The sequence below is a fragment of the Limnohabitans sp. Rim8 genome, from assembly GCF_945901735.1.
Lineage (GTDB): Bacteria > Pseudomonadota > Gammaproteobacteria > Burkholderiales > Burkholderiaceae_C > Limnohabitans_A.
Map to the genome: position 1 here is coordinate 1 of NZ_CAMDLM010000026.1, position 56,048 is coordinate 56,048.

Here is a 56,048-nt window from a genome sequence, read left to right on the forward strand (position 1 = left end):
TTGGTTCAACCACCACCGACTGCTCAGCTCGATTGGGTATATTCCACCGGCTGAAGCTGAGGCGAACTACTACCGGCAGCTAGCCGGGAAGAACGAGACCGAGGTCTCAACTTAAGCCAACTGGCCTCCACGAAACCCGGGGCGATTCACAGCAGCTAAAAAATCCATTGGCAACAACCCTCAAGTGCATCGCCGTATAAAACTGGCACGCAAGTTGTGGGAGCAGATTCAACTGGCCAAATCACAGGTCGAGGGAACCAACTTCACCATGACCCGTTTTCGCTCTGTCACTGATCCTGATGGTGGCCGCCGCAGTGTTGAAGTCCCACGCCGTGTTCGCGCGTGGTGGTGGACCACAGACACCAACAAGCTGGCCTTGAACATCAGATACGGTGCACGCAAGCTGGAGATCAGCAAGGGCAAAAGTGCAGTGGAAATTGCCACTGCAGCTGACTTGGTGCCCACTCTGGAACTGATCAAGCAGGCCGTGGAAGCAGGGGAGCTGGATGTACAGATTGAAGCTGCCGCACTCAAACTGCGAGAAGGCTTTGTGAAATAAATTGGTCGTGGGGGTGTGACGATAAATATGGGTATGAACAAATATCTCGTTACCCTCCGCATCCGAGGCCACCTGGTTAAGACTGCTGTGCATGCCAACTCTGCCACTCACGCAAGGTTGCTTTGCCAATATCAATTTGGCATGGACTGCGTGCAGGTGGCCCCTACCCAGATTTACAGCGAAGGGCAGGGCTACCCATTGCTGGATGACCTCATTGCTGAGTCACCCACCAGCATCAAGCCTCAGGCTCCCAGGCTTCCCAAACCCAAGACCGTTAAACCCATCAAGCCACCCACACCAGAGCAGATGCGGATCACGCAATTGAAGGCCAACGTGGACCGTCAAAAAGATGCGCTGCAAAGGGAGCGCGAAAATCAGAAACGCCAACGAGAAGCCGAGCAGGCGCGCAGGGGGCAGGGTGGCTATTGAACAAGATCACTTTGCTGGCCTCAAAACACTTGCCGAAATGCGTGAAAACCGCCTGAAATCAGGGTGTTTGCCCCGAAATATTGGCCGTTTTAGAAACCACGGCCACATGCCTGACAGGCTATGCAGAAATACTTTTCTGGTTCAAACCCAACCCTGCTGCCAAACGCTGTCGTCTTGCAAGTCACGCCAAGCAATCACCTGAACAGCTTTAGAAAACACCGCTTCGATTTCCACCCGCTCAATGGGATCGGTTGGCAACTCAGGCTGGATCACCCGGCAGCCAACGTAATTAAAGTAATTAAATCCAGTAACTCAAATTAATTCGAATTCGCTTTGATCCAGCTTGCAATTTGAGATGTTACGGCTTCTTCTATACCGATGAATCCGTGCCAATGCTGATTTTGACAAGGATCTCCTGACACGGGCCCACCACCTTTGACCATGTAAAACTCTTTTCTTGGCGCATTGGTAAATTTATCAAAAAGTCTCATTGCTTCCATGGGGACGCAAGCAAAACAAGCATCTGATTCGTGATGAATCATCAAAACTGGAAGTTTGATCCCATCAAGGGCTTGATCTGCCAAATTTCCTGGGGCCTTGTTGGTGACTGATGCTGTCAGGACAATGCCTTTAATTTGTGGATTGGAGATTTTGAGGGCAGCGGTAGTTGTTGAAATTGTGCCCATTGATGTTCCAATGATCCATATTGGATTTTTATTTAAAGTTCCTATGTGATTAATGAGTGATTTTAATTCGTTTGCGTGTTCGTCAGTATTTCGATAAGTGGTTGCCATGACATTCGCATCTGTAGATTTTGATCTGAAAATCACAAAAGTATTGAAGCCTTGCGAAGTGAAATCATTTCGAGATCGAACTAAAAAATTTCGTGAACTGGGGACTCCATTAGAAACTGCACCAGTACCAGCGTTTCCGCCAGGAATCAGTATCAGATTGACTGCTCCATTTGAGTGAGCATTTTGGAGGATGGGAGCATAATTATCGGCTCGACCTTCAATGGGTAAGTTAAATAATTTTTCATTGGCAAATACATTTAAGTTGCAGAAAAGCATAAAGGCCAAAATTAAATATTTCATTTTTCTTCCAGAAAATTTAGTGGATTCAAGGTGACCAAATTTATAAGTACTTGAAGTCAGCTGTGTGAATGGTGTCTACACGGAATTTGCCACATGTGGTTTTTATCACCTTTTAAGCTCAACCTGGCATCAAACCCAACCCCGCCGCCAAACACTGTCGTTTTGCAGCTCACGCCAAGCGATGACCTGCACCGCCTTGGAGAACACGGCTTCTATTTCCACATCTTGAATCGGATCGGTCGGCTGTTCAGGTTGAATTACCCGACTCACCAAAAAGTGCTTTTGTTTGGCAATTGGTTTAACGGCAGTCCACTTGGTCAGCAGCAGTTTTTTGGGGTTGAGGGGGTTCATGAGTGAGCGACCTCAGCGCTTGATTTGCATTTCACGCGTCACCGCCTCGGCCAGCTCAATCACTGCCATGGCGTAGTAGCTGCTCCAGTTGTAGCGGGTGATGGCGTAGAAGTTTTCTGTGCCGGCCACGTAGCTTGGGGCATCGGGTCCGTTGAGCAGTTCGATCAAGGCCAGTGGGCCGGTGTGCTGCAGCGCGGCACCTGCCAGGGCGGCGCCTTGGCTGACAAAGTTGGCCACGCTGAAGGTGGGCAAGATGTCGGGGGCCAGCAGGCTGTCCATGCGGGTTTGGCCCGGTGTCAGGCTGACCGGGTAGTGCGTGGGCATGCCGGGCCGCCAATCAAAGGCTTTGAAGTAGTTGGCCACCGAGCCAATGGCGTCGGTCGGGCTGTCAAACAGGTCGATGCGCCCGTCGCCATCAAAGTCCACGGCAAATTTGGCCCAACTCGACGGCATGAATTGCGGCAGGCCCATGGCCCCGGCATAGCTGCCCCGGATGGTCAAAGGGTCTGCACCGCTGCGCGAGGTGAGCAGCAAAAATTGCTCCAGCTCGCCTTGAAAAAAAGCTTGGCGTGAGACCGACCGTGGGTGGGCGCTGGGGAAATGGAAGGTCAGCGTGGCCAGCGCGTCGAGGATGCGAAAGTTGCCGGTGTTTTGCCCGTAGAGGGTTTCCACGCCGATGATGCCGACGATCAGCGAGGCGGGGACGCCGTATTCACGCTCGGCACGCTCCAAAGCGCTGCGGTGGGTTTGCCAAAAGCGTGCGCCCGCCTGGATGCGGATGGGCTCGATGAAGCGGGCGCGGTAGGCGGCCCAGTTCTTGGCAGTGGGGCTGCTGAGGGGCAAGATGAAACGTTCGACCGAAGGCAGGCGTTTGGCTTGGCTCAGGGTGTTTTGCAGCCAGATGGGGTCCAACTGCAGGCGCTGGGCTACATCCTGGGCCCATGCCCGGGTTTGGGCGGAGCTTTCGAGGGGCGCGCCCGTGACGGCGGTTTTTTTGGCAGAAGGTGCGGCTTTGGCTTTAGACGGCTTGTTTTGATGGCGCTGCTGCGGCTTGACTTTGGCGGGCTGGGGGCTGCTGGCTGCTTGCCGTTTGGGGCTGTCTTGGGCGGGCAGTGCGGTGATGGGTGCGAAGGCCGTCAATGCGCCCACCAGCAGGGCCAGGCCTATGGGCATCCCTCTCGGCCCAAGCTTGTGCAGGATCGATTGGGGACTGGTTTTGAACGCTTTCATTGCCATGAGTTTAAACGCCACCTGCGCGCGCCCGTGCTAAGCTGGAACCCGTAAAAACAGATCAATTTTTCAATAACAGCAGCCTTGTTGGCTGTGATGATTCGGGAAGACACATTCATGGGCGCGACAGGTTATTTCACCCATCCAGCCTGTTGGCAGCATGAGATGGGCGCGGGTCACCCTGAGTGCCCGGAGCGCTTGGGGGCCATCGAAGACCGCTTGTTGATCAGTGGCGTGGACATGGCGCTGCAAAGGCGCGAGGCGACGCCAGCCTCTTTGGCCGACATCGAGCTGGCCCACGGCCGCATGCATGTGGCGGCTTTGCGCGGTTTGGGCGATGCCCTGCGCGAAGACATGGCGGCCGGTGGCCCCACCCACACCAGCCTGGACCCGGACACGATGATCAATGCGCACACTTGGGATGCGGCTTTGGTGGCGGCGGGTGCCGCCCTGGATGCCACCGATGCCGTGCTGGCGGGCGAGCTGGAAAACGCTTTTTGCGCCGTGCGCCCACCGGGCCACCACGCTTGCCGCGACAAGGCCATGGGTTTTTGCTTCTTCAACAACGTGGCCATCGCGGCCAAGTACGCTCTCGAGCGCCATGGCCTCAAGCGCGTGGCCATTGTCGACTTTGACGTGCACCACGGCAATGGCACAGAGGACATCGTGGCGGGCGACGAGCGCATCTTGATGGTGAGTTTTTTTCAGCACCCTTTTTACCCGGAAGGTGGCTCGACATCTCAAGCCGCCAATCTGGTCAATCTGCCGGTGCCCGCCTACACCCGGGGCATGGAGATTCGGGAGTTGGTGGACATGCTGTGGATGCCGCGCCTAGAGGCACACCGGCCCGAGCTGATTTTCATCAGCGCAGGTTTTGACGCGCACCGCGAAGACGACTTGGGCCAGATGGGGCTGGTGGAGCAGGATTACGCCTGGCTCACCCAGCGCATCAAGGACGTGGCGCTGCGCCATGCCCAAGGCCGCATCGTCAGTTGCCTGGAAGGCGGCTACAACCTGAGTGCGCTGGGGCGCAGCGTGGAAGCCCATTTGCGCGTGCTGGCCGACGTTTGAGCCCAGGCTTTGTGCACAATCGGGGCATGACCGATACCACTGCCCCCCAAACGACCGAACTGCTGCTGCACGAGCGCGATGCGCGTGGTGTGCACCGGCTGACCCTCAACAGCCCTGCCAGCTTCAACACTTTGAGTGAGGCCATGCTGGGTGCCCTGCAGCAAGCCCTGAATGCAATCGCGCAAGACGAGCAGGCCCGGGTGGTGGTGGTGGGAGCGGCAGGCAAGGCTTTTTGCGCTGGCCACAATCTGAAAGAAATGCGGGCGCAGCCCGAGCTGGCTTATTACCAAAAACTCTTCGCCCAATGCAGTCGCATGATGCTGGCGATACAAAAGTTGCCTGTGCCCGTGATCGCCCGCGTGCAAGGCTTGGCCACAGCGGCGGGTTGCCAGCTGGTGGCGCAATGCGATTTGGCGGTGTCGTCAGACAGCGCCACGTTTGGGGTGAACGGCATCGATGTGGGTCTGTTTTGCGCCACGCCCAGCGTGCCGCTGGTGCGCAACATGCACGCCAAACAAGCGATGGAAATGCTGCTCACGGGCGGCTTCATTTCGGCCGCTGAGGCCCAAAGCCGGGGGCTGGTGAACCGTGTGTGTGCGGTCGCCGACCTTGATGCGCAGGTCGATGATTTGGTCAGCGCCATTTTGACCAAACCGCGCGAAGCGGTGCGGGTCGGCAAGGCCTTGTTTTACCAACAACGCGAGATGGGCATCGAGGCGGCTTACCAGTTGGCGGGCCAGACCATGGCCTGCAACATGGTGCACGAGGTGGCGCAAGAGGGCGTGCAGGCCTTCATCAAGAAAAGGGCACCCTCATGGCGGGCATGAAATCGGTGAACATTGCCGATCCCTTGGCTTGGCTGGGTGCCTTGGCCCGTGCCGAGTCGCTTCAAGTGCTGATGGCGTTTGCGGTTTGCGTGCTGTGTTCTTGGGTCATTGTTTGGGGCATTCGCAAATTATTTGCAGAACAGGACTTGTCGGTTTTGCTGGGCAAGCGCTTGATTGACGGGGTGTTGTTTCCAACGTTCCTACTGGGCTTGACCTTTGTGGCGCGAACGTTGATGACCGACGCCCAGCCGGCCCCGATGTTCGGCATTGTGTTGCCGGTGTGCATCTCGCTTGCGTTGATCCGCTTGGGGGTCAAAGTTTTGCAGGTGGCATTTGACGAAGCGCCATTTGTGCGGGTGTTGGAACGCACGATCTCCTGGATCGCTTGGTTGGCTGTGGTGTTGTGGGTCACGGGCGTGTTGCCTTTGATCCTGGATGAGTTGGATCAGATCCGCTGGAAGGTGGGCGGCTCCATGTTGTCTGTGCGCACTTTGCTGGAAGGGGCATTGACCGCAGGCTTGGTCTTGATCGTGACCCTGTGGATTTCTGCGGCCTTGGAGGCCCGGTTGCTCAAATCGGCCACGGGCAGCGATTTGTCTTTGCGCAAAGTGATCAGCAACACGGTGCGGGCCTTGCTCATGTTTGTGGGCCTGCTGCTGGCGCTGTCGTCGGTGGGCATTGACCTGACGGCTTTGTCGGTGCTGGGCGGTGCGGTGGGCGTGGGCATTGGCTTTGGCTTGCAAAAGCTGGCCTCCAACTACGTCAGTGGTTTTGTCATCCTGGCCGAGCGCAGCATGCGCATTGGGGACAATGTCAAAGTCGACCAGTTTGAGGGGCGCATCACGGACATCAAGGCGCGATACACCGTTATCCGTTCTCCGAACGGACGCGAGTCGATCGTGCCCAACGAAATGCTGATCACCCAGCGGGTAGAAAATCTGTCTTTGACCGATTCCAAGATCACACAGTCGACCACCGTGACAGTGGCTTACTCCGCCCCCGTGGACGATGTCATGGCTTGGCTGCTGCAAGCCTGTCAGGCGCACCCCAAAGTGTTGGCCGAACCTGCACCTTCGGTGGCTTTGTCGGCATTTGGCGTCCATGGGCTGGAATTCACCGTGAACTATTGGTTTGATGACTCGGACACCGGGCCTGGGAACCTCAAGTCAGACCTGCATCTGGCGATTCTCAAAACGCTGCAGGCGCATGGCATCGAAATCCCGTATCCGCAGCGGGTGGTGCACATGGTGGGGGCCGCCAAGCCGGGCGAGGCTTGACAAGGCGCACGCGGGTCAGAACGCCGAGCGTTGTTCTGGCCAGACCAGACAGATCAAGGCCGACAGTTCTGCTTCGCCCAAGCCGGCAGCCTGGGCTGCGCGCAGTTGCTGCTGCACGGTGGCCATGACCGGCATGGGGGCGCCGCTGCTTTGCGCCACCTGCATCACGCTGTCCACATCTTTGAGCATGGTCGATAAAGCCCCAATCGATGCTTGGCTTGGCGAGACCATGCGGGGCACAAAAACTTGCAAGGGCTTGGAGTCGGCCCAGCCGCCTTGCAGCGCTTTGGCCAGTTGATTCAAGTCGATGCCATTGCGGTGCGCCAGACCCACAGCTTCTGCAATGGCGGCCACCGTGCTCGCCACAATGGTCTGGTTGCAAAGCTTGGTGGCTTGGCCCGCACCGCTGTCGCCCATGTGGGTGATGTTGCTGGCATAAGCGCGCATGGCTTGGCTGGCGCTGCCCAAGGGGCTGGCAGGGCCGCCCACCATCACGGCCAGTGTGCCTGTTTGCACACCCACCACGCCGCCGGAGACGGGCGCATCGAGCCAGTCGGCTTGGCAAGCCAGGCGCAGGCGTTGGCTCCAGGCGCGGGTCTGCTCAGGGGGAACGCTGGAGTGGTCCACCAGCCACCGCAAATGCCGGGCATGGACGATGCCTTCGGGCCCGAACACCACTTGTTCGACGGCGGCGGTGTTCAACAGGCACATGAAAACGCCATCCACATCGCTGGCCGCTTGGGATGGGGTGTCGCACCACTGCGCGCCTGACGCGATCAAGGCGTGGGCTTTGGCAGGGGTGCGGTTCCAGACATTGACCGTGTGCCCAGACGCCAAGAGGCGCAGGGCCATGGGCTCGCCCATCAAGCCCAGTCCGCAAAAAGCCAATTTCATGGAAGAGCTTTCGTGGCAGCAGCCTGGGCGTCAGAGTTTGAGCGCTTGCGGCAGGAACAGGGCAATTTGCGGGAAAGCCACCAACAGGGCGAGCACCACGACCAAGGTGCAGACAAAGGGCATGACGCCTTTGAAGATGGTGGCTGTGCTCAACTCGGGCAGCATGTTTCGCACCACGAACATGTTCATGCCCACGGGTGGGCTGATCAGGCCAATCATCACCACCAAAACGATGACGATGCCAAACCAGACAGGGTCAAAACCCAGGCTGACCACCAAGGGGAAAAACACCGGCAGCGTCAGCAGCACCATGGACAACTCTTCCATGGCGGCCCCTAAAATGATGTAGATCGCACAAATGGCGATCATCACGGCGATGGGGCTGATGTTGTGTGTGGAGACTAAGCTCTTCAGATCGGAAGGCAAGGTGGTGAAGTTCACGAAATTGGCAAACACCAGTGCGCCCACCAGGATCATGAACAGCATGCCCGTTGTGCGTGCACTTTCGACCAAGATGTCCAGGGTGACGGAGAAGTTCAGCGATCTGCGCAACAGGGCAATGATGAAGGCCCCGAAAGCACCGATGCCCGCGCCTTCTGTGGTGGTGAAGACGCCGCCGTAAATGCCGCCCATCACGATCACAAACAAAACAGCCACAGCCCACACATCTTTCATGGCATCGAAGCGTTCGGCCCAGCTCGAGCGTTCGGCTGCAGGGCCTGAGGCGGGGTCACGCCAAGTGATGAAGGCGATCGTCATGCACATCATGAAGACCGCCAACAAGCCGGGGACCATACCCGCCGCAAACAGTTTGCCAATGCTGGTTTCTGTGACCAGGCCATAGATGACCAAGATGGTGGAAGGGGGAATCAAAATACCCAAGGTGCCCCCGGCCGCAATGGCGCCAGCCGCCAGCTGACCCGAATAGCCATGGTCTTTCATGGACGGGTAGGCCACCTTGGTCATGGTGGCGGCTGTCGCAATGGATGAACCACAAACGCTGCCAAACCCAGCGCAGGCCATCACCGTGGCCATGCCAAGGCCTCCCCGAAAATGTCCGACAAGTGTGTAGGCAGCCCGGTAAAGCTCACGGGACATGCCTGCGCGTGTCACGAAGTTGCCCATCAAGATGAACAAGGGAACGACCGAAAGCGTGTACTCAAAACCTGCTTCATAGACCGTGGAGGTGACGGAAGCCAAGGCGGGGTTGAGCCCCCTCATCCACCACAGGCCCGCAAAGCCGACCAGGCCCATGGCAATCGCCAATGGAACCCGGGCAAAGGCCAGGATCAACATGGCCAACAGGCCAATACTTGCTTCTGTCATGGTGTTATTTCTTCGGAGTCGAAGGCGGTCTGTTCGGCGTGCGGTATGAAAATCAGCACCAGGTGCATCAGGCCAGCCACCACGATCATGCCGCTCATGGTGTAAACCACGGGGGCCAGTGGCAGCAGGAGAACGTTGGTCGTGTCGCCGTATTCTGCAACGCGCACAGCCCGCCTGAAGAGAATGTAGCCCACACCCGATAAGGCGACAAAACAGACGACGTCGGACAGTCGATTGAGAAAGGTTTTGACCCCTGGGCTCATGAAGACATCAAAGGTGTCGATGACGATGTGCTCGCGCCGGGCACTGACCAAGGGCAAAGCGCAGTAAATGAGCAAAGCCAGTCCTATTTCGGTTATTTCAAACCCGCCTGCTAGGGGCTTGTTGAAGAAATATCGACCGACCACGTCGACCGCTGTGACGATCATCATCAAAAAAAGCACGGCTGCGGCCAAGTAACCCAAGGTCCTCTGTAAAAGTTGAGCGAATCTCATCCCTTGTGTCCTCGTCTCAGGCGGTTGGCGCGACGTGTCCAGGCGTCGAACGTGATGTTCATGATGCGGTCGGTGCGCAAGAAATCTCTGGCACGACGGGCTTCTTTTGGATCGATGGGACGAACACCCCCGAGCGTGGACGCATTGATTTGCAGCTGTGCCATGCGCTCCATGAAGACGGCCAGAAAAGCGGCTTCTTGCACGCTGCGCCCGGCCGTCAGCAGGCCATGGTGGGCCAGCAGCATCGCATGGTGCGGGCCCAGTGCGGTGGCGATGATCTCGCCCTCTTTGTCGGCCGTAGGCAAGCCAGGCCACTCGGGCAAGTAGACCATGTCCTCAAACAAAGGAGTAGCGTCCATGTGGGCCACAACCAGGGGGCATTCGGCCGCAGCCAGTGCCGAGGCCGCGGGGGGATGGGTGTGAACAATCGCGTTCACGTCTGGGCGGCTTTTGTAGACCCACAAATGAAAGCGCATGGCCGGGTTGGGCTCGCGGATGCCGTGCGCACCTTCCCCCTCGATCAAGCGCATTTGATCGTCAATCAAAAGCCACGATGCCGGGGTGGCTTCGTCAAAAGACACACCCAGAGGCAGCGTCCAATAGGTGTTGGGGATGGGCCCCCGGGCGGTGATTTGCCCGGCCAACCCTGATTCATGCTTTTCGTCCGCAAGAATCAGGGCGCATTGGGTCAGAACTTGGCAGGGGTCAGTCATCCGATGCCGAAATTATTTGCCGTCGGCCACGCGCTTGAGCTCTTCACGGAACTCGGCCAAGACCTTGGCACCTTCCAGCCCTTTGGCATTGGCAGCCTGGATCCAGGTGTTGGCCAGGGGCTCTGTGCGGGTGCGCACTTCGGCAATGAAGGCCGGGCTGGCTTGCTGGATGTTCACACCCGCAGCGCGCAAGGCTTCCATGCCGCCTTTGTCCGCAGCATCCCAGGCTTGACCTGCCAGACGGGCCAGGGCTTCACCCGATACGGAATTGATGGCGTCCTGGTCTTGCTTGGACAGCTTGTTCCACTTCTCTTCGTTCATGAAGAAGCCAAAGGCCGAAGAGTAAAAACCGCCAGGGAAAATGGTGGCGTGTTTGACCACTTTGTCCAGATTGAAGGAGCGGATGGATTCGGCCGGGAAAAACGTGCCGTCGGCCACGCCCGAGGCCAAAATTTCATAGGATTCAGGGGCGGGTTTGACCAGCGGGGAGGCGCCCAGGGCTTTGGCGGAAGCTTCCGAGATGCCGCCACCGCTGCGGATTTTCATGCCCGCGATGTCAGCGACCGAGTTGACTGGCTTTTTGACCAAAAACATTTGGCCAGGACCGTGGGTGAACACGCCCAGCAATTTGACGCCTTTGTATTCACCTGCTTTGTGCAGGTGTTTCCAATGGATGCGGCTGAAGGCCACCGAGTTGATTTCAGCGGTGCCACCCGAGCCAGGCAGCTCGGCCAGCAGGGGCAGGGGGTGGCGAGCGGGTGTGTAGCTGGCGGTCACATAGGACACGTCCATCACGCCATCGCGCACGCCATCAAAAGTGCCTTGAGGTGCCACGGGGTGCTTGGCCAACATTTGCATTTTGACGCGGCCATTGGTGGCTTTTTCCACGGCTGCGGCCCAACCACCCAACACATCACGCGTCAGGGGGTGGGTGGGGCCCACCCAACTGGACATGGTCAGCACGGTTTGGGCACTGGCCGTGTTGAAACCCATGGCCAGGGCCATGGCGCCTGTCAAGGCAAGGTGTTTGAAAACTTTTCTCATGGGGTGTCTCCGTCAAAATGGTCAGGACCTGAAATCAGGCGGTTGAAAAAAGCAAAGTATATTGATTGAATGTTGTCAAAGCTGCCAAATCAGTCATGGTTTACCCGGGTCTGGCCATGAACAGTGACCTCAATACCCTTGAAAGCATGAGCCATCCATTCGATCTGCCGTCAAACGCCCGTGTTTTGGTCACGGGCGCTGCCGGTTATGTGGGTCAAGCCTTGGTCAAGGCCTTGGCATTGAGCGCCCCAAGGTCTTGGCAGTGGGTGTTGACCGATACCCAAGCTGCTGAGGGCGTGCGACCCGAAGCCAACACGCGCTGGGTCGTCGGTGATTTGTCAGATCCTCGGGTGTGTGATGCCCTGCTTGAGCAACCGGTCCATGCGGTGGTGCATTTGGCCGGTTGGATGAGTGGCCGCACAGAGCAAGACGTGGCGCTGGGGGAGCGCATCAACTTGCATGCTTGCCTCGATTTGCTGGCGCGCTGCCGTGCCCAGTACAGGCAAGGTGGCCCATGGGTGCGCTGGCTCATGACCAGCTCGATTGCGGTCTACGGCACGCCCCTGCCGCCTCGGATCGACGACCACACCCTCCAGCGGCCCAGCCTCAGTTATGGCACCCACAAGCGCATGCTGGAGTTGATGCTGGACGACATGAACCGCCGTGGCGACCTGGACGGCCGCGCCGTGCGCTTGTCCGGCGTGGTGCTGCGCCCCGTCTTGCCCAATGGGGCCTTGTCGGGTTTCAACAGCGACCTGATTCGCGAGCCCTTGTCGGGGCGAGACTATGTCTGCCCTGTGTCACCCGACGCCCGACTTTGGCTTTTGAGTTTGCCTGCTGCGCTGGCGCACCTCATGCGCTTGCTGGGCTTGGACCATGCCCGTTGGTCCCGGGTCATGGGCCCAGCCGGAACCTGCGCCCTGAATGCGCCGGCCTGGCCTGTGACCGTGCACGAGGTGTTCCAGGCGATGGCCCAAATTGATCCGCAAGCACCGCAACGTGTTCAGTTTTCCCCCCAGCCCGACCTGCAGGCCCAGTTTGGCGCATGGCCGCTGGACGTGTCTTTTGCGCTGGCCCAACAGCTGGAGCTGACGGACGAACGCCAGACTTTCAAGCACGATTTGACTGCATTTGTGCGCCAGTTGGCGCAGCCCATCTTGAGCCCTTGAGCACCCACAACCCTCACCGAAACAACAGCCATGACCACACCCACACCCACACCCAAACGCGCTTTCACCCCCCCTGAAAAACTCACCTCCGCGCGCATCGTTGAGGGCATGGACCGCACGCCCCATCGGGCCTTTTTGCGCGCTGTAGGCATGTCGGATGAAGACTTTGGCAAGCCCATGGTGGGCATTGTCAGCCAGCATGGCGAGAACACACCCTGCTCGATGTCCTTGGGGCCGCAGGCCGATGCGGCACGCCTGGGCGTGGCGGCAGGGCAGGGTATTTCAGTGCCGTTCACCACTATTTCCGTTTCGGACGGTGTGTCCATGAACCACGCAGGCATGCGCATGAGCCTGGTGTCGCGGGAGATCATTGCTGACTCCATCGAAGCGGTGATCACGGCCCATGCTTACGACGGCTTGCTGGGTTTTACCGGTTGTGACAAAACCCTGCCTGGCGTGATGATGGCCATGGCCAGGCTCAATTGCCCCAGTGTGTTTGTGTATGGCGGGGCCATGTTGCCTGGGCAATGGCGCGGTAAAGACGTGACCATCCTCACCGCCTATGAAGGGGTGGGCTCGGTGCTGGCGGGTCAGATGAGCGAGCAAGACCTGCACGAACTCGAGCGGGCTTGCTCGCCCACGGTGGGTTCATGCCCTGGCCAGTTCACGGCCAACACCATGGCCATGGTGGCCGAAACCCTGGGACTGGCGTTGCCGGGTTCGGCCATGATGCCCGCGGTGTACAGCGAGCGACTGGCGTTGGCGCGTGCTGCGGGGCGGCGCATCACCGAGATCATTCGGGCAGGCGGCCCCTTGCCGCGCGACCTGATCACCCGCCAATCCCTTGAGAACGCTTGCGCGGCGGTGGCCGCCACGGGGGGGTCTACCAATGCGGGCCTTCATTTGCCGGCCATCGCACACGAAGTCGGCATCTCTTTCACTTTGGACGATGTGGCGGCCGTGTTTGCCCGAACCCCCTTGATTGCCGATCTGCAACCCGGGGGGCGGTTTTTGGCGGTGGATTTGCATCGGGTTGGCGGAGTCCGCTCGGTATTGAAATCGTTGCTTGAAGGCGGACACTTGCATGGCGATGCCCTGACCTTGTCAGGACGCACATTGACCGAGGATTTGGCCGATGTCCCTCTGCCGGACGGGCAAGTGGTTCGGCAGGTGGCGCAGGCCATCAGCCCCACGGGGGGTGTGGTGGTGCTCAAAGGCAATCTGGCACCCGAAGGCGCGTTGATCAAAGTGGCGGGCTTGAAGTCTTTGGTGTTTGAAGGCCCGGCGCGCGTCTTTGAGAACGAAGAGGCGTGCTTCGAGGCGGTCACGCAACAAGCTTATGCGGCCGGGGATGTGCTGGTGATTCGCAACGAAGGCCCCAAAGGGGGCCCGGGCATGCGGGAGATGTTGGGCGTGACGGCGCTGGTCTACGGGCAGGGCATGGGCGAAAAAGTGGCCCTGTTGACCGATGGCCGTTTTTCCGGCGCGACCCGAGGCATGATGGTGGGCTACATCGGGCCAGAAGCGGCGGACAACGGTCCTATTGCCTGGCTTGCAGACGGGGATCGCATCCGACTCGATGCCCAAGCGGGCACGCTCGATGTGCTGTTGAGTCCGGAGGTTTTGGCTGTGCGTGCACAGGCTGCTGCGGTCCGGCCAAGACCACGGCTGTCGGGTGTTCTTGAAAAATATGCCAAGCTGGTCTCTGCAGCCCGTCTGGGGGCGGTGACCCACAGCGGTCCGGACCCGGTGAATTGATTTTTCAATGGTGATTTAAGATTTGCAATTTCGCTCTAAAATGCGAACGGTCGTGCTTTTTTCTGCAATATGAGGTGCCTCTTTGGCGCTTTTGATGCACAATTGACGTTGACGTAACGTCAACGACATCACGGCATTTCAAGGTACTTGGGTTTTGATATCAATGGAGAAGCTTTCATGAAAATTCTGGTTCCCGTCAAGCGGGTGGTGGACTACAACGTCAAGGTCCGCGTCAAGTCCGATGGTTCGGGTGTGGACATTGCCAACGTCAAGATGAGCATGAACCCCTTTGACGAAATCGCCGTCGAAGAAGCTGTGCGCCTGAAAGAAAAAGGGTTCGCGACCGAAGTCATCGCTGTGTCTTGCGGTGTGGCCCAGTGCCAAGAAACCCTGCGCACCGCGATGGCCATCGGCGCCGATCGCGGCATTCTGGTGGAGACCCCTGCTGACATGGACCTGCAGCCACTGGCCGTGGCCAAGCTGCTCAAGGCCTTGGTCGACAAAGAGCAACCCGGCCTGATCATCTTGGGCAAGCAAGCCATTGACGACGACTGCAACCAGACCGGCCAGATGCTTGCCGCGTTGGCCGATTTGCCCCAAGCCACATTCGCTTCCAAAGTGGAAATCGTCGATGGCCAAGCCCAAGTCACGCGTGAGATCGACGGAGGCCTGGAAGTGCTGAGCATCAGCCTGCCCGCCGTGATCACCACCGACCTGCGCCTGAACGAGCCGCGGTATGTGACGCTGCCCAACATCATGAAGGCTAAGAAAAAACAACTCGACCACTTCAAGCCGGAAGATCTGGGCGTCGATGTGGCCCCCCGCATCAAGACCCTGAAAGTGACCGAGCCCGCCAAGCGCAGCGCTGGCATCAAGGTGCCCGATGTGGCGACCCTGGTGGACAAGCTCAAAAACGTGGCCAAAGTCATCTGAAGTTCAGCCTGGAGTGTGGGGTGTTCAGAGTGAACAGCACCCACCAACGCCCAACCTTCACCCTTTGCGCTCAACCCTCAACCATTCACGCTCAACCATCATGACTTCTCTCGTTATTGCCGAACACGACAACGCCTCGATCAAGGGCGCAACGCTCAACACCGTCACGGCCGCTGCCGCGTGCGGTGGTGACGTGCATGTGCTGGTGGCTGGCCACAACGCCGCTGCCGCTGCCGCCGCCGCGGCCCAAATCGCGGGTGTTGCCAAAGTCATTCACGCGGACAGCGAGGCCCTGGCCCACAGCTTGGCCGAAAACGTCGCAGCCCAGGTGCTGGCCATTGCGGGGAACTACAGCCACATCTTGTTCCCTGCCACAGCCGCGGGTAAAAACGTGGCCCCCCGCGTGGCCGCCAAGCTCGATGTCGCGCAGATCAGCGATGTGACGCAAGTCATCTCGGCCGACACCTTTGAGCGCCCGATCTACGCTGGCAACGCCATCGCCACCGTGCAAAGCACCGATGGCACCAAAGTCATCACCGTGCGCACCACCGGCTTTGATGCTGCTGCCGCCTCGGGTGGCAGCGCCGCGGTGGAAAGCGCAGCAGCCCAAGCCGACAGCGGCAAGAGCAGCTTCACGCGCAGCGAGATCGCCAAGAACGACCGCCCCGAACTGACCGCCGCCAAGATCATTGTCTCCGGTGGCCGCGCATTGGGCAGCGCCGAGAAGTTCAACGAAGTGATGACGCCCCTGGCCGACAAACTGGGCGCCGCCATTGGTGCCAGCCGCGCCGCGGTGGACGCAGGGTACGCCGCCAACGACCTGCAAGTGGGCCAGACCGGCAAGATCGTGGCGCCCCAGTTGTATGTCGCTTGCGGCATCTCGGGCGCGATCCAGCACCTGGCCGGCATGAAGGATTCCAAGGTGATCGTGGCGATCAACAAGGACCCCGAAGCGCCGATCTTCAGCGTGGCCGACTTTGGCCTGGAAGCCGATTTGTTTGCGGCTGTGCCTGAGTTGACACAGGCCCTTTGATTCATCCGCACCTCTCAAAAGGCATCGCTCGCGGTGCCTTTTTTGTACCCCTTCACAGACATTCCGGAGACTTCCATGAGCTACATCGCCCCCTTGAAGGACATGCTTTTCAACATCGAGCATCTGGCCTGCATCGACCAGATCGCACAGATTCCCGGCTTTGAAGACGCGGGTTTGGAAACCGCGCAAGCGGTGCTCGAGGAATGCGCCAAGCTCAACCAGGACGTGATCTCGCCCCTGAACTGGGAAGGCGACAAGAACCCGTCGTTCCACAACGGCAGCGGCGTGACCACCACGCCCGGCTTCAAAGAGGCTTACCAGCAGTACGCGGAAGGCGGTTGGCAAGGCCTGCAGCACCCGGCCGACTTTGGTGGCCAGGGCCTGCCCAAAACCATCGGCGCGGCCTGCGGTGAAATGCTCAACTCGGCCAACATGGCCTTTGCGCTGTGCCCCTTGCTCACCGACGGCGCGATCGAAGCTTTGCTGACCGCAGGTTCCGACGAGCTCAAAGCCACTTACCTGGAAAAGCTGGTCTCTGGCCAGTGGACCGGCACCATGAACCTGACCGAGCCTCAAGCCGGATCTGACCTGGCCGCCGTGCGCACCCGCGCCGAACCGCAGCCCGATGGCACGTTCAAAATTTTCGGCACCAAGATCTACATCACCTATGGTGAGCACGACATGGCCGAGAACATCGTGCACTTGGTGTTGGCCCGCGTGGTGGGCGCGCCCGAAGGCGTCAAAGGCATCAGCCTGTTTGTGGTGCCCAAGTTTCTTGTCAAGAGCGATGGCTCTTTGGGCGCGCGCAACGATGTGCATTGCGTGAGCATTGAGCACAAGTTGGGCATCAAGGCCAGCCCCACAGCGGTGCTGCAGTTTGGCGACGGAACGGCGGCGAGTATTGCAGACAGCACCGGACCCGGTGCTGTGGGCTTCCTGGTCGGCCAAGAAAACCGTGGCCTTGAATACATGTTCATCATGATGAATGCCGCCCGCTACGCCGTGGGTGTGCAGGGCATCGCGATTGCCGAGCGCTCATATCAGCGTGCCGTGCAGTACGCCCGCGACCGCGTGCAAAGCCGCCCGGTGGACGGTAGCTTGCCTGCGGCTGGCCCGATCATTCACCACCCCGATGTGCGCCGCATGCTCATGACCATGCGCGCCTACACCGAAGGCTGCCGCGCCATGGCATCCACCGCGGCCGCCGCTTACGATGCATCGCACCACCATCCCGATGCAGAAGTCAGAAAGCAAAATCTGGCGTTTTACGAATTCATGGTGCCGCTGGTCAAGGGCTACAGCACCGAGATGAGCCTGGAAGTCACCAGCTTGGGCGTGCAGGTGCACGGTGGCATGGGCTTCATTGAAGAAACGGGCGCTGCGCAGTACTACCGCGACGCCAAGATTTTGACGATTTACGAAGGCACGACCGCCATCCAGGCCAACGACCTGGTGGGTCGCAAGACCGCGCGTGACGGCGGCCAAACCGCCAAAGCATTGGCCGCGCAAGTGGCCCAGACCGAAAGCGAATTGGTCGCATCGGGCAACGCCGATGCACTGGCTGTGGCCCGTCGCCTCAAAGCCGCCCGCGAAGCCTTTGTGGACGTGGTCGAGTTTGTGGCGGGCAACACCAAGGCCCACCCCAACGACGTGTTTGCAGGCAGCGTGCCCTACCTCATGCTGGCGGGCAACCTGATGGCGGGCTGGCAAATGGGCCGCGCGCTGTTGGTGGCTTTGACGCCTCAAGCCCAGGCACAAGACGCCGCATTCATGGCCGCCAAAGTCACCACCGCGCGTTTTTACGCCGACCACATCCTGTCCAAAGCCCCCGGCATCCGCGACAGCATTGTGGAAGGCGCAGGCAGCGTGACGGCGATGGCGCTGGACGCGTTTTGATCAGCCGCTGCACAGGGGGCATGGGGCGTGTGCCACGCCCATCGCGGTCTGAGACCGCTCCTACAGGGTCATTTCACTTTTGTGGGAGCGGTCTCTGACCGCGAAAGCCCTATTCGGCGCTGACGCCGCATGACGCTCAGACATCTTGTCCCCGTGCCGACACCGTTGAATGCGTTTGTTCTTTCACAATAGACCGATATTTTTTCAGGAGACCTCATGTCCAAGCTGCCCCCCGTACTGGCCAACCTGCCGTTCCCCGCCATCGCATCGCCCTTGTTCATCATCAGCAACCCCAAGTTGGTGATCGAGCAGTGCAAGGCCGGCATCGTTGGCTCCATGCCCGCTTTGAATGCCCGTCCTGCCGCGCAGCTCGAAGAGTGGCTGATCGAGATCACCGAAACCTTGGCCGCCTACAACGCCGCCAACCCCGACAAGCCCGCTGCCCCATTCGCCATCAACCAGATCGTGCACAAGAGCAACGACCGTCTGGAGCACGACATGGCCATGTGCGTCAAATACAAGGTGCCGATCATCATCACCTCGCTCGGCGCGCGCGAAGAAATCAACGAGGCCGCCCACAGCTACGGCGGTGTGGTGCTGCACGACATCATCAACAACAAGCACGCGCACAAAGCGATTGAAAAGGGCGCTGACGGCCTGATCGCCGTGGCCGCCGGTGCAGGAGGCCATGCGGGTGTGAAAAGCCCGTTTGCCTTGATCCAGGAAATTCGCCAGTGGTTCGACGGTCCGGTGGCCTTGTCTGGATCTATTGCCACGGGCGACGCGATTTTGGCGGCGCAAGCCATGGGCGCGGATTTCGCCTACATCGGCTCGGCCTTCATCGCCACCACGGAAGCGCGTGCTACCGATGACTACAAACAAGCCATTGTGGACTGCAACTCGGATGACATCGTCTTGAGCAATTTGTTCACGGGCGTGCATGGCAACTACCTGGCGCCGTCGATCCGCGCAGCGGGCCTGGACCCCGAAAACCTGCCCGAGTCCGACCCCAGCAAGATGAACTTCGGTGGTGACGCCAAAAAAGCCTGGAAAGACATCTGGGGCTGCGGCCAAGGCATTGGTGCGATCCAGGCGGTGCAAAGCACAGCCGATTTGGTGGCCCAGCTCAAGGCGCAATACCAAGCGGCCCGCGACCGTTTGGCCCTGTGATGGCGTCGGCCTGAGCCGCCTTGTCCAACACTTCACAGCGCCCTTCGGGGCGTTCTTTTTTGATCGATGCGTTCAAGGCCGCAGGTTGTTTGTTGATCGTGTTGCACCACTTGGCGTTTTACGGGCCCATGTCGGATGTGGTGGCCACGGCCTGGCCCGGTGTGGTGGATTGGCTTTATGACCATGGCCGACTGGCGGTGCAGTTCTTCTTGGTGTGTGCGGGTTTTCTCACGGCAGGCAGTTTGGCGCGGTACGCGTCACTGACGCTGTCCGCGGCCCTGAAGCTGGCCTGGCAACGCTATTTGCGCCTGGCCATTCCCTTGTTGGCTGCACTGAGCTTCACCGTGCTGGTCAGTGAATGGGTGAGGCCAGACTTTGCGCATGCCAGCTTGTCGGCAACGCCCGATTGGGGGCAGGCGTTGGCCCACATGGCGCTGCTGCAGCATGTGCTGAACTTGGAGGCCTTGTCGGCAGGCATTTGGTATGTGGCGATTGACTTGCAGTTGTACGCGATGACATTGCTCAGCCTGGTGGCGGTGAAAGCCTGGCCCCGTGCGCAGACAGCGAATTTTGTATCGGACGGGGCAGATGCCAGACGCTCGGTGATGTGGTTGGTGCTGGTCTGCGCCTCTTTGTGGTGGTGGAATCTGGACACCGATCTGGACGATTGGGGCGTGTATTTTTGGGGCTCTTATGGTCTGGGCTTGCTCGCTTGGGAGGCCCGTCGGTTCACCGGATCAGGCGGTTCTGAAGGCCAGCTGCGCAGCTGGATGGTGGGTGCGTTGATGCTGCTCGTTGGCGGTGTGGCCTGGTGGCTGGAGCCGCGGTCGCGGATCGCGCTGGCGTGGGGCGTCGCGGCCCTGTTGATGGCGGTGCCTGAGGCCTGGCTGTGGGGCCGCGCGTTCGGGGCTTCTCGCTGGCGCTCGTCCCTGGAATGGCTCTCTGGCGTGTCCTATTCCGTGTTCCTCATCCACTTTGGCGTGAGCCTGGCTGTCAGTGCCGTGGTCACAGTGCATTGGCCTGATGCGCTGTGGTCCAATGCCTTGGGAATGCTGGCTTCATTGCTCCTATCGCTGTGGTGTGGCGGCTGGCTTTATCGGTGGGTGGAGCGGCCGCCACCGACGGTGTGGCGATGGCTGAGTTGGGTGGCGGTGTTCATGGCGAGTGTGGGCGTGGCCATGGTTTGAGGCTCGAGCTGCAGAACTGTATGGTTTCTTCTGTAGGTCGGTGCCTTAAGGTCCGACGTGGTGGTGGTTCACCGCCCTTTGCAAATGTCATTGAGCGGTGCGAAGTCATGTCGGACCGTAAAGGCCCGACCTACCAGAGTTACTTTCGCTCGAACGGACAATGCCAACATCATGGTGTGAGGTCTTTTAACGGGCCTTGCTGTCGTTGACTTTTTCGGTGATGTAGGCCAAGGCCTCTTCCACCTGGTCGATCAAAATCAGGCACAGGTCGCCCGGGGACAAGCGCGACAAGGCGGTGTCGATGGCGTTGAACTCACCCTGGATATCTTGCACATGGGTTGTGCGCAACGCGCCTTGCAAGCCTTCGCGCAGCAAGCCGATCACTTCGCCGTCTTCGCGCCCGCGTTGGCAAGCGTCTTGGTACAGCAGCACCTCGTCAAAAGCTTTGCCCAAAATCTGAGTCTGGTCGCGGATGTCTTGGTCGCGCCGGTCGCCTGCACCGCTGATGACCACCACGCGCTTGTTGGCGGGCATGTTCTCCACCGCCTGCACCAAGGCCTGGATGGCGTCCGGGTTGTGTCCGTAATCGGCAATGAGCGTCACGCCCTGGTAGTCAAACAGGTTGAAGCGACCGGGTACGCCCTGGATGTCGCTGATGAATGTGGCCAGGCCTTGCGCCATCGCATCCCAGTGCACGTCGATCGCCCAAGCCGCGCCCACCGCGGCCAATACGTTTTCGGTCTGAAAACCGATTTGACCTTGGCGTGTGAGCGGCACTTGGCTGAGGGGGATGCGGCACATCTGCCTGCCTTTTTGGGCCACGATGGCGCCGTCTTCCACATAGACCACGCGCTTGCCCTGGGCGCGGTGCGTGGCCAGCACGGGGTGGTTGGCGTCGAGCGCAAAAAAGGTCACATCGCCCGGGCAGTGCCGGGCCATGGCCACCACGGCCGGGTCATTGGCGTTGAGCACGGCCATGCCTTTGGGGTCCACGTTGAGCACAATCACCCGCTTGAGCACCGACAGGTCTTCCAGGGTGGTGATGTAGTTCAGGCCCAGGTGGTCGCCTGCGCCCAGGTTGGTGACCACGGCCACTTGGCAACGGTCAAAGGCCAGGCCCTCGCGCAGCAGACCGCCTCGGGCGGTCTCGAACACGGCGGCGTCCACATCAGGGTGCATCAACACGTTGCGGGCGCTGCGCGGGCCGCTGCAGTCGCCTGAGTCGGTTTGGCGGCCATTGACGTAGACACCGTCGGTGTTGGTCATGCCCACGCGCAGGCCTTGGGCCTTGAGCAGGTGAGCCGCCAAGCGCACGGTGGTGGTTTTGCCGTTGGTGCCGGTCACGGCAATCACCGGGATGCGGCCGTTGTCGCCATCGGGGAACATGAGGTCAATGACGGCATTGCCCACATCCCTGCCTTTGCCAAACGAGGGGCTGATGTGCATGCGCAGGCCCGGTGCGGCATTGAGCTCGACGATGCCACCGTTTTGGTCCTCGAGCGGGCGCGAGAGCGATTCGCAGACCACGTCCACGCCGCAGATGTCCACGCCCACCATTTGTGCCGCAGCGATCACGCGGGCTTTGACTTCGGGGTGCACCTCGTCGGTCACGTCAGTGGCGGTGCCGCCGGTGGAGAGGTTGGCGTTGTTGCGCAAAATCACGCGACGGCCCTTGGCGGGCACCGACTCGGGCTCCAGGTCTTGCGCATGCAGGCGGCCAATCGCGATGTCGTCAAAACGGATTTTGGTCAAAGAGGTGGCGTGGCCCACACCCCGGCGTGGGTCGGCATTGACCTGGTCGACCAATTGGCGCACGGTGTGCTTGCCATCGCCCACCACCAGCGGCGGCTCGCGCCTTGCGGCGGCCACCAGTTTGTCGCCCACCACCAGCAGGCGGTAATCGTGGCCAGGCAAAAACTTTTCCACCAGCACGGTGCCATACCGCACCGCGGTGGCATAGGCATTGTCAAAAGCCTGTCGCGCGTTGATGTTGACCGAGACCCCTTTGCCCTGGTTGCCGTCTTGGGGTTTGACCACAACCGGCAGACCGATTTCATGAGCGATGGCCCAGGCTTCGTCCAGGCTCTTGGCCGGGCGTCCCATGGGCACGGGCACGCCTGCCGCGTGCAGCAGGCTTTTGGTCAGGTCCTTGTCCTGCGCAATCGATTCGGCAATGGCGCTGGTGGTGTCTGTTTCTGCGGCCTGAATGCGCCGCTGCTTGGCGCCCCAGCCAAACTGCACCATGCTGCCGTCGGTGAGGCGACGCATCGGGATGCCGCGTGCCATGGCGGCGTCCACGATGGACCCGGTCGAAGGCCCCAGGCGCACGTCTTCGTCGTGTTCGTGCAATTGCGCGATGGCGCCTTCCAGGTCGAAGCCGGCACCCGCGGCGGCGGCCTGACACAGTTGCTCGGCCAGGCTCAGAGCCAAACGCCCCACCACTTCTTCGGTGTATTGCACCACCACCTGAAAAACGCCGGGATCTTCGGTGGGCATGGTGCGGCTGAACGACACCGGGCAGCCTGCGTGCGCCTGCAGGCTCAGGGTGACTTTTTCCAATGCATGGGCCAGCGTGACGGCCTCGCCCGGGCGCTGCCCATCAAACGGCCCGACCGCGGGAAAGATGCGCCGCAGCTGCTGCTCGACCGGGTGCTGCGCCGACAGGCCGCTGTCTTCTGAATTGCAGGTGACGATGGCTTCGATGGCGGTGTGTCGGCTCCACAGATTGGGGCCACGCAAAGCGCGAATACGAGAAACTTGCATGAAGGGTGTTTCCAGGGGGGAGGAGGGTGGCGAGAGGCGATGTTTCAAGCGGTGGGCAAGTTGCCATAACTCTTGATCCCGGCTCGGATCAGATCGGTGCCAATGTCCATAGCCCAGGCCGCGCAGGCGGCCACCAGCATGTCACTGGTGTTCAGGCTGCCCGTTTTCAAAAGCCGTGCCACGGCGGGGCGCTGGGTCGACAACACCAGGTGCTCTTTGGGGCCCTGTGCCAGCACCAACTGGCCTTCGCGCCAAAACCCCACGCGTTGACCCGCGCTGCGGTGCGTTTGCAGGCGGGCATTGTGCTCATCGTCGGCATAGAGCAGCACACTGCCGTCGCAGTAATCGGCCAGTGCGGCCACTTCGGGGTCGGCGGCATTGAGCACCGCGGTGCCCTCGGGCAGCACCACATCGATTTGGGTGCGGATGTAGCTGGGCATTTTTTCATCGCCACCGGGGTACAGGTCTTCCAGGCCGGTGGCGCGGGGCATGCGGGTGACGATGCCAATCTGGCAACGGTCATAGGGCAGGCCTTGGGACAGCAGGTGGCGGGCATCGCTTTCAAACACGGCCGCTTGCACGCCCCGGTTGATCAGCAAACGCTGGGCTTGGGCCCAATCCATGCCGTCCTGGGTGGGCAGTTGGCGTTGGTTCAAGAACAAGCCGTTGGCGCACGACAGACCGGTGTGCAGACCCAACAGATGCAGCAACCACGCCAGCAATTGCGCAGGTTGGGTGGTGTCGCCATCGCCCATCAAGCCCACGACCGGAATGCGGCCGTTGTCTTCGGGCTTGAAGAGGTGGTTGGCAATGGCCTGGCCCACCGGGCGGGGTTGACCCGTGGCGGGTTTGAGGTGCATGAGCAGGCCTGGGCCGGCATTGACCTCGACCACCGCGCCGCCTTGCGGCCCCAGGGGCTTGGCGATGTCTTGCGCCACCAGGTCGACCCCCGCAATGTCCAGGCCCACCACACGCGCGGCCAGCACCGCTTGCGCGGCCACATCGGGGTGCACCAGGTCGGTCACGTCCATCGACATGTTGCCAGTGCGCATGATGAGCACGCTGCGACCCGCCTCGGGCACGCTGCCTGCGCTCAAGCCCTGACGCTGGAGTTCCAGCACCGAGGTGGTGTGGTCTTCCAGGCGGATGGTGTCCAGGGGAAAGTCTTCTTCTTCGCCCCGGCGTGGGTCGGAGTTGATCTGCAGCTCAATGAGTTGTTGCACGGTGTGCTCGCCATCGCCCACCACGCTGGCGGTTTCGCCTTTGTTGACCGCCACCACTTGGTCGCCCACCACCAGCAGGCGGTGCTCTTCGCCCAAAATAAAACGCTCGACGATGACCTCGCTGCCTTCGGCCAGGGCAATGCCATAGGCCGCTTCGATGTCTTCTTGGCGCGACAGCTCCAGCGAGACCCCCCGGGCATGGTTGCCGTCGGTGGGCTTGACGCAGACCGGCAGGCCAATGTCCTGGGCCGCTGCCCAGGCCGCTTGCGGGCTGTCGACGATCTGGCCTTCGGGCACGGGCACACTGCACATGCTCAGCAGCTGCTTGGTCAGGTCCTTGTCTTTGGAGATGCCTTCGGCAATGGCGCTGGTGCGGTCGGTCTCAGCGGTCCAGATGCGGCGCTGGCGCTGGCCATAGCCCAGCTGCACCAGGTTGCCATCGTTCAGGCGAATGCTTGGGATGCCCCGGTCGGCGGCTGCATCGACGATGCTGGCGGTACTCGGGCCGATGCACAGGCTGTCCACCATTTGGGTCAGTTGGGCGATGTGCGCGGCGACATCAAAAGCCTGGTCTGAGATGGCGGCCAAAATCAAATCGCGTGCACTGAGCAGAGCCTGACGGCTCACGGCATCGTGGCGGGTGCGGATCACGACCTTGTAAACACCCCTGGGCCCGGCTTCGCGGGCTTTGCCAAAACCGGTTTGCATGCCGGCGCGGCTTTGCAGTTCCAGCGCCACATGCTCCAGGATGTGACCGGGCCAGGTGCCTTCTTCCAGCCGCTTCAAAAAGCCGCCACGTTCACCCACACTGCAGCGGTGCTCGACCAGGCCGGGCAGCCAGGCCGCCAGACGCTCGGCGAAGCCGGGCAGGGTGTTGGAGGGGCAGTCTTCCAGGTCGCCGATGTCGATCAGGGCTTCGATGACCGGGCGGTAAGTCCAGATGTTGGGGCCGCGCAGCGGGGTCATGCGCAGGAACTGAATGTGGTGGGGAGTGGGGCGTGCGCTCATGCTTGGGGGGTGCAGCGATAGAATCGGCGCTCGATCGCGGGGATGTCCAGCGTTTGGGCGGAAAGCTCAAGGTTCAAAAGGGGCATGGCTTGGGCAGTGGTGTCAACCGGGTTCGATGTGTGTTTATTTTCGTCGCGCCACCGGGGCGCAACGGGTTCTTTGGGGTTCAGCCTTCATGTCTTCAGTACTTTCTTCTGCATCTTGGCGTTCGGTCATACCGGACGAGTGGCAAGCAGAAGTGCGATCGAAGCTGGAACCCAATGAAAACGCCACAGCATGGGTTTTGGTTGACCTGAACGCGGCACTGAAGTTCCACAAAATCGCTTTGATTTTGACCGATCGGCGCATCCTCACAGCCCACTGTCGTGAAAAAAATTGGCAAAGCTGGTCCTTGGCCGAAGGCCAGAGATTGCGCCTGACGGACCACGCCGGGGTTGGGCAGCTGGAGCTTGCTGATGCGCAAGGCCGATTGGCTGTGTGGCGCTTCACCTTGGGCCTGCAAGACGCGGTGTTTCGCTGGGTGGCGCAGTTCGAGGCGCAGCAAAGCCACCGTGCCCAAACCCCGGGCCGTGTGCCCGCCGACTTGCAAGGGCGGCCATTGCAGGCGTCCCATGTGACGGTGTGCCCGGTGTGCCAAGCCAGCTTGTCCGAGGACGATGACGAATGTCCTGTTTGCAGCCGCGAAGACCTGAACCCGCCGTCCACCTGGACCTTGCTCAAGCTCTGGCGCTTTGCTCGGCCTTACAAGCGTTCTTTGCTGATCGGATTTTTGCTGACCCTGGCCTCGACCGCCGCCACGCTGGTGCCACCCTACCTGACCATGCCCCTGATGGACGAGGTGCTGATTCCTTACCAAAACGGGGCCGACATTGACCCGGGTTTGGTGTCCCTTTACATGCTGGGCTTACTCGCTTCGGGTTTGCTGGCCTGGGGCCTGGGTTGGGCCAAAACCTACATCCTGGCGCTGGTGTCCGAGCGCATCGGCTCCGATTTGCGCACCACCACCTATGAGCATTTGCTCAAGCTGTCGCTGGAGTATTTTGGCGGCCGACGCACGGGCGATCTGATCGCGCGCATCGGCAGCGAAACCGACCGCATCAACGTGTTCCTGTCGCTGCACCTGCTGGACTTTGCCACCGACGTGCTGATGATTTTGATGACGGCCGTCATCTTGTTTTACATCAACCCCACGTTGGCGCTGGTGACCTTGTTGCCGCTGCCCTTCATTGGCTGGTTGATCCATGTGGTGCGCGAAAGACTGCGCACCGGCTTTGAAAAAATCGACCGCGTCTGGGCCGAGGTGACCAATGTGCTGACCGACACCATCCCCGGCATCCGGGTGGTCAAAGCCTTTGCGCAAGAAGACCGTGAAGCCCAACGCTTCAAGGACGCCAACGCGCACAACCTCCTGGTCAATGACCGGCTCAACCGCGTCTGGTCGCTGTTCTCGCCCACGGTGACGCTGATGACCGAAATCGGCTTGCTGGTGGTCTGGGGGTTTGGCATCTGGCTGGTGTCGGACGACCAAATCACCGTCGGCGTGCTGACCGCATTTTTGGCCTACATCGGGCGCTTTTACAGCCGCCTCGATGCCATGAGCCGCATCGTCTCAAACACCCAAAAAGCGGCAGCGGGGGCCAAGCGGATTTTTGACATTTTGGACCATGTCTCCAGCGTGCCCGAGCCGCTCCATCCCGTGGCTTTGCCGGCCCAGGTCCAAGGCCACATCACGCTGCGCGATGTAGGCTTTCGCTATGGCAACCGCGCAGTGATCCGCCAGCTCAACCTCGACATCCAGCCTGGCCAGATGATCGGACTGGTGGGCCACAGCGGATCGGGCAAGAGCACGCTGGTCAATTTGATTTGCCGTTTTTATGACCTGAGCGAAGGGGCTATCGAACTGGACGGCACCGACATCCGCCAACTCAAGGTGGCCGACTACCGTCGTCAAATTGGCCTGGTGCTGCAAGAGCCGTTTTTGTTCTTTGGCACCATCGCCGACAACATCGCTTACGGCAAACCGGATGCCACCCGTGAAGAGATCGTGGCCGCAGCCCGTGCAGCGCACGCGCATGAATTCATCTTGCGCATGCCCCAAGGCTACGACTCGCTGGTGGGTGAGCGCGGCCAGGGCCTGTCGGGTGGCGAGCGCCAGCGCGTCTCGATTGCGCGGGCCTTGCTCATCAACCCGCGCATCCTCATCTTGGACGAGGCCACGTCGGCCGTGGACACCGAGACCGAAAAAGAGATTCAAAAAGCCCTGGACAATTTGGTGCGTGGGCGCACGACGATTGCCATCGCGCACCGCTTGTCCACTTTGCGCAAGGCCGACCGTTTGGTGGTCATGGACAAAGGGGTGGTGGTCGAAGAGGGCACACACGACGCGCTCATGGCGGTCCAAGGCGCTTACTGGCGCCTGTACGAAGCACAGCAGCGCCAGGCCGAAGCGGTGGCGGTGCTGGGCGGCAGCGACGAGGACAAGAAGGTGAGCGCATGAACCCGTTTGATTTGCAACGCGATGCCTTTGGTCGTTGGGTTTTGGTCTTGGCCGATGGCACGCGCCACAGCCCTGTGACCGCGTTGCGCGCCTATCCGGTCTCAGCCCCGGACCTAGGCGCGGCCTTGATGGACGCCGACGGCCACGAGCTGCAGTGGGTGCCCGACTTGTTGGCGCTGACGCCCGCCCTGCAGGCCACCCTGCGGGAGGCCTTGGACGAGCGAGAATTTTTGCCACAAATCCTGCGCCTGGACACCGTGAGCAGCCTGCTCACGCCCAGCACCTGGACGGTGCAGACCGATCGGGGCACCACGCAATTCATGCTCAAAGGCGAGGAAGACATCCGCCGCCTGACCGGCACCGTGCTGCTGATCAACGACGCCAATGGCGTGCAATACATGATCCGCGACCTGGCGGCCATGGACAAACATTCACGCAAACTGCTGGACCGTTTTTTGTAGGTCGGCGCTGCAGCTCCAACGTTGCAGGTTCTCGCAAGTACATCTCCGGGATCAAGCCGCCGACCTGTGAGGGATTGGACCTGTAGGTCGGTGCCTTCAGGTCCGACGCCGTGCACCATCGCCCTTGAAAGTGTCGCTTCGCGAAGGGATGGCTGTCGGACCATAAAGGCCCGACCTACGGGGGATCGGTCTTCGTAGGTCGGTGCCTTCAGGTCCGACGCCGTGCACCATCGCCCTTGAAAGTGTCGCTTCGCGAAAGGATGACCGTCGGACCATAAAGGCCCGACCTGCGAAAGGCAAGCGCTGGCGTCAAACCTCAAGGCACCGACCTACAAAAGGGCATTCTCTTGTAGGTTGAGCCTTTACGGTCCAACAATGCTGCCTGCGCCCGGCGACATTCGAAGGCCGCCCTGCGCTTCAGCCCCCGAAGAAGCCCTTGAGCTTGTCCGTCCAGCTCTCGCCAGTGGGCTGGTGTTTGCCGCCGCCTTTGGTGAGCGACTCTTCAAACTCCTTGAGCAGCTTTTTCTGGTGCTCGGTCAACTTGACCGGGGTCTCCACGGTGATGTGGCAATACAGGTCGCCCGGGTAGCTGCCGCGCACGCCCTTGATGCCCTTGCCGCGCAAGCGAAACTGCTTGCCGGTCTGGGTGCCTTCGGGGATGTCGATGGCCGCTTTGCCGCCCAAGGTGGGCACTTCGATCTCGCCGCCCAAAGCCGCTTTGGAAAAGCTGATCGGCACGGCGCAATGCAGGTCGTCGCTATCGCGCTCAAAGATGGCGTGCTTTCTCAGTCGAATTTCGATGAACAAATCGCCCGGTGGCCCACCGTTGGTGCCCGGCTCGCCATTGCCTGCACTGCGGATGCGCATGCCGTCGTCGATACCGGCCGGAATTTTGACTTCCAGTGTTTTTTGTTTTTTGACCTTGCCCTGGCCTTGGCAGGTGACGCAAGGTTCGGGGATGATCTTGCCGGTGCCGCGGCAGTGCGGGCAGGTTTGTTGCACACTGAAAAAGCCTTGGCGCATTTGCACTTGGCCTTGGCCTTGGCAAGTCGAGCAGGTCTTGGCGCTGGTGCCGGGTTTGGCCCCGGTGCCATGGCAAGTGTCGCACGCGTCCCAGCTCGGAATGCGCAGCTGCGAGTCCTTGCCGTTGGCCGCTTCTTCGAGCGTGATCTCCATCGCATAGCTCAAGTCCCCGCCTCGGAAAACTTGACGACCTCCTCCACGTCCGCCCCGCGCTTGGCCACCAAAGATGTCGCCAAAGATGTCGCCAAAGGCGTCACCAAAACCGCCAAAGCCTTCGGCCCCGCCGCGCATGTTCGGGTCGACACCGGCGTGGCCGTGCTGGTCGTAGGCCGCGCGTTTTTGCGCGTCCGACAGCATCTCGTAGGCCTCTTTGCCCTCTTTGAACTTGGCCTCGGCCTCTTTGGCTTTGGCGTCTTCCCCCTGGTTGCGGTCAGGGTGGTACTTCATCGCCAGCTTGCGATAAGCCTTTTTGATGTCTTCGTCTGTGGCGTTTTTGGCAACGCCCAGCACTTCGTAAAAATCTCGGTTTGTCGCCCTGGGGCAAATCCAACCGTTAGAACAAGAACGCCGCGAAGGCGATTCAGTGGCCTGAATCAGCTTGCGCGGCGGGATTGCGGACAGGCCGCAGAGGGTAGGGGATCAGCCCTTTTTGACTTCCTTGACTTCTGCGTCCACCACATTGTCGTCTTGTGGCTTGGCATCGGGCGCACCGGCGGCGGCAGTACCGGCAGCGGCTTGCTGCGCTTGCATGTCGGCGTAGACCTTTTCGCCCAACTTTTGGCTGGCGGCCATCAGGGCTTCGGTTTTGGCTTCGATGGCGTTTTTGTCTTCGCCCTTCAAAACCTCTTCAAGGGCCTTGGCGGCGGTCTCGATGGCTTCTTTTTCGGACGCTTCAATCTTGTCGCCATGCTCTGTCAGGCTCTTCTTGACGCTGTGCACCGCAGCTTCACCCGCATTACGCGCTTGCACCAGCTCGAGTTTTTTCTTGTCCTCATCGGCGTTCAGCTCGGCGTCTTTCACCATTTGCTGAATTTCGGCTTCAGACAAACCCGAGTTGGCTTTGATCGTGATCTTGTTTTCTTTGCCGGTGCCTTTGTCTTTGGCGCCCACATGCAAGATGCCGTTGGCGTCGATGTCAAAAGACACTTCGATCTGAGGTGTGCCACGCGATGCGGGTGGGATGCCTTCCAAGTTGAATTCGCCCAGCGCCTTGTTGCCGCTGGCAATTTCACGTTCGCCCTGGAACACCTTGATGGTCACGGCCGGCTGGTTGTCTTCGGCGGTCGAGAAAGTCTGTGCAAACTTGGTCGGGATGGTGGTGTTCTTGGTGATCATCTTGGTCATCACACCGCCCATGGTCTCGATGCCCAAAGACAAAGGGGTCACGTCGAGCAGCAGCACGTCGGTGCGGTCGCCGGACAACACCTGGCCCTGGATCGCAGCGCCCACGGCCACCGCTTCGTCGGGGTTCACGTCCTTGCGTGGCTCCTTGCCGAAGAACTCTTTGACTTTCTCTTGCACCTTGGGCATGCGGGACATGCCGCCGACCAAGATGATGTCGTCGATCTCACCGACTGAGACGCCAGCGTCTTTGATGGCCGTGCGGCAAGGGGCGATGGTGCGCTCGATCAGCTCTTCCACCAGTTGCTCCAACTTGGCGCGGGTCAGCTTGACGCTCAGGTGCTTGGGGCCGGTGGCGTCGGCCGTGATGTAGGGCAGGTTGACGTCGGTGGCCGCCGAGCTGGACAACTCGATCTTGGCCTTTTCGGCGGCTTCTTTCAGGCGCTGCAGGGCCAGCACGTCTTTGGCCAAATCGACGCCGGATTCTTTCTTGAACTCGGTGATGATGTGGTCGATGATGCGCTGGTCAAAGTCTTCGCCGCCCAAGAAGGTGTCACCGTTGGTGGACAAGACTTCGAACTGCTTTTCGCCGTCCACATCGGCGATCTCGATGATGGACACGTCGAAAGTGCCGCCACCCAGGTCATACACGGCGATCTTGCGGTCGCCCTTTTCCTGCTTGTCCAGGCCAAAGGCCAGGGCTGCAGCGGTGGGTTCGTTGATGATGCGCTTGACGTCCAGGCCGGCGATGCGACCCGCGTCTTTGGTGGCTTGGCGCTGGGCGTCGTTGAAGTAAGCGGGCACCGTGATCACGGCCTCGGTCACTTCTTCGCCGAGGTAGTCTTCGGCGGTTTTCTTCATCTTGCGCAGGATTTCAGCGCTGATTTGAGGCGGGGCCAGTTTGTTGCCACGCACTTCCACCCAAGCGTCGCCGTTGTCGGCTTTGGCAATGGTGTAAGGCATCAGGTCGATGTCTTTTTGGACTTCTTTTTCGGCGAACTTGCGACCGATCAGGCGCTTGACCGCGTACAAAGTGTTGCGCGGGTTGGTCACCGCCTGGCGCTTGGCCGACGCGCCGACCAGGATTTCGCCGTCTTCTTGGTAGGCAATGATCGACGGGGTGGTGCGAGCGCCCTCGGCGTTCTCGATCACTTTGGTCGTGTTGCCTTCCATGATGGCCACGCACGAATTGGTGGTGCCCAGGTCAATACCGATGATTCTTCCCATTTTGATGCTCCGAAATTGGTTAAAAGTGCAATGTTTGGCAGTTGAGGCAGCTGGGACGCTTTTCAAGTCCCCTTGCGCCAAAAAGGTTTTATTTGGGTGCCGTTACCGTCACCAAAGCTGGGCGCAGCACGCGGTCGGCGATGGAGTAACCCTTTTGCAGCACGCTGACCACGGTGTTGGGCTCTTGCTCGGCCGGCACCACGCTGATGGCCTGGTGGTGGTGTGGGTCGAACTTGGTGCCCGCGGGCGGGGCGATTTCAAGCACTTTGTTGCGCTCGAGCGCGCTTTTGAGCTGGCGCAGCGTGGCCTCTGAGCCTTCGCGGATCTGCTCAATCGTCACGTTGGGGAGGGCCAAACCGGCTTCCAGACTGTCCAGCACGGGCAGCAGGCTGTCGGCAAAACCCTCCACAGCAAATTTGCGGGCCTTGGCGATTTCGTCGTCGGCGCGGCGGCGGGCGTTTTGCACATCGGCCTGGCCGCGCAGGTACTGGTCGGCCAGATCGGCGTTTTGCGCCTTCAGGTTGGCCAGCTCGGCTTGGGCATCGGCCAGTGGGTCGGTGGACGTCATGGCGGCAGCAGCGGCCAATTCTGCGTCACTCTGGGGCTTGGGGTCTTGGTTGGGTGTGGCTTCTGACATGAACAATGTCCGCAAAAAATGAATACCCCTTGCAAATAGGGGCGTTGTTTCAGGCTTCAAGGGGGGCTTTGCAGGTCAATGGCCCCGGGAATGGCGCAAGAATGGCGCAACAAAAAACCCGCCCAAAAGCGGGTTGTGCCGCAGCCGTTGCGCTTGGGGCTCAATCGAGGGCCAGCAGTTCCACGTCGAACTTCAAGGTGGCATTGGGCGGGATCACGCCGCCAGCGCCACGGGCACCATAGCCCAGCTCGGACGGGATGATCAGGGTGCGCTGACCGCCCACCTTCATCCCCGCCACGCCTTCGTCCCAGCCCTTGATGACCATGCCAGCGCCCAGGCCGAACACAAAGGGGTCACGGCGGTCGCGGCTGGAATCGAACTTGGCGCCTTGCTGGCCGTCCTTGTAAAGCCAGCCGGTGTAGTGCACGGTGACGTCTTGACCCGCTGTGGCGACTTCGCCTTCACCGACAACGGTGTCTTCGTATTGCAGGCCTGAGGGGGTGGTGTTCATGGGGGGCATCCTGTCTGATGGTGCCCGGTGCCGCTGTGGATCACCGGGGTGTGGAAAACCTAAAATTATGCCAGCCCCGCCAAGCTTCAGTTCTGACGTTGACGTTTGGCCAGGTCGCGCATCAGCGCGCCCACACCATAGGTCCAGGCGGGCGCCTGGTCCGAGGTAGTGACCTGGTTGACCAGGGTGCCCAGTTGCGGGGTGGAGACGCTCACCACATCGCCCACCACATGGGTGAAGCCCTGGCCGGGGCCATGGCGGTCTTGGGTGGGGGCGAACATCGTGCCCAGGAACAGCACCATGCCGTCGGGGTATTGGTGGTACTTGCCCATGGCCTGGCCCACCAGATCGAGCGGGTCGCGGCTGATTTGGCTGAGGGCGCTGCTGCCTTGCATGACAAAGCCTTCGGGGCCTTGCACTTTGAGGCTCAGATCGCACTGGCGCACGTCGTCGATGCCAAAGTGTTCGTCAAACAGGCGGATCAAGGGGCCGATGGCGCAGCTGGCGTTGTTGTCTTTGGCTTTGCCCAGCAGCAAGGCGCTGCGGCCTTCAAAGTCGCGCAGGTTCACGTCGTTGCCCAAGCTGGCACCGACCACTTCGCCGCGGGAGTTGGCGGCCAGCACGATTTCGGGTTCGGGGTTGTTCCATTGGCTGCCCGGGTGAATGCCCACCAGGGCCCCAGAGCCGACCGCGCTCATGGGTTGGGCTTTGGTGAAAATTTCGGCGTCCGGGCCGATGCCCACTTCCAGGTATTGCGACCACATGCCTTGGGCCAGCAGCACCTCTTTGAGACGGGCGGATTCTGGCGAGCCGGGCACCACGCTGCGCAGGTTGTCACCAATCACCGCCACCACCGCCTGGCGCACGGCTTCGGCGCGGCTGGCGTCGCCGCGGGCCTGCTCTTCGATCACGCGTTCGAGCATGCTGGCGACAAAGGTGACGCCAGCGGCTTTGACGGCTTGCAGATCGCAGGGGGCCAGAAACCAGGGCTGATCGCATTGGCGTTGGGTCTCGTCGCTGTTGGCCAAAGCTTGGGCGGTGCTGGCCAAGCGCGGGGCTGTGCCGCTGCGCACAAAGGCTCGCACCTGCTGCGCCACCTCGGGCAGTTCCAGCAATTGGCTGCTGGTGGGGGCGAGCTGCGACAGATCGAACACAGCATCGGGCGTGACGGCGCAAACCACGGCGCCAATGTCCGGCACCCACAAGCGGCCGATCAGCAAAGCTTGGTGAGCGTCTTGGGGCAAAAGGGTGTTGAGCATGGCGGTTTTGGATCAGATGCAAAAAAACGATCGTGACAGATGCCAAGCTGCGGCGCTGTCACCTTGGTGGAGAGGATGGGGTGGGGTGGCATGGCATGGGCACCCGCTCGCAAGACAACGAAAACCGGGTTGTGAAAGACGCTTTGGACCCAATACTTGCAATGAGTGTGGGTTGAGGAACGGTCGACCGGGGCCTGGCGGGGTAAATTCGGGATGCCTTCGTTTTACTTAGAGGAATCAACATGATCATTTCCCACACCCCATGGACCCGTTTCGGTTTGGCGGCTGTCGCCGCGAGCATTTTCTTGGCCGGTTGCGCCAGCGACGGCGTCACGCCCCAGCAAAAGGGCGCGGGCACTGGCGCAGTGATCGGCGCCGTGGCGGGCCAAATTCTGGGGCGCGACAGCAAGTCCACCGCCATCGGCGCGGGTCTGGGGGCTTTGGGGGGCTACGTCTGGTCGAAGAACATGGAAGACAAAAAGCGCGCCATGGACCAAGCCACGGCGGGCACCGGCACGGTGGTCACACAAACCAGCGACAACCAGCTCAAGCTGAGCATCCCGAACGACATTTCATTTGACACGGGGCGCGCCGACATCAAGCCGAATCTGCGCCCGATCCTGGACCAGTTCGCACAGGGGCTGAGTCAGCAGCAGAGCATGGAAGTGCGCATCGTGGGCCACACCGACAGCACGGGCAGCGATGCCATCAACAACCCCCTGTCGGTCAACCGCGCCCAAAGTGCGCGGGATTACCTGGTGTCGCGGGGCGTGAGCGCCAGTCGGATGGTGATTGACGGGCGTGGTTCGCGCGAGCCGATTGCCGACAACGCCTCGGAATCGGGCCGGGCCCGCAACCGCCGCATCGACATCTTTTTGGCCGAGCGCGCTCAGAGGTAAATTTTTTGCAGTAAGGCCAGCAGCGTTTTGCGCTGGGCTGGCGTGAGCTTGGCGGTTTTTTCCAGTTCCAGCTCGGTCGCCGTTTGCTCGGCTTGCACCATCAGGGCCTGGCCCTTGGGGGTGGCGTGCAGGCCCACGGCGCGGCCGTCGTGCGGATGCGGTTTGCGCTCGATCAGGCCGCGGGACTCCAGCGACTGGATCAGGCCCACCAGGTTGGGGGGCAAGAGGTTGAGCGAGGAACACAACTGGCGCGAGGTCACGCCCGGGTTGTGGCAGATGGTGGACATGACCGAAAAATCCACCGGCTTCAAACCATAAGGGGCAAGACGTTCCAGAAACAGCTCGATGATGCTCAGTGCGGCCCGGCGGGCGTTGTAGCCCATCAGGGTCTTCAGGTAAGTGGTGTCCACTGGGTCGATGGCCGAACCCGAAGCGAGTTCGGCTTTGGGGGCGCGTCCTTTTTTGGGCGGCGGCATGGGGGCTTGCATCATGCCGCCAGTGTGCACTGCTGCACGATGATGAAGCTGCGCATCTGAAATTCGGGCATCACCCAGCTGCGCAGGGCTTTGGCGGGATGGATCCAACGTGCTTGGGCGTTTGGCGTGCTGTCGTCCACGCCGGCTTCGATGCGCAGCCAGGCCCAGTCCATCAGCACCAGCGCCACGGCGCGCAAATAGTCATCGGCCACGCGGTAAGCCAAAGCCGCATCTTGCGCGCTGGCTTTGACGATTTGCTGGGTGACGGCGCGCAGGGTCTGGATGCGGGCTTGCGCGGCGGTGCTGGCTTTGGCCGCTTTGGGCAGATCCAAGGCGATGCTGTCCAGCAACGCATTCATGCCGGTGCCGCCATCGGTCAGCACCTTGCGCACCAGCAGGTCAATGGCCTGAATTTCGTTGGTGCCCTCGTAGATCATGGCCACGCGGGCGTCGCGCACGATTTGCTGGATGCCCCATTCGCGCACATAGCCGTGACCGCCCAACACCTGTAGGCAGTCGCTGCCGCCATGAAACGCCTGGTGCGTGAAGACCGATTTCATGACCGGTGTGACCAGTGCACACCAGCGCTGGGCAGCGGCTTGGGTGTCGGCGTTGGGGCTGTGTTTGATGAGGTCGAGCTCGAGTGCGGTGCGGTAGGCCAGCACACGTCCGGCATCGACCCAGGCGCGCTGCGTGTCCAGAATGCGGCGCATGGCGGGGTGCTCAGAAATGAGGTCTGCTTCTGCGGCCGATTCTGCGGCCGATTTGCTTTTGCCCGGCGCACGCATTTGGCGGCGCTCTTGGGCATAGGCATCGGCTATTTGCCAGGCGGCGTCGAGCAGGCCAATGCCTTGCAGGGCCACATGCAAACGGGCGGCGTTCATCATCACGAACATCGCATTCAGGCCCTTGCCGGGCTCGCCCACTATGGAAGAGACCGCTTCGTCAAAACGCATCACGCAGGTGGGGCTGCCGTGCAGGCCCATCTTTTCTTCGATGCGGTCGCAGTGCACGCGGCTGCGTGAGCCGTCGGGGTAGAACTTGGGCACCAGAAACAGCGACAGGCCTTTGGGGCCGGGCGGCGCATCGGGCAGGCGCGCCAGCACCAAGTGAACGATGTTGTCGCTCAGGTCGTGTTCGCCACCCGAGATGAAAATTTTGGTGCCGCTGACGGCGTATTGACCATCGGGCAGGGGGATCGCTTTGGTGCGGGCCAGCCCTAAGTCAGAGCCTGCATGCGGCTCGGTCAGGCACATGGTGGCCAGCCATTCGCCGGTGGCCACTTTCGCCAAATACTGGTCTTTCAGTTCGTCGCTGGCGTGGTGCTTGATGCACTCGTACGCGCCGTGCAGCAAACCCGGAGCCATGGTCCAGCCCATGTTGGCCGCACTCAGCATTTCATAGAGCATGGCTTCCAGCACGCTGGGCAGGCCTTGACCGCCGTCTTCGGTGCTGGAGGCCAGGGCAGGCCAGCCCGCTTGCCAAAAGGCTTGGTAAGCGCCTTTGAAGCCGGGCGGCATGGTGACCGCGCCGTCCGCCCACTGCGCACCGATCTCGTCCCCGTCGCGGTTGAGCGGGGCAATCACTTCACCCACGAACTTGCCTGCTTCCTCCAGCACTTGCTGCATCAGCGCAGCGTCCACTTCGGCAAAGGCGGGCAGGGCTTGAAGTTGGGCGGGCGCATTCAAAACGCGGGACAACAAAAACTGCATGTCGTCGGTGCGGGGCTGGTAGGTGTTCATGGGGTTCTTACTCAACGGAAAAGTCCGGCGCAACCGTCAAGCTGCGCTGAACAACACGGGGTGGTCTGCTGAATCAGGAGTCGACGCTGAAACCAATGCGCTTGATCAGCGGGCCCCAGCGCTCGAGTTCCACTTGCGAGCTCTTGAGCTGGTCTGCGACGGTGCCACCAAAAGGAATCAGGCCCACCACGGTCAAAGCGTCCAGCACGCCTTTGTCTTTGAGTGCCGCATTGATCGCCGCGTTGGCCGCTTGGACCACATTGGTCGGGGTTTTGGCGGGAGCGTAAAAACCGAACCATTCTTCCACCGTCAACTCGGGGAAGCCCTGTTCAGCGAATGTGGGGACATCCGGTACAAAAGGCGAACGGGTTTTGCCCGAGGTGGCCAGGATGCGCATCTTGCCGGCTTTGTGGTTGGCAATGAAGTCGCCGTGCGGTGTGAACATGCAAGCGATCTGGCCGCCGACCACGTCGGTCACGCCGGGCACTGAGCCACGGTAGGGCACGTGTTTGAACTCGAAGCTCTGGTTCAGGCCGAGCAAGGCACCAATGAAGTGTGGTGTAGAGCCTGCAGCGGGCGATCCGTAGCTGGCTTGCGCGGGATTGGCTTTGGCCCAGACGATGAAGTCTTTCACGTTTTTAACGCTGGCAGGCACCATGGGGCCGACGGCGAAACCGTGGTGAATCATGGAGGCGGTGCCCACAGGCGTGAAGTCTTCAAATGGCTTGTACTGCAGGTTTTTGAAGATGTGGGGGTAGAGCGAAATGGGCGAGAACGGCGTCATGGCCAACACCGAGCCATCGGCCGGTGCGCTCTTGAGCAGGTTCAGGGCAATTTGACCGCCAGCGCCTGGGCGGCTGTCGATGATGCCCGCGTTCTTGCTGTAGGGCGTGCCGCCAAATTTTTCGGCCACGCGCCGGGCGCAGATGTCGCCCGAGCTGCCGGGGGGGAAGCCGTAGAGCACTTTGACTTGCTCGATCGGCATGCCGCTTTGGGCCCAGGCTTGCTGGAATGCGCTGCTGCCCAAAAAGGCTGCGCCGATGGTGGATTGAATGAATTCGCGACGGTTGCTCATGTTTGTCTCCTCGGAGGGGTGGGTTGAAAAAAACAGGTTGGGGAAAAACGGAAAATGAAAGCCATCAACTGCACAAAGCCTTGATGTCTTCGGGCACCGGGATCGCTTTGATGCGGTCTGGATCTTCGGGGTGTTTGATGCAAAAAGCCCGCACTTCGGTGCCTTCGCACAGCAAGGTGTCGCCGCGCATGACCACATGCTTGTGCACAAACACTTTGTCCCGCCACTCTTGCACGCTGGTGTGCACCTGGATGGTTTCGCCATAGGTGGCGGGGCGGATGAATTTGGTGTTGATCTCTAGGAGCGGCGTGCCGATGATGCCGCGCGTTTTGACCAGTTCACGCCAAGGCAAGATGCCGCACTTCATGAAGAAGTTCAGCGATGACGCGTCCATCCACTTGGAAAAGTTGGGAAAGAACACGATGCCTGCGGGGTCGCAGTCGCCGAACATCACTTGCACTTCGTAGACAACAGTTTTCATAGGTTGAGCGTTGAGCGTTGAGGGTTTGGTGTTGAGCGTGAGGCGTTGTGGGTTGACCGTTAGGCGTTGAGCGGTTTTTCACGCTGAACGCTGAACGCAAAACGCTCAACGGACTTCATCGGGGTGCCATGCGCAACGCGCCATCGAGGCGAATGACTTCGCCGTTCAGGTGGTCGTTGTGCACGATGTGGCAGGCCAGTTCGGCAAATTCGCTGGGCTTGCCCAGGCGGGCCGGAAAGGGGATGCTGGCGGCCAGCGATTGCTGGATCGGCTCGGGCAAGCTGGCCAGCAGAGGCGTCTTGAACAGGCCGGGGGCGATGGTGCACACGCGGATGCCGTGCTGCGCCAAGTCGCGCGCCATGGGCAGCGTCATGCCCACCACACCGGCTTTGGAGGCGCTGTAGGCCTGCTGGCCCACTTGCCCGTCAAAGGCGGCGACCGAGGCGGTGAAGACCATCACACCTCGCGCGCCATCCTCCATCGGGTCGAGTTTGGTGCAGGCTTCGGCAAACAAACGGGCGGCGTTGTACGTGCCGATCAGGTTGACGTTGATCACCTTGGCGAATTCCTCCAGCGGCGCGGCCTTGCCATCCTTGCCAACCACCCGCTTGGCGGTGCCGATGCCGGCGATCTGCATCAGGATGCGGGCGGGGCCGTGTGCAGCGGCAGCGGTGTCGATCGCTTGGGCCATGCTGTCTGCATCGCTCACGTTGCAGTGCACCGCCACGGCGAAGCCGTTGCCAAATTGATCGTTGAGGTCTTTGGCCACCCGCTCGGCGTTGTCCATGTTGAGGTCGAGCACGGCGACCTTGGCGCCCAAGCGGGCCAGTTCACGGGCCGTGGCCTCGCCCAAACCAGAGCCACCGCCGGTGACCAGTGCTGCTTGTCCTTGGATGTTCATGTCAGTTCCTTTATGTCAGAGGTCGAACCTTCGGGTCCGACGGTTCGGTGGGGTGTCGGGGCTAAAGCCACCCCTACAAATTCAACCTGGGGTTTTGGGGTTTTGTATTTTGTAGGTCGGTGGCTTCAGCCCCGAAAAATGTACGCAGAACGCGACCATGTCGGACCTGAAGGTGCCAACCTACAAATTCAGTTCATGCGGCTTGCGGGTTTTCGATCAGCAGCGCTATGCCTTGCCCGCCGCCCACACAGGCGCTGGAGATGCCCCAGCGCAAGCCCGAGCGCTGCAGTTCGCGCGCCAACGTGATCGTCAGGCGCACGCCGGTGGCTGCCAGCGGGTGGCCGAGCGCAATCGCGCCGCCATTGACGTTGAGCTTGGACAAATCCAGGCCCAACTCGCGGCCCACCGCCAGGGTTTGCGCGCCTTGCGCTTCGTTGATCTCAAAGCGGCCGATGTCCGACAGCTTGAGGCCCGTGCGCTCGAGCAGCAAGCGGATGGCGGGCGCGGGGCCGATGCCCATGATTTCGGGCGGCACGCCAACGGCCGCTGCGGCGACCACGCGGGCCAAAGGTTTCTTGCCGTTGGCTTTGGCATAAGCGCCGGAGGTGACCACGCAAGCGGCCGCTGCATCGACCAAGGCCGAGCTGTTGCCACCGGTCTGCACGCCGCCTTCGTACACCGACCTGAGCTTGCCCAGCACCTCGGCAGGCGAGATGCGCGGGTGCGTGTCGGCGCTGACCTCGGTCACTTTGCCTTGCAGCTTGATGCCGCGGGGAATGTAGCCTTCGAGCTCGAATTTTTCGGTGAGCACCGGCACGATTTCGCCCGCATGAAAACCAGCGGTCTGCGCGGCCACGGCCTTGGCAAACGAGTCCGACGCGAACTGGTCCACTTCTTCGCGGGTGATGCTGTATTTTTTGGCCAGGTTCTCGGCCGTCTGGATCATGTTGATGCCCGCGGCCGGGTCTTTCAGGGCTTCCCACATGAAGTCCTTGAAGCCCACGGGCGCGCCCAGCTTGAAGCCGGTGCGGTGGTCAAACGCGGCGATCGGGTTGCGCGTCATGCTCTCGGTGCCGACCACCAGCGCGGCATCGCACACGCCGGCTTCAATTTGCTCACCGGCCTGGCGAAACAACTCAAAGCCGGTGCCGCAAATGCGCTGCACCATGATGGCGGGCACCTCTTGCGGGACGCCTGCGTACAAGCCGATGTGGCGTGGCAGTACAAACTGGTCGAAGTCGCCCGGGGCCATGTTGCCGGTGATGACCGAGCCGATCTCGGTCGCCGCGATGCCTGCGCGTTTGAGCGCTTCGCGTGCGGCCTTGATGCCCAGGTCGGTGGGCGAGATGTGGCCCAAAGCGCCGCAGTAATCGACCATGGGCGTGCGCACGCCCTCGTGCATCCACACATCGGCAAACGCGTTGAAAAATCCTTTGGAAGCCATGTTCTTGTCCTTGAGATTCGAATCCTTGAATCCGATTTGGGGCTGTTCAGTAGGTCGGGCCTTCAGGTCCGACGGGTCTCGCTTGTCGGGGCTGAAGCCACCGACCTACGGGTTAGGTTTGGGGTTTAACGATGTCTTGCAGCTTGTCAGCATGCAGCGCCGCCACGGTGTCGGCCCGGTGGGCGAGCACCGAGCGTTGGTTGATCGAGCCCTTGTCGGTGACCTCACCCTTGTCGATGGTGGGCGGCTCACTGAGCAGGCACAGGCGGGCGATGCGGTTGGCGCTGCCGGTGGCGGTTTGGGCCAGGGTGTTCACGATGTCTTGGAACTTGGCCAGCACCGGGGCCGAGGCGAGCACGTCCGACATCGGTGCATTCGCACCCAAGCCGCTGAGCGCACGCACAGCCAGCGTCGGGAAAATCATGGCGCCGACTTCTTTCATGTTGATGCCAGTCAGCACCGCGTCCTGAATGTACGGCGCACCCGCTGCAATGATCTTGCCGCGCAGCGGGCCCACGCTGACAAAGGTGCCGGTGGCCAGTTTGAAGTCTTCGGCGATGCGGCCGTCAAACCTCAGGCCCAGATGCACATTCGCATCGTCAATCCATTGGACCGCGTCGCCCGTCTTGAAGAAGCCTTCTTCGTCAAATGCGCCGGCGGTTTCTTCAGGGTTGCGCCAGTAGCCGGGTGTGATGTTGGGGCCACGGTAGCGCACCTCGGTTTTGCCTTGACTGTCCACCAGCTTGAGCTCCAGCCCTGGCGTGGGCACGCCCAGGTCGCCCGCTTGGACAAAAGGGTTGGTCACGAAAATGCCAAAGGGACCGGATTCGGTCATGCCCAGGCCCGTGCCCATGACGATGCGCTCGCCGATCTCGCGCTCTTGCGATTCGTACAGACTGTCCCAAATCGGTTGGGCCAATGCAGCGCCGGCATAAAAGAACATCTGCATCCGCGAGAGCAGCGTTTTGCGCAGCTGGTCATCGGTCTTCATGGCGTGGGCAATCGCTTCAAAACCGGTGGGCACGTTGAAGTAAACCGTGGGCGCAATTTCGCGCAAGTTGCGCAAGGTCTCGTGCATCAGCGTTGGCGTGGGCTTGCCGTCGTCAATATAGAGCGTGCCGCCGTGGAACACCGTCATGCCAAAGTTGTGGTTGCCACCAAACGTGTGGTTCCAGGGCAGCCAGTCGACCAGCACCAGTTCGTGCTCGGCCAGCACGGGCATGGATTGGGCCATTTGTTGCTGGTTGGCGCACCACAGGCGCTGCGTGTTGATGACCGCCTTGGGCAGCTTGGTCGAGCCGCTGGTGAACAAAAACTTGGCGATGGTGTCGGGGCCGGTGGCGGCCATGGCGGCATCCACCGCGGGTGTGGCGAGCGTGGCGCACAGGCTGTCAAAAGCCGTGACCGTGCGGCCGGGCACTTGGCCCTCGCACATCACCACTTCCATGTCGTCGGCCACCGTGGCGGCAATGGCTTTGGCATAGCGGGCGTCTGAGGCAAACACCAGGCCGGGCGTGACAGTGCGCAGAACATGCTTGAGCTTGTCGAAGTCCATGCTGACCAAGGAGTAGGGCGGCGAGGTGGGCACGAAGGGCACGCCAGCCACCAGACAACCCAAGGCCAACAGGGCGTGCTCCAAGCTGTTTTCGCTCAGGATCACCACCGGGCGCTCGGCGTTCAGGCCCCGGTCGAGCAGGCTTTGCGCAATGCTGCGTGCCGTTTGCCAGGCCTGTGCATAGGTGATGTGCCGCCAGTCGCCCAGCGTGCCATCGGTTTGCTGGATGCGCCGCGCCATGAAAGTCTGCTCGGGCTTGACCTGGGCCCAGTGCTGCAGGCGATCGGTCAGGCGCTCCGGAAAAGCCTGCAGCGCCTGATCGGCCTGCAGGTAGCGCGTGCCGGGTACGCCGTCGCGCACGCTGACGCGGGTCACGCCGAACTTCAGGGGGCGGAATTTGGGGGCGGTCATGGTGTGTCCGGGTTTGGTGTTGAGCGTTGGGCGTTGAGTGTTCAGGGCATTGCGTTGAGCGTTTTGCATTGAGTGTTCAGCGTGTCGGTTCAGAGTTTGCGCATCGCTCAACGCTCAACTAAAAACGCTCAACGGGCCTTCTGCACTTTGGCTGCCTTGCCTTCAAGGAAGGCGCGCACACGGGCTTTGGCTTCGGGGGCAGCTTGGGCAATGGAGGCCATCAGGGCTTCGGTGAACAGGCCGTGGTCAGCCGGTTGCTCGGCTATGCGGGGCATGGCGTGCGTGAGGGCAAAGTTGGTCAGTGGGGCGTTGGTCGCGATGCGGGTGGCCAGCTCGATGGCCTTGGCCAAAGCCGTGCCGGTGGGCACCAAATACTGGGCAAAGCCCACTCGTTCGCCTTCTTGCGCGTCGTACACACGGCCTGTGAGCATCATGTCGATCATGCGCGCCGTGCCGATCAGTTTGGGCACCCGCACCGAGCCGCCACCGCCCACAAAAATGCCGCGTGTGCCTTCGGGCAGGGCGTAAAAAGTGCTCTCGTCGGCCACGCGGATGTGGCTGGCGCTGGCCAACTCCAGCCCGCCGCCCACCACTGCGCCGTGCAGCGCACTGACCACGGGCACGCTGCCTTGTTCGACCGCATTCAGCGCCACGTGCCAGCCACGCGAATGGTGAATGCCTTCTCCAGCGTCGCGCTCCTTGAGCTCCGACAAATCCAGCCCAGCGCAAAAGTGATCTCCCTCACCGTGAATCACCGCAGCGCGGGCTTCGGGGGGCAGGTTCTGAAACACATCACGCAGCGCTTCAATCAAGGCGTCGTTGAGCGCATTGCGCTTGGCCGGGCGGCACAGGCGCACCACGGCCACAGCGCCTTGCATCTCCACACTGACGCCATGGGCAGCTGCACGTTGCAGGATGGGGTGGGGAGAGGTGGTCATCGCAAAGGGTCCTAGGCGGGTCTGGGTCGGGGAATGCAATAAGGTTATTGCTGATAACCATATTGTGCGCACCAGATGGCTTTCGGGTGTCTGGTGTTTACCCTAGGTTTGCGACTGAATGTGCTCAGCTGTGGTGCGACAGGCGGGGCAAATTACGGGCTTTTTTCGTCGCCCGGGCGCATGCCCTTGAGCCAGTAGACCCAAGACAAAATCACGGCCACGGCGGTGTAAAGCTCGGGAGGAATTTCCTTGTCCAGGTCGATGCGGCTGAGCAAGGCCAGCAGCTGAGGGTCTTCGGCCACATAGACGCCGTGGCGCTGGGCTTCGTCGATGATGCGCTGGGCCAGCTCGTCCTCACCCCTGGCGCTGATGATCGGGGTTTTGCGCTTGCCATATTCCAGCGCAATCGCTTCTTTCAGTGGGGCTTTCATGTCTGCACATCCAGCAAGCTGCCGGTCTCGGGCGGGTTCCAGGGCATGGGCTCGGAGGGGCCTGGGCCGTGGATGATGTGCAGCCGGGTCATGTTCAGGCCTGCGCTGTCCAGCTCTTCGGCCAAATTGGGCGTCAGGTCGCGTGCCCGTTTCACCACATCCTCGCGCAAGGCCCACATGACCATGTCGACTTCAGTCTGGTCGCTGATGCGTGTTTGCAGCCACACTTCGCCCAGTTCGCGGTTGCGGGTGTGCAGGTGAATGACCAGCGGTGCTTTTTCTTCGCCACGCTTGCTGCGGCCCCGAACAAATCGCAGCGCCACGGGTTCGGCGTCCGAAAATGGCAGCATCATCGAAAACACCCATTCGCGGCCCGTCAGGGTTTCGGCCGCAGTGAATTGGTGCGACTCGATGTCGTCGATGGCATCTTGCACTCGGCCCGTCGCCTCGTGGCTGGTGCTTTGCAGCAGACGCAGCAACTGCCGCAGGCCCGACTTCAGGTCAACCAGACCACTGCCGTGGCCCTGCGACAGCAAAGCTTCGGTCATCAGGCCGCTGCGCTGCATGAGTTGCTGGAGTTTTTCCGGGGTCAGTTGGGCCATGCTGGGGCGCAAGCGTCGCCACTGCTGCAGGACTGCCAGCTCGGGGGACGCCGGGTTCAGACTCTTCAACAGGCTGTCCAGACCGCCCGGGCGCAGCAGCAGGGCCAGGGCGTTCATGTCGGGGGGTCTGAATCCCAGCTGCTGCATGCGGTTGGGCATTTGCGCCAAAGGTGCAGCGGCTGCGGGGGCAGCCGCAACGGTCGCTTGCAGCGGGCGCAGCCAGATCGAGCCATCGCTTTGCAACTGCACCCGAAACAAGGCCGTGTCGCCCGAGGCCAGGCGCAGCCCCGCGGGCAGTTCTTTGGGTAAGTCGATGAAACGGCCGGCTTGCGCGGGGTCTTGCAGTATCAGGCGGATCCGGTCTTGGCGGTTCTCGACGGTGGATTGAATCACCTGGCCGTCGCGCAAGCCCAGTTCGGCGGCGTTGCGCTCGACCACCAGGGGCAATTTCCCCTCCAGAAAAATGGTGGGAATTTTGGGGTTGAGGTGGGCGGTTTCAGCCCCAGTGATCATGCTGCGGCCTGCGCTGCGATCAGGGGTAACGCACCCAGCGGCGTTGGTCGTTCGGTTCGGTTGCGGTCTTTTGTGGTGCTTGTTCGTCAGCCCCGCGGAGCAACGCTGCTGCCCCCGGGTGCTGGCTCAACACCATCTGGCGCAAGGCAGGCAGGCTGGGCACCTTCAATTGGACCCCGGACCGCATCTGATGGGGTGAACCCGATGGGAAAGCCTGCGGGTTCAGGCTCACAAAGGCCTTGCGCAAAAAGTCGGGGTGCAAAGGGACATCCGGCAATGCCCTGCGGATGACACGGTCCAGCGTCTCGCCGCGTTGCACGGTGACCGTGCCGCTTGCCATGGCTGAGGCCGCGGGTGCCGAGGTGTTCGCCGAAGGGCTGGTGTGCGCAAGACCCTCCGCCGAATGGGCCGGTGTGGGCGGCAAGCCGCCCATTTGCTGAAATGCGGCTTGGGGCCCCAGCAGGGCCTGGAGCGCCAAGGCCCCTGCAGAGTCAGCCGACCAGGCGGTCGAACTCCCGCCGACCAGCGCGCAGCTGCCGAGCAGCCAGGAGGCCAAGTGACGGTGGGGAGAAACGGCAGAGGTCATAGGGGTATTGTGGTTCGGGTTGAACAGGCTCACAAAGGCAGGGCCATCCAGGCGCCATGCGAGGCCAGGGCTGGGCCCGCGAGTTGTTGCAGCTCGGTGCGATGTGGGCCAACCTTGACCACCTGGGCCAAGGCCAGATGCTGGGCCACGCCGGGCTCCAGCATGCGAGCAGGCACATGGGCGGGGTCCATCAAGAGCACGCGGTCACCGGGGCGCAATCCGCTGTCAAAGCCCGCTTGCAGCTCGAGGGACTGCGTGCCTTGGCGGCGCACATGGAACTGCACCGGCTCGCATTCGGTTTGCTTGTCCAGCTGGGCCACCCATTGGCGCATGCGCTCTTGCAAAAGGCCTTGCATCTGCTGCGCCCAGGCCGTGGGGCTTTGCGCCAGCGCCGTGGGAACGATCGAGATGATCTGGTCGATTTGCCACTGGGGCACCAAGCGCGAGGCCGGGCTGAGTTTTTGGCCCAAGCGCAAGCTCAATGTCCAGCGCAACAGCGGGTCACTGTCTTTCAGGCCGAGGTACTCGGTCCACGAACGCGCCACAGCTGGGGCATGCGGTTGCAGCGAAATCTCGGCCATCCAGCCGCTGCGCTCCTCGGTCTGGCCGGTGAGTGCTCGCATGTAAGCGTTGTCCGACTGCGGGGCAGCTTGCGCCACGTTGTGCGTGCGCCAGCGCTGAGAGCCTTGCATGTTCTGGCTCCAGGACTGTTGCGCCAGCTCCAGCAGGGTCTGGCTGGCAAACAGCTGCGGGCCACTGAAGCCCTCAGGCATCACGACTTGCACGCCCAGAGGCAAACGCCAGGGCCGGGGCGGTGCCTTGCAGCTTTGGTCTGCTCCAACGGGCTTCCAGCCCCAGGGCAAGACCTCGGCGCTGACCTGGGCTACGGGTTCGTCGCCTTGCACATAAGACAAGACCCGCACGCCGCGCACCTGCGCCTCGGAGTGGAAATGGGCGCTTTCGTGAAAAGCCCCCTTGTTGTCGACCCAGGCCGAGCTGATCACCCGTGTGGGCCGGTCCAGGGTGGCGTCCAGAATGGCCTGACGGATGGCGGCGAGTTGCGCGTCGTGGTTATTTTGTGGGTTTTTCTGGACCGCCTTGGCCGACTGGGCCTGGGCATTCAAAAGGGCCTGCACCGGGGCCGAGGCCAGCGCCTTGGCCGCCAACTCGGCAGGGCTAGGGCTTTGGGCTGCGGCTGTGCTGGCCAGCGCACAGGCCAGCACGGCTGTGCTGATGCGCAACCAAGCAAGGCGGGGCGAGTTCACAAGGGCCAGCATGGGGTCAGTCCAATCCGAAGGTGATCAGCGGCGGCGCGAAGCCATCTGACCCAGGTACAAGGCACGCAAATCACGCACCACATACTGGTCCAGCGACATGGTGGTCTCGTAAGTGTCTTCGCCGACCGGGGTGATGCTGACCATGGTGGCGCCGTAAATCACGCCCTCTACCTTGGCACGGAAGGTGTCGCTCATCACCGTCATGTCGGCCACGGTGGTGGTGGCGTCAAGTTGCTGGCCATAGACCTGCTCGGTCAAAGAGCGGTAAGCGTCGAGCTTGGAGGCGCGGATGGCCAACAGGCGCTGCTGCGCCGGGTTTTTGTGGTTTTGCACGCTGATCACGGCATAGCCTGTGGCCACCAGGGTTTCACGCTTTTCCACCAGGGGGCTGATCATCGAGGCGGGGGCCGCCTGCGGGACGGTGGTGTCCTTTCCCAAGAGGTTCAAGGGCACGGATTGGCATCCGGCCAAGGCCAAGGTGGTCAGCAAGGCGGCTGCCAGTGAACGGGTACGGGTCATTGTGCTTCTCCATGAACGGGCACCCACACCAACCAAAGCGGCGCGTGGATGTGTTGTGTCTTGATGCATACATCGACAGCAATGCCCAAGTCTTGAGCTTGCGCCGGGCTTTAGAGCGTCCATGGGCTTGTTTTTCGACAAATCACAGGCAAAGGTGAACTATAAAATTATTATTTTTGATGATAAAACTGTTTTTTTTGAAAATACTTGCTAAAGTATGATTTGTCAATTGTTCAACTAGCCAGTGAAATGACCGTCAACCACTCTTCAACGGCGGCTTGGCGCCTTCAGTGCAACGTGCCATGGCGGCATGCGCTGAAAGCCACTGGGTCCCACCCAACACCGATTTGACATGAAAGCCAGCGCCAAAACCCAAATCATTGGACAAAGCCGAGCGACGCAGTTTTTGCGCGAGCTCATCCAGACCTTGGCCGCGTCGTCTTCGACAGCCCTGGTCACGGGCGAAAGTGGCACTGGCAAAGAACTGGTGGCCCAGGCCCTGCATGCCCAAGGCCCCCGCGCTGGCGGCCCGTTTGTGCCCATCAATTGCGGAGCCATCCCGCGTGAGCTGATCGAAAGCGAACTGTTCGGTCACCGCAAAGGCGCCTTCACAGGGGCCGTGGCCGACCGTTTGGGTCGATTCGAGTTGGCGCACGGCGGCACCCTGTTTCTGGACGAAATCGGCGACTTGCCCATGGACATGCAAGTCAAGCTGCTGCGCGTCCTGCAAGAGCGCTGCCTCCTGCCCGTGGGTGCCTCGCGCGAAGTGCCGGTGGACGTGCGTGTGGTCGCGGCCACCCACAAAAACCTCGAAGCTGAAGTCGCAGCCGGGCGTTTTCGTGAAGACCTGTACTACCGCATCAACGTCTTGCCCATCACCACCACCGCCTTGCGCGAGCGGCCCGACGACATTGCTGCATTGCTCCAGTTTTATGCCGAAAAGCACACCCTGCCCGGCAACCGCCCCCTGAAGTTCGCACCCGAAACGCTGCTGATGCTTCAGGCCTATGCCTGGCCGGGCAATGTGCGCGAGCTGTCCAATCTGGTGGACCGTTTTTCGACGCTGTTCCCCTCGCAAAACCTGCACGTGCACACCGTGCCCGCCTGCATGATGCCCTCGGGCCTGGCCGCTTTGCAGGCTCAGCTCCTGAGCCAAATGCCCTCACCAGTTCCGCAGCCCTCGCTCTTCGCAGCGGTTTTGGCCCCGCAAGACGCTTTGGCTATGACAGAGCCCAACGGGACACCCGCGGCAGCTGGCGATGCCGAAAGCCCCTGGGCTGACAATGACCCGCTGAGCCATTTGTTCGCAGACAGCGACAACGCTGCGCCTGTCCCTCGAGCTGCCTTCGCCCCCATGCCTCTGTCTGCCTCCAACGACGAAATGAGCTCGGTCGAAGAAGTCATCTTGCTGGCCCAAGGCATCCAGACCTTGCCGCCCGACGGCATCTCGCTCAAGCAACACCTGATCGACATCGAGCGCAACCTGATCGAGCAAGCCCTCAGCCGCACCCAAGGCAATGTGTCGCAAACGGCCAAGCTGCTGCAGTTGCAAAGAACCACACTCATCGAAAAAATCAACAAATACGAATTGCGTGGCGTGGCCTGAACAGGCCTCTGAAGGAAAGGCGTTGCAGACCCAATGTGGTCGAACTCAGAAGGGTGGTTTGATCACTTTGGCGCAAGTGCCCTTGATGAGCTTGACATTGCGCCCGTCGTTCAGGCTCAGGGATTGCACAAAACTGCCTGTTTTGCGGTCCACCACAAACTCTTCGCCGGTGATCATGACGCCAAACCGTTGGAACATGGCTGGGCGGTAAATCTTCAGTCGCGTGCCCATCAATTGCAGGGTGCCTGAACGGCTTTCAGAGATGGCAATCTTGCCTTGGTACCAACCTGATTTTTTCTCGAAATCAATCTGTGCCATGGTGATCCTGGAGGGCTCGTTTTCCTTGATGCCCAAAGCCAGTTGACCGTCCAGGTCCAGCTCCAGCTCGCAAATCAGATCCATCACACCTTTGCTGTCGCCGGGCAGGCTTTCAGTGATCAAATCGGTCTCGGGAGGGCTTTCCCACAAGAGGTGCACCAGCCCCCAGATGCCGCCCATGACCGAAAGACCGATGGCGATACCGATTGCAGTATTTTTAAACATGAGGAAACCTCTAGAGGGTGTTGGTGTAAAGCAATGCGGTCGGTTGTCATCTTAGCGTGCAGTCAAGCTGCAGTTATCAGCTGATTACTGGTTCAGCACCGTGATGCTGACGCGGCGGTTTCGCGGGTCTGCACCGTTGCCTGGCACTTTGGGATTGGTATCGGCCACCCCCTCGATGCGCGAGAAGCGATCGCTGCCCACGCCCTGGGATTGCATGAACTGTCGCGTGGCATCGGCACGCTCGGTTGACAAGGTCCAATTGTTGCGCATGCTGTCCGGCGCGAAACCCATGCTGTCGGTGTGCCCACGAATCGACAATTTGTTGGGCAGCGGTTTGAGTGATTGGGTCACTTCAGCCATCAAGGCGGCCGCTTTGCTGCCCATCACCGCGCCACCAGAGCTGTACATGGCAAAGTCGGCCTTGTCGATCACCTCAATGCGCAAACCGTCCTTCTCGCGCGTGATGCTGACTTGGTCCTTGATTTTTTCGAACTGCGGGCTTTCAGACAATTTCTGTTTGATCTCTTTTTCGACCTTGTCGAAATTTTCCTTGTCCTGTTTCTGGCCTGGCGAGCCACTGCCGCCACCCTCGCCTGGTGAGCCCGAACCCGTGGCTTTGCCGGGGTCTTGGTCAGAGGGGCCATCCTTGTTGTTCTCTTCCTTGGATGAACCAAAGCTTTCGCCTGGGCCACCTTGGGCCTGAGGCGTCAAACGCTCGAGCAACGCGGTTTGCTTGGCGGTGAAAGGGAAACCTTCGGGGTCGATGATGGACTTGCCACCGAACAAACCATTGGAGCCCGCCATTTCACCAAACACGATCTGGCTGTGGGAGGTGGGCCTGAAATAGTCCGCGACACTCCTTTTCCTGTCTTCTGTACTGGCGCCCAACAGCCACATCAACAAGAAGAAAGCCATCATGGCCGTCATCATGTCGGCCAGAGCGATTTTCCAGGCGCCACCGTGCGCACCCGCATGACCGTCGTCGGCAATGATTTTTTTGACAATGATGATGGGCCGCAATGCCTCTGCAGCAGCAGCTGCAGCGACTTCTTCGGGTGTTCCCGCTGCGGCTTTGTCTGCCTCGGCCATCAGGATCCTCGCATGCCGTCAAAGACTTCGGAAAAGCTCGGTTGGTTGTGGTGAGAAATACAGGCCCGTGCGGACTCGATCACCAGCGGTTGCGCGTAGCCCTTGAGGTTGCCCACGATCATCTCGCGGATCACGTCAAACGCTTGTGCGTCTTCGTTGATGATTTGGGTCAGTCGCCCGGCAAAGGGCTCAAACATACCGTAGGCCAAAAACACGCCCATCAGCGTACCCACCAGCGCGGAGCCAATCAGCGCGCCCAGTACAGGCGGGGGTTGGTCAATCGAACCCATGGTTTTCACCACACCCAACACGCAAGCCACGATGCCCAGCGCGGGCAAACCACCCGCAATGCCGGCCAACGCGCCGGGGGCCAACAAGGCCTCATGGTGGTGCACCTTGATGGCTTTTTTCATCAAATCATCCAAGGCATCGGCGTCCAGGTTGCCCTGCGAGATCACCATCAAACGAAGGGGATCGCAAATCATCTGAACGATGGAGTGGTCCTTGGCCAGCTTGGGGAATTCACCAAAAATCGGGCTCGAGTCTGGGTTTTCGACGTGCGATTCGAGCGCCACCACGCCTTCTTTTTTCATCACCGTTTGCAGTTTGCCCACCAGCAGCATCAAAGCCAGGTAGTCGGCTTGGTGAAAACTGGGTCCTTTGATGCACTTGCCAATGCCGCCCATGGCCGCCTTGAACACAGGAAAGCTGTTGGCCACCAACGAAGCGCCAATGGCCGAACCCCCGATGATCAGAAATTCGAAAGGCGCGGCCTTGATGATGGGGGCCATCTTGCCGCCAGCGATGACGTAACCGCCAAACACCGCCCCAAAAACAACCGCTAAACCGACAAAGAAAAACATGGTGGCCCTTTAAGTCTAGACAATGCACCAAATACCGATGCACCAACCCAGTGTCCATTGAAAAAAGAAGTCCATCAAATTGCCCAGCAACATGACAGGCAGACCCAAATACAGCGCCCCCCAAGCCCACCCCGAAATCGTCAAGCGGGCTTTGGGGATGTCATGCCCCAAGATGGCATGTTCTTTGGGCGATGACGAGCTCATTTTTTCCATTAACACCTGTGTTCATCGGACTCAAATGCGTTATCTTGAGTCGAATTTGAAAAATTTGCCTATTATGACGATATGGATGTGAAATGGGAGCAACTGCGACAAGCCGATTGGGAAGAATTTCATTCGACCCACCTCGGTGCTTTGCAGCAGGCCTGGACCTACGGCGAGGCCTTGACCTCATTGGGCGTGAACATCTCGCGGGCCATGGTCTGGCAAGAAGGCCAGCGGGTGGCCATTGCCCAATTCATGTGCAAACGGGTGTTGGGCTACATCTCTTTGGCCTCTTGCACGCGGGGCCCGATCTTCCATCCCGACCTCAGCCCCGCGCAACGTGCCGACATTTACAAGCGCCTGCGCCAAACGATCCCACTGCCGCGCCTGAAAGTCCCCTTGTTTTCGCCCGACCGCACCGGCGAACAACTCGACCCGCTTGAAACCCGGGGCATGTCACGCGTGATGACCGGTTATTCCACTGTGCTGCTCGATTTGACCCACCCGCTGCCCACTTTGAAAGCCCAGCTCGAGGGCAAGTGGCGCAACCGCTTGAACAAAGTGCTGTCCCATGTGAAGCTGCGCATCCATGTGCAACCGAGCCGCAAGCGCTGTGATTGGCTGCTGGGCCAGGAATTGGCCCAGCGCGAAGCGAAAAAATTCCATGGCTTGCCCACCAATTTTGTACAAGCCTACATCGCCGCTGCGGCCGACCCCCGTCAAGCCTTTGTGGTGGCCTATGCCGAACTGGGCAAGAACACCGTGGGCGGCATGCTCTTTCTGATTCACGGCCGAGTGGCCAGTTACCATATGGGCTGGGCTGACGAAGAGGGCCGGCAGCTCAATGCCCACAACGCTTTGCTCTGGCAGGCCATGGCTTACTTGCAGGAACTGGGCGTCGAGCAGCTCGATCTGGGGGGCGTCAACACCCACGATCTGCCCGGCATCTCTCGCTTCAAGCTGGGCACAGGCGGTCAAGCCATCACCCTTGCGGGAACTTATTTTTGAGAACAAACATGACGTTGCGAGCATTTTCAATGCGTGCTGTGGTGCGGTGGAGCCTGTGCTGTGCTGGCTTGGCGGGCTGCCTCAGCCCACTCGCCGCGCAGGCATGGACCCGCATCGGCGAAACCCAGGACCTGACGCTTTACGTGAACCGCAAAAGCATCGAGCGGGAAGACAGGATCCGCCGGGTCTGGGAAATGCAGGACCTCAAAAAACCGGACGCCGAAGGGGTGCGCTCCAGACACTACTTGAACGAATACGATTGCACCTACAAAATGCACCGATTGGGCCAGATGTCCAGTTTCGCCGGCCCCAAACTGACCGGCGAAAAAGTCGCCGACGTGAAAGACATGGGCTACTGGCGAAAAATTCCCCCCAATGGCGTTTTTGTGCTCACTTACATCGCCGTGTGCGTCGAATGAGTCCTTCGGCGCTGTGCCCTGACCCGATCGTATCGACCACACCCCAAGTGCGTGCTGCACCCACCGTGCTCAGAGCTTCTTCAAACGCTGGCACTGCGACGGGCTTGAATTCGAGCTTGTAACGCGCGCATTCCGTTTTCATCATTTCCGACCCCCTTGTTTGGAATTTAACCCGTCAACAAGGAATCTCTTTTTCAAGGCCAAGGTCACGGACTTGATCATGGCCCCCTGGTTTTCTGGGGGGACAGGACGGTTATTCGTCCGGGGTCATGGGGGTGGCAAGGGTCCTTTGGGGTGGTCTTTGTGCTTCAGCGCGGCGCAGGCGCAACTGCGGGGGCAGCAGCAGCAGGCTCGCCAGCGGGCTTGGGCGGGTTGATGCGGGGGAACTGGACGGCGCGGTTGGTGTTGGTGTTGGCGTTGGCGTTGGCGTTGTTTTTCTGCAGGGTTTCGAGGTAGCGTTCTTTTTGCAGGGTCACCAGGGCTTGGACGTCGCTGTTGAGTTTGTCGACGTTGCCGACCGCGCCTTTGAGGGCTTTGACTTCATTGCCCAGGGTTTGCACGGCACCGGCCTGGCTTTGCAACCGGCTGTTGATGGCTTGGACTTGTTTGAGCAGGTTGTCGCTGGTGGCGGCGACTTGTTTGGCGGTTTCTCCGGGCACGGTCTGGACCATGTTTTCGGATTTTTTGAGCGCGTCGCTGATGCGAGTTTCGATCTGGCCTTGGTTCTTGGCTTGTTCGACTTGTTGCGCCGTCAGGCCTTCGATGCTGCGATTGATGACGTTGAGCGATTCGAGGCCGACGTTGAGGTCGACCACGCGCTTGCCGACCGCCAGCATCATGGTGTCGAGTTGGTTGATGCGGCTGTTCATGCGCACCCCCATGACCAAAAAGAAAATGAGACAAATCAGCATCAGGCCGCCTGTTGCGCCCAGCAGGATCAGGGCCTTTTTGTGGCCGACTTCGGTCAGGTCTTTGAATTCGGTGGTGGCCTTGTGCATGTTTCTGCTGGCGGCGGCGGCGGATTCGGCGGACTTGCTGGCGATGTCGGCAGAGTCGAGCACAACTTGGGCCAGCGATTGGTATTGCCGGTAGGCACGTTCATCGACGGTGAGGCCCATGTGCGGGCGCGACTCGGGGGCCGGTGCCGCAGCGCTGGGGGCCATGTCGCTGTCGCTGTGGGGGGCTGGGGCGGTGCTGTCCTCGCTGCCGGGGGCATCCACGAGGATGGGTTCGGTGGGGGTGAAGTCTTTGTCGCTCATGGTCGTTTTCCTCGGGCTGTGGGCATTTGCGGGAGTCGCTGGAGTTGTTCTGCCAATTGGGCGTTACGGGCTCTGAGTTGATCGATGCGGGTTTTGACAGGGTTGTCTTGTTCCCATATGGGCTCAATGGGTGTGGGGGCTGCGTCCAGGGCTTGCGCTTTGGCGCTGCTGGAGGGCGACGCGCTGCGCAGTTTGGGTTTTGATCTGGCTGTTTTGCCTGATGGGGGTTTGGATTTGGGTTTGGCAAGTGGGGTCGGGGCTTCGAACAACGGGCCCTCGAGGGCTTTGGCACGCACGGTTTTGACGGCCGGAGTGGGGGGCTCGATGCGCTTGCTTTTGGGGGTTTTGACGGGCACCACTTTTTGAATGTTGGTGGGGCTGTCGTCGGAGGTTTCCGAGGACTTGAATTTCTGGGTGCTTGGACGAGCGGCCACGTTGGAGCCCGAAGGCATGTTGACGGCGTGGGGTTTGTCGCTGCGGATGAGGGTGTTTTTTTTCACGGCGTGTTCCTGGGTTGGATCAGGGCAACTTGTTGGGGGCAACAGGGGCAACAGGGGCAGCCGGGCCGACAGTTGTCGGGGTGAGGGCTTGGGCGGGTGTGTTACCGGTGCCGGGCTCTGGCAGCCCGATGGCCGCGGGCGTGGGCTGCGTGGCTTTGGTTTTGCCAATGCCGAAGGCTTCGGGTTGAAGCCAGAGCATGGTCAGGGTGGACAGGGTGAGTGCAGCCGCGACCCACAGCGCCAAACGCGTGTGGCTTTTGTCCCATTTGCCCAGCAATTGGGTGCTTTTGTCAATGGCCTTG

Annotated in this window: 53 protein-coding genes and 1 pseudogene (1 of these 54 running past the window's edge); 18 read left to right on the forward strand and 36 right to left on the reverse strand. The window is 60.7% G+C overall.

The genetic code is table 11. The features are described from left to right. Positions 1 to 184: 184 nt before the first annotated feature. Entirely contained in the window at positions 185 to 559 is a 375-nt protein-coding gene (locus Q0O99_RS12760) for a DUF6641 family protein (RefSeq protein WP_367185248.1), read from the forward strand. A gap of 33 nt (positions 560 to 592) precedes the next feature. Further along, positions 593 to 988: a hypothetical protein gene (locus tag Q0O99_RS12765; RefSeq protein WP_293752110.1), complete on the forward strand. Its 396-nt coding sequence runs from the start codon at positions 593 to 595 to the stop codon at positions 986 to 988. 141 nt (positions 989 to 1,129) lie between these two features. Here Q0O99_RS12765 and Q0O99_RS12770 read toward each other — a convergent pair. The 4 genes and pseudogenes from Q0O99_RS12770 to mltB all read right to left on the reverse strand — a co-directional run. Then, a pseudogene (locus Q0O99_RS12770) lies at positions 1,130 to 1,270 on the reverse strand (TIGR02450 family Trp-rich protein); the annotation flags it as partial. A gap of 35 nt (positions 1,271 to 1,305) precedes the next feature. Next, positions 1,306 to 2,082: a hypothetical protein gene (locus Q0O99_RS12775; protein WP_293752114.1), complete on the reverse strand. Its 777-nt coding sequence runs from the start codon at positions 2,080 to 2,082 to the stop codon at positions 1,306 to 1,308. 129 nt (positions 2,083 to 2,211) lie between these two features. Next, complete coding sequence (locus Q0O99_RS12780) at positions 2,212 to 2,433, reverse strand: TIGR02450 family Trp-rich protein (protein ID WP_293752116.1); 222 nt, start codon at positions 2,431 to 2,433, stop codon at positions 2,212 to 2,214. Positions 2,434 to 2,445: 12 nt separating this feature from the next. Further along, complete coding sequence (mltB, locus tag Q0O99_RS12785; protein ID WP_293752118.1) at positions 2,446 to 3,606, reverse strand: lytic murein transglycosylase B; 1,161 nt, start codon at positions 3,604 to 3,606, stop codon at positions 2,446 to 2,448. Positions 3,607 to 3,780: 174 nt separating this feature from the next. On the opposite strand from mltB, the gene Q0O99_RS12790 reads away from it, so the two are divergent. From Q0O99_RS12790 to Q0O99_RS12800, 3 genes are read left to right on the forward strand one after another with little or no spacing between them, the layout of a single operon-like run. Further along, positions 3,781 to 4,734 (forward strand): histone deacetylase family protein, encoded by a 954-nt coding sequence (locus tag Q0O99_RS12790; RefSeq protein ID WP_293752210.1) that lies wholly within the window; start codon positions 3,781 to 3,783, stop codon positions 4,732 to 4,734. Between the two features lie 26 nt (positions 4,735 to 4,760). After that, positions 4,761 to 5,561 (forward strand): enoyl-CoA hydratase, encoded by an 801-nt coding sequence (locus tag Q0O99_RS12795; RefSeq protein WP_293752120.1) that lies wholly within the window; start codon positions 4,761 to 4,763, stop codon positions 5,559 to 5,561. Further along, entirely contained in the window at positions 5,549 to 6,838 is a 1,290-nt protein-coding gene (locus Q0O99_RS12800; RefSeq protein WP_293752122.1) for a mechanosensitive ion channel domain-containing protein, read from the forward strand. The genes Q0O99_RS12795 and Q0O99_RS12800 overlap by 13 nt, the downstream gene beginning before the upstream one ends. A gap of 15 nt (positions 6,839 to 6,853) precedes the next feature. On the opposite strand, the gene Q0O99_RS12805 is transcribed toward Q0O99_RS12800, so the two are convergent. From Q0O99_RS12805 to Q0O99_RS12825, 5 genes are read right to left on the reverse strand one after another with little or no spacing between them, the layout of a single operon-like run. After that, on the reverse strand, positions 6,854 to 7,732 hold the full coding sequence (locus tag Q0O99_RS12805; protein ID WP_293752124.1) for an NAD(P)-dependent oxidoreductase: 879 nt from the start codon (positions 7,730 to 7,732) through the stop codon (positions 6,854 to 6,856). A 30-nt stretch (positions 7,733 to 7,762) separates the two neighbouring features. Next, entirely contained in the window at positions 7,763 to 9,058 is a 1,296-nt protein-coding gene (locus tag Q0O99_RS12810) for a TRAP transporter large permease (RefSeq protein ID WP_293752126.1), read from the reverse strand. Next, a complete protein-coding gene (locus tag Q0O99_RS12815) occupies positions 9,055 to 9,552 on the reverse strand; it encodes a TRAP transporter small permease (protein ID WP_293752128.1) in 498 nt (165 codons plus the stop codon). The genes Q0O99_RS12810 and Q0O99_RS12815 overlap by 4 nt, the downstream gene beginning before the upstream one ends. Then, the gene (locus Q0O99_RS12820; RefSeq protein ID WP_293752130.1) at positions 9,549 to 10,265 is read right to left on the reverse strand and encodes an aldolase; all 717 of its coding nucleotides are present in this window, start codon (positions 10,263 to 10,265) and stop codon (positions 9,549 to 9,551) included. The genes Q0O99_RS12815 and Q0O99_RS12820 overlap by 4 nt, the downstream gene beginning before the upstream one ends. A 12-nt stretch (positions 10,266 to 10,277) precedes the next feature. Further along, entirely contained in the window at positions 10,278 to 11,309 is a 1,032-nt protein-coding gene (locus Q0O99_RS12825) for a TRAP transporter substrate-binding protein (protein WP_293752132.1), read from the reverse strand. A 146-nt stretch (positions 11,310 to 11,455) separates the two neighbouring features. Here Q0O99_RS12825 and Q0O99_RS12830 point away from each other — a divergent pair, with 146 nt between their 5' ends. From Q0O99_RS12830 to Q0O99_RS12860, 7 genes are all read left to right on the forward strand, one after another. After that, the gene (locus Q0O99_RS12830; RefSeq protein WP_293752134.1) at positions 11,456 to 12,478 is read left to right on the forward strand and encodes an NAD-dependent epimerase/dehydratase family protein; all 1,023 of its coding nucleotides are present in this window, start codon (positions 11,456 to 11,458) and stop codon (positions 12,476 to 12,478) included. A 30-nt stretch (positions 12,479 to 12,508) separates the two neighbouring features. After that, entirely contained in the window at positions 12,509 to 14,236 is a 1,728-nt protein-coding gene (gene ilvD, locus Q0O99_RS12835; RefSeq protein WP_293752136.1) for a dihydroxy-acid dehydratase, read from the forward strand. A 177-nt stretch (positions 14,237 to 14,413) separates the two neighbouring features. After that, complete coding sequence (locus Q0O99_RS12840) at positions 14,414 to 15,169, forward strand: electron transfer flavoprotein subunit beta/FixA family protein (RefSeq protein WP_293752138.1); 756 nt, start codon at positions 14,414 to 14,416, stop codon at positions 15,167 to 15,169. Positions 15,170 to 15,269: 100 nt separating this feature from the next. Then, the gene (locus Q0O99_RS12845; protein WP_293752140.1) at positions 15,270 to 16,202 is read left to right on the forward strand and encodes an FAD-binding protein; all 933 of its coding nucleotides are present in this window, start codon (positions 15,270 to 15,272) and stop codon (positions 16,200 to 16,202) included. A 75-nt stretch (positions 16,203 to 16,277) separates the two neighbouring features. Next, on the forward strand, positions 16,278 to 18,098 hold the full coding sequence (locus Q0O99_RS12850; protein ID WP_293752142.1) for an acyl-CoA dehydrogenase: 1,821 nt from the start codon (positions 16,278 to 16,280) through the stop codon (positions 18,096 to 18,098). A 216-nt stretch (positions 18,099 to 18,314) separates the two neighbouring features. Continuing rightward, entirely contained in the window at positions 18,315 to 19,268 is a 954-nt protein-coding gene (locus Q0O99_RS12855) for a nitronate monooxygenase family protein (protein WP_293752144.1), read from the forward strand. Between the two features lie 20 nt (positions 19,269 to 19,288). Next, positions 19,289 to 20,455 carry an acyltransferase family protein gene (locus Q0O99_RS12860; RefSeq protein WP_293752146.1) on the forward strand — a complete coding sequence of 389 codons (1,167 nt, stop codon included), beginning with the start codon at positions 19,289 to 19,291 and terminating at the stop codon, positions 20,453 to 20,455. A gap of 186 nt (positions 20,456 to 20,641) precedes the next feature. Here Q0O99_RS12860 and cphA (Q0O99_RS12865) read toward each other — a convergent pair whose 3' ends face one another. After that, positions 20,642 to 23,218 (reverse strand): cyanophycin synthetase, encoded by a 2,577-nt coding sequence (cphA, locus tag Q0O99_RS12865; RefSeq protein ID WP_293752148.1) that lies wholly within the window; start codon positions 23,216 to 23,218, stop codon positions 20,642 to 20,644. 44 nt (positions 23,219 to 23,262) lie between these two features. Beyond that, positions 23,263 to 25,449 (reverse strand): cyanophycin synthetase, encoded by a 2,187-nt coding sequence (gene cphA, locus Q0O99_RS12870; protein ID WP_293752150.1) that lies wholly within the window; start codon positions 25,447 to 25,449, stop codon positions 23,263 to 23,265. A gap of 175 nt (positions 25,450 to 25,624) precedes the next feature. Here cphA (Q0O99_RS12870) and Q0O99_RS12875 point away from each other — a divergent pair, with 175 nt between their 5' ends. Together Q0O99_RS12875 and Q0O99_RS12880 are read left to right on the forward strand one after the other, a co-directional pair. Beyond that, positions 25,625 to 27,946, forward strand: a complete 2,322-nt coding sequence (locus Q0O99_RS12875; RefSeq protein WP_293752152.1) for an ABC transporter ATP-binding protein — start codon at positions 25,625 to 25,627, stop codon at positions 27,944 to 27,946. Continuing rightward, positions 27,943 to 28,407 (forward strand): DUF1854 domain-containing protein, encoded by a 465-nt coding sequence (locus Q0O99_RS12880; protein WP_293752154.1) that lies wholly within the window; start codon positions 27,943 to 27,945, stop codon positions 28,405 to 28,407. The genes Q0O99_RS12875 and Q0O99_RS12880 overlap by 4 nt, the downstream gene beginning before the upstream one ends. A gap of 417 nt (positions 28,408 to 28,824) precedes the next feature. On the opposite strand, the gene dnaJ is transcribed toward Q0O99_RS12880, so the two are convergent. From dnaJ to Q0O99_RS12905, 5 genes are all read right to left on the reverse strand, one after another. After that, positions 28,825 to 29,976: a molecular chaperone DnaJ gene (dnaJ, locus tag Q0O99_RS12885; protein WP_293752212.1), complete on the reverse strand. Its 1,152-nt coding sequence runs from the start codon at positions 29,974 to 29,976 to the stop codon at positions 28,825 to 28,827. A 93-nt stretch (positions 29,977 to 30,069) separates the two neighbouring features. Beyond that, entirely contained in the window at positions 30,070 to 31,998 is a 1,929-nt protein-coding gene (dnaK, locus tag Q0O99_RS12890; protein WP_293752156.1) for a molecular chaperone DnaK, read from the reverse strand. 88 nt (positions 31,999 to 32,086) lie between these two features. Then, positions 32,087 to 32,635: a nucleotide exchange factor GrpE gene (grpE, locus tag Q0O99_RS12895; protein WP_293752158.1), complete on the reverse strand. Its 549-nt coding sequence runs from the start codon at positions 32,633 to 32,635 to the stop codon at positions 32,087 to 32,089. Positions 32,636 to 32,795: 160 nt separating this feature from the next. Continuing rightward, positions 32,796 to 33,146 carry an FKBP-type peptidyl-prolyl cis-trans isomerase gene (locus tag Q0O99_RS12900; protein ID WP_293752160.1) on the reverse strand — a complete coding sequence of 117 codons (351 nt, stop codon included), beginning with the start codon at positions 33,144 to 33,146 and terminating at the stop codon, positions 32,796 to 32,798. An 86-nt stretch (positions 33,147 to 33,232) separates the two neighbouring features. After that, complete coding sequence (locus tag Q0O99_RS12905; RefSeq protein ID WP_293752162.1) at positions 33,233 to 34,405, reverse strand: fumarylacetoacetate hydrolase family protein; 1,173 nt, start codon at positions 34,403 to 34,405, stop codon at positions 33,233 to 33,235. Between the two features lie 242 nt (positions 34,406 to 34,647). On the opposite strand from Q0O99_RS12905, the gene Q0O99_RS12910 reads away from it, so the two are divergent. After that, positions 34,648 to 35,304: an OmpA family protein gene (locus tag Q0O99_RS12910; protein WP_293752164.1), complete on the forward strand. Its 657-nt coding sequence runs from the start codon at positions 34,648 to 34,650 to the stop codon at positions 35,302 to 35,304. Here the strand turns inward: Q0O99_RS12910 and Q0O99_RS12915 are convergent. From Q0O99_RS12915 to Q0O99_RS12975, 13 genes are all read right to left on the reverse strand, one after another. Next, entirely contained in the window at positions 35,295 to 35,687 is a 393-nt protein-coding gene (locus Q0O99_RS12915) for a MarR family winged helix-turn-helix transcriptional regulator (protein ID WP_293752214.1), read from the reverse strand. The genes Q0O99_RS12910 and Q0O99_RS12915 overlap by 10 nt on opposite strands. 104 nt (positions 35,688 to 35,791) lie before the next feature. Continuing rightward, positions 35,792 to 37,522, reverse strand: coding sequence for an acyl-CoA dehydrogenase family protein (locus Q0O99_RS12920; RefSeq protein WP_293752166.1), 1,731 nt, complete (start codon positions 37,520 to 37,522; stop codon positions 35,792 to 35,794). 73 nt (positions 37,523 to 37,595) lie between these two features. Beyond that, a complete protein-coding gene (locus Q0O99_RS12925) occupies positions 37,596 to 38,597 on the reverse strand; it encodes a tripartite tricarboxylate transporter substrate-binding protein (RefSeq protein WP_293752168.1) in 1,002 nt (333 codons plus the stop codon). Positions 38,598 to 38,661: 64 nt separating this feature from the next. Continuing rightward, complete coding sequence (locus tag Q0O99_RS12930) at positions 38,662 to 39,078, reverse strand: thioesterase family protein (RefSeq protein ID WP_293752170.1); 417 nt, start codon at positions 39,076 to 39,078, stop codon at positions 38,662 to 38,664. Between the two features lie 115 nt (positions 39,079 to 39,193). Next, on the reverse strand, positions 39,194 to 39,979 hold the full coding sequence (locus tag Q0O99_RS12935; RefSeq protein ID WP_293752172.1) for an SDR family NAD(P)-dependent oxidoreductase: 786 nt from the start codon (positions 39,977 to 39,979) through the stop codon (positions 39,194 to 39,196). Positions 39,980 to 40,172: 193 nt separating this feature from the next. Beyond that, positions 40,173 to 41,423 carry a thiolase family protein gene (locus Q0O99_RS12940; protein ID WP_293752174.1) on the reverse strand — a complete coding sequence of 417 codons (1,251 nt, stop codon included), beginning with the start codon at positions 41,421 to 41,423 and terminating at the stop codon, positions 40,173 to 40,175. A 112-nt stretch (positions 41,424 to 41,535) separates the two neighbouring features. After that, positions 41,536 to 43,389 (reverse strand): feruloyl-CoA synthase, encoded by a 1,854-nt coding sequence (locus tag Q0O99_RS12945; RefSeq protein WP_293752176.1) that lies wholly within the window; start codon positions 43,387 to 43,389, stop codon positions 41,536 to 41,538. 128 nt (positions 43,390 to 43,517) lie between these two features. Next, positions 43,518 to 44,327, reverse strand: a complete 810-nt coding sequence (locus Q0O99_RS12950) for a crotonase/enoyl-CoA hydratase family protein (RefSeq protein WP_293752178.1) — start codon at positions 44,325 to 44,327, stop codon at positions 43,518 to 43,520. A gap of 152 nt (positions 44,328 to 44,479) precedes the next feature. Further along, a complete protein-coding gene (locus Q0O99_RS12955; RefSeq protein WP_293752180.1) occupies positions 44,480 to 44,758 on the reverse strand; it encodes an EscU/YscU/HrcU family type III secretion system export apparatus switch protein in 279 nt (92 codons plus the stop codon). Then, on the reverse strand, positions 44,755 to 45,873 hold the full coding sequence (locus Q0O99_RS12960) for a hypothetical protein (protein WP_293752182.1): 1,119 nt from the start codon (positions 45,871 to 45,873) through the stop codon (positions 44,755 to 44,757). The genes Q0O99_RS12955 and Q0O99_RS12960 overlap by 4 nt, the downstream gene beginning before the upstream one ends. A gap of 19 nt (positions 45,874 to 45,892) precedes the next feature. After that, positions 45,893 to 46,459, reverse strand: a complete 567-nt coding sequence (locus Q0O99_RS12965; protein ID WP_293752184.1) for a hypothetical protein — start codon at positions 46,457 to 46,459, stop codon at positions 45,893 to 45,895. Between the two features lie 29 nt (positions 46,460 to 46,488). Next, positions 46,489 to 47,736 (reverse strand): hypothetical protein, encoded by a 1,248-nt coding sequence (locus Q0O99_RS12970; RefSeq protein ID WP_293752186.1) that lies wholly within the window; start codon positions 47,734 to 47,736, stop codon positions 46,489 to 46,491. A gap of 24 nt (positions 47,737 to 47,760) precedes the next feature. Further along, entirely contained in the window at positions 47,761 to 48,255 is a 495-nt protein-coding gene (locus tag Q0O99_RS12975; RefSeq protein ID WP_293752188.1) for an LPP20 family lipoprotein, read from the reverse strand. Between the two features lie 352 nt (positions 48,256 to 48,607). On the opposite strand from Q0O99_RS12975, the gene Q0O99_RS12980 reads away from it, so the two are divergent. Further along, positions 48,608 to 49,861, forward strand: a complete 1,254-nt coding sequence (locus Q0O99_RS12980) for a sigma-54-dependent Fis family transcriptional regulator (protein WP_293752190.1) — start codon at positions 48,608 to 48,610, stop codon at positions 49,859 to 49,861. Between the two features lie 45 nt (positions 49,862 to 49,906). Here Q0O99_RS12980 and Q0O99_RS12985 read toward each other — a convergent pair whose 3' ends face one another. From Q0O99_RS12985 to Q0O99_RS13000, 4 genes are all read right to left on the reverse strand, one after another. After that, the gene (locus Q0O99_RS12985; RefSeq protein ID WP_293752192.1) at positions 49,907 to 50,404 is read right to left on the reverse strand and encodes a hypothetical protein; all 498 of its coding nucleotides are present in this window, start codon (positions 50,402 to 50,404) and stop codon (positions 49,907 to 49,909) included. 84 nt (positions 50,405 to 50,488) lie between these two features. Continuing rightward, positions 50,489 to 51,493: a flagellar motor protein MotB gene (locus Q0O99_RS12990; RefSeq protein ID WP_293752194.1), complete on the reverse strand. Its 1,005-nt coding sequence runs from the start codon at positions 51,491 to 51,493 to the stop codon at positions 50,489 to 50,491. After that, the gene (gene motA, locus Q0O99_RS12995; RefSeq protein WP_293752196.1) at positions 51,493 to 52,356 is read right to left on the reverse strand and encodes a flagellar motor stator protein MotA; all 864 of its coding nucleotides are present in this window, start codon (positions 52,354 to 52,356) and stop codon (positions 51,493 to 51,495) included. The genes Q0O99_RS12990 and motA overlap by 1 nt, the downstream gene beginning before the upstream one ends. A 15-nt stretch (positions 52,357 to 52,371) precedes the next feature. Continuing rightward, positions 52,372 to 52,560 (reverse strand): hypothetical protein, encoded by a 189-nt coding sequence (locus Q0O99_RS13000; RefSeq protein ID WP_293752198.1) that lies wholly within the window; start codon positions 52,558 to 52,560, stop codon positions 52,372 to 52,374. A gap of 81 nt (positions 52,561 to 52,641) precedes the next feature. Between Q0O99_RS13000 and Q0O99_RS13005 the strand changes: the two genes are divergently transcribed. Together Q0O99_RS13005 and Q0O99_RS13010 are read left to right on the forward strand one after the other, a co-directional pair. Beyond that, positions 52,642 to 53,568, forward strand: coding sequence for a GNAT family N-acetyltransferase (locus Q0O99_RS13005; protein ID WP_293752200.1), 927 nt, complete (start codon positions 52,642 to 52,644; stop codon positions 53,566 to 53,568). Positions 53,569 to 53,576: 8 nt separating this feature from the next. Next, positions 53,577 to 53,987, forward strand: coding sequence for a surface-adhesin E family protein (locus Q0O99_RS13010; RefSeq protein ID WP_293752202.1), 411 nt, complete (start codon positions 53,577 to 53,579; stop codon positions 53,985 to 53,987). A gap of 308 nt (positions 53,988 to 54,295) precedes the next feature. Here Q0O99_RS13010 and Q0O99_RS13015 read toward each other — a convergent pair whose 3' ends face one another. The 3 genes in view from Q0O99_RS13015 to Q0O99_RS13025 are tightly spaced (at most 19 nt apart) and all read right to left on the reverse strand, a layout consistent with a single transcriptional unit that may run on beyond the window. Then, positions 54,296 to 55,246 carry a hypothetical protein gene (locus tag Q0O99_RS13015; RefSeq protein ID WP_293752204.1) on the reverse strand — a complete coding sequence of 317 codons (951 nt, stop codon included), beginning with the start codon at positions 55,244 to 55,246 and terminating at the stop codon, positions 54,296 to 54,298. Further along, positions 55,243 to 55,746, reverse strand: coding sequence for a hypothetical protein (locus Q0O99_RS13020; RefSeq protein WP_293752206.1), 504 nt, complete (start codon positions 55,744 to 55,746; stop codon positions 55,243 to 55,245). The genes Q0O99_RS13015 and Q0O99_RS13020 overlap by 4 nt, the downstream gene beginning before the upstream one ends. 19 nt (positions 55,747 to 55,765) lie before the next feature. After that, positions 55,766 to 56,048, reverse strand: partial view of a hypothetical protein gene (locus tag Q0O99_RS13025; protein ID WP_293752208.1) — the final stretch only. The gene runs 734 nt beyond the window's last position; 283 of the gene's 1,017 nt are visible here — the last part of the coding sequence; its start codon lies off the right edge, out of view; the stop codon is at positions 55,766 to 55,768.

Coding starts and splice junctions, on each gene's coding strand:
- Q0O99_RS12985 (WP_293752192.1), bottom strand. CDS start 50,404: ATGTTTAAAAATACTGCAATCGGTATCGCCATCGGTCTTTCGGTCATG.
- Q0O99_RS12880 (WP_293752154.1), top strand. CDS start 27,943: ATGAACCCGTTTGATTTGCAACGCGATGCCTTTGGTCGTTGGGTTTTG.
- Q0O99_RS12765 (WP_293752110.1), top strand. CDS start 593: ATGAACAAATATCTCGTTACCCTCCGCATCCGAGGCCACCTGGTTAAG.
- Q0O99_RS12800 (WP_293752122.1), top strand. CDS start 5,549: ATGGCGGGCATGAAATCGGTGAACATTGCCGATCCCTTGGCTTGGCTG.
- Q0O99_RS12820 (WP_293752130.1), bottom strand. CDS start 10,265: ATGACTGACCCCTGCCAAGTTCTGACCCAATGCGCCCTGATTCTTGCG.
- Q0O99_RS12945 (WP_293752176.1), bottom strand. CDS start 43,389: ATGACCGCCCCCAAATTCCGCCCCCTGAAGTTCGGCGTGACCCGCGTC.
- Q0O99_RS12855 (WP_293752144.1), top strand. CDS start 18,315: ATGTCCAAGCTGCCCCCCGTACTGGCCAACCTGCCGTTCCCCGCCATC.
- Q0O99_RS12980 (WP_293752190.1), top strand. CDS start 48,608: ATGAAAGCCAGCGCCAAAACCCAAATCATTGGACAAAGCCGAGCGACG.
- Q0O99_RS12950 (WP_293752178.1), bottom strand. CDS start 44,327: ATGACCACCTCTCCCCACCCCATCCTGCAACGTGCAGCTGCCCATGGC.
- Q0O99_RS12990 (WP_293752194.1), bottom strand. CDS start 51,493: ATGGCCGAGGCAGACAAAGCCGCAGCGGGAACACCCGAAGAAGTCGCT.
- Q0O99_RS12830 (WP_293752134.1), top strand. CDS start 11,456: ATGAGCCATCCATTCGATCTGCCGTCAAACGCCCGTGTTTTGGTCACG.
- Q0O99_RS12825 (WP_293752132.1), bottom strand. CDS start 11,309: ATGAGAAAAGTTTTCAAACACCTTGCCTTGACAGGCGCCATGGCCCTG.
- Q0O99_RS12955 (WP_293752180.1), bottom strand. CDS start 44,758: ATGAAAGCCCCACTGAAAGAAGCGATTGCGCTGGAATATGGCAAGCGC.
- cphA (WP_293752150.1), bottom strand. CDS start 25,449: ATGAGCGCACGCCCCACTCCCCACCACATTCAGTTCCTGCGCATGACC.
- Q0O99_RS12840 (WP_293752138.1), top strand. CDS start 14,414: ATGAAAATTCTGGTTCCCGTCAAGCGGGTGGTGGACTACAACGTCAAG.
- dnaK (WP_293752156.1), bottom strand. CDS start 31,998: ATGGGAAGAATCATCGGTATTGACCTGGGCACCACCAATTCGTGCGTG.
- Q0O99_RS12845 (WP_293752140.1), top strand. CDS start 15,270: ATGACTTCTCTCGTTATTGCCGAACACGACAACGCCTCGATCAAGGGC.
- Q0O99_RS12775 (WP_293752114.1), bottom strand. CDS start 2,082: ATGAAATATTTAATTTTGGCCTTTATGCTTTTCTGCAACTTAAATGTA.
- Q0O99_RS12910 (WP_293752164.1), top strand. CDS start 34,648: ATGATCATTTCCCACACCCCATGGACCCGTTTCGGTTTGGCGGCTGTC.
- Q0O99_RS12795 (WP_293752120.1), top strand. CDS start 4,761: ATGACCGATACCACTGCCCCCCAAACGACCGAACTGCTGCTGCACGAG.
- Q0O99_RS12920 (WP_293752166.1), bottom strand. CDS start 37,522: ATGAACACCTACCAGCCCCGCACCGACGACATGCAGTTTTTGTTGTCC.
- Q0O99_RS12915 (WP_293752214.1), bottom strand. CDS start 35,687: ATGGGCTACAACGCCCGCCGGGCCGCACTGAGCATCATCGAGCTGTTT.
- Q0O99_RS12925 (WP_293752168.1), bottom strand. CDS start 38,597: ATGAGCAACCGTCGCGAATTCATTCAATCCACCATCGGCGCAGCCTTT.
- Q0O99_RS12850 (WP_293752142.1), top strand. CDS start 16,278: ATGAGCTACATCGCCCCCTTGAAGGACATGCTTTTCAACATCGAGCAT.
- mltB (WP_293752118.1), bottom strand. CDS start 3,606: ATGCCCATAGGCCTGGCCCTGCTGGTGGGCGCATTGACGGCCTTCGCA.
- Q0O99_RS12875 (WP_293752152.1), top strand. CDS start 25,625: ATGTCTTCAGTACTTTCTTCTGCATCTTGGCGTTCGGTCATACCGGAC.
- Q0O99_RS13015 (WP_293752204.1), bottom strand. CDS start 55,246: ATGAGCGACAAAGACTTCACCCCCACCGAACCCATCCTCGTGGATGCC.
- Q0O99_RS12965 (WP_293752184.1), bottom strand. CDS start 46,459: ATGACCTCTGCCGTTTCTCCCCACCGTCACTTGGCCTCCTGGCTGCTC.
- Q0O99_RS12975 (WP_293752188.1), bottom strand. CDS start 48,255: ATGACCCGTACCCGTTCACTGGCAGCCGCCTTGCTGACCACCTTGGCC.
- Q0O99_RS12930 (WP_293752170.1), bottom strand. CDS start 39,078: ATGAAAACTGTTGTCTACGAAGTGCAAGTGATGTTCGGCGACTGCGAC.
- Q0O99_RS12940 (WP_293752174.1), bottom strand. CDS start 41,423: ATGGCTTCCAAAGGATTTTTCAACGCGTTTGCCGATGTGTGGATGCAC.
- motA (WP_293752196.1), bottom strand. CDS start 52,356: ATGTTTTTCTTTGTCGGTTTAGCGGTTGTTTTTGGGGCGGTGTTTGGC.
- Q0O99_RS12970 (WP_293752186.1), bottom strand. CDS start 47,736: ATGCTGGCCCTTGTGAACTCGCCCCGCCTTGCTTGGTTGCGCATCAGC.
- Q0O99_RS12790 (WP_293752210.1), top strand. CDS start 3,781: ATGGGCGCGACAGGTTATTTCACCCATCCAGCCTGTTGGCAGCATGAG.
- Q0O99_RS12960 (WP_293752182.1), bottom strand. CDS start 45,873: ATGATCACTGGGGCTGAAACCGCCCACCTCAACCCCAAAATTCCCACC.
- grpE (WP_293752158.1), bottom strand. CDS start 32,635: ATGTCAGAAGCCACACCCAACCAAGACCCCAAGCCCCAGAGTGACGCA.
- Q0O99_RS12815 (WP_293752128.1), bottom strand. CDS start 9,552: ATGAGATTCGCTCAACTTTTACAGAGGACCTTGGGTTACTTGGCCGCA.
- Q0O99_RS12805 (WP_293752124.1), bottom strand. CDS start 7,732: ATGAAATTGGCTTTTTGCGGACTGGGCTTGATGGGCGAGCCCATGGCC.
- Q0O99_RS13000 (WP_293752198.1), bottom strand. CDS start 52,560: ATGAGCTCGTCATCGCCCAAAGAACATGCCATCTTGGGGCATGACATC.
- Q0O99_RS12810 (WP_293752126.1), bottom strand. CDS start 9,058: ATGACAGAAGCAAGTATTGGCCTGTTGGCCATGTTGATCCTGGCCTTT.
- Q0O99_RS13005 (WP_293752200.1), top strand. CDS start 52,642: ATGGATGTGAAATGGGAGCAACTGCGACAAGCCGATTGGGAAGAATTT.
- cphA (WP_293752148.1), bottom strand. CDS start 23,218: ATGCAAGTTTCTCGTATTCGCGCTTTGCGTGGCCCCAATCTGTGGAGC.
- Q0O99_RS12780 (WP_293752116.1), bottom strand. CDS start 2,433: ATGAACCCCCTCAACCCCAAAAAACTGCTGCTGACCAAGTGGACTGCC.
- Q0O99_RS12905 (WP_293752162.1), bottom strand. CDS start 34,405: ATGCTCAACACCCTTTTGCCCCAAGACGCTCACCAAGCTTTGCTGATC.
- ilvD (WP_293752136.1), top strand. CDS start 12,509: ATGACCACACCCACACCCACACCCAAACGCGCTTTCACCCCCCCTGAA.
- Q0O99_RS13010 (WP_293752202.1), top strand. CDS start 53,577: ATGACGTTGCGAGCATTTTCAATGCGTGCTGTGGTGCGGTGGAGCCTG.
- Q0O99_RS12900 (WP_293752160.1), bottom strand. CDS start 33,146: ATGAACACCACCCCCTCAGGCCTGCAATACGAAGACACCGTTGTCGGT.
- Q0O99_RS12935 (WP_293752172.1), bottom strand. CDS start 39,979: ATGAACATCCAAGGACAAGCAGCACTGGTCACCGGCGGTGGCTCTGGT.